35 protein-coding genes are annotated in these 43,535 nt (G+C 28.1%); 17 read left to right on the top strand and 18 right to left on the bottom strand.

Features of this window, described 5'->3' with window-relative positions; all coding sequences use genetic code 11:
• Positions 1-61: 61 nt before the first annotated feature.
• Genes L3J60_RS07235 through L3J60_RS07225 form a run of 3 tightly spaced genes read right to left on the bottom strand, consistent with a single transcriptional unit; the run spans position 62 to position 3,845 of the window.
• Positions 62-1,711 carry a hypothetical protein gene (locus L3J60_RS07235; protein ID WP_291974824.1) on the bottom strand — a complete coding sequence of 550 codons (1,650 nt, stop codon included), beginning with the start codon at positions 1,709-1,711 and terminating at the stop codon, positions 62-64.
• Positions 1,708-3,054: an NAD(P)-binding domain-containing protein gene (locus tag L3J60_RS07230; RefSeq protein ID WP_291974823.1), complete on the bottom strand. Its 1,347-nt coding sequence runs from the start codon at positions 3,052-3,054 to the stop codon at positions 1,708-1,710. The genes L3J60_RS07235 and L3J60_RS07230 overlap by 4 nt, the downstream gene beginning before the upstream one ends.
• Positions 3,054-3,845 (bottom strand): hypothetical protein, encoded by a 792-nt coding sequence (locus tag L3J60_RS07225; RefSeq protein ID WP_291974822.1) that lies wholly within the window; start codon positions 3,843-3,845, stop codon positions 3,054-3,056. Before L3J60_RS07225 ends, L3J60_RS07230 begins: the two co-directional genes overlap by 1 nt.
• A 375-nt stretch (positions 3,846-4,220) precedes the next feature.
• Here L3J60_RS07225 and L3J60_RS07220 point away from each other — a divergent pair, with 375 nt between their 5' ends.
• On the top strand, positions 4,221-5,738 hold the full coding sequence (locus L3J60_RS07220; RefSeq protein ID WP_291974821.1) for a bifunctional metallophosphatase/5'-nucleotidase: 1,518 nt from the start codon (positions 4,221-4,223) through the stop codon (positions 5,736-5,738).
• Between the two features lie 60 nt (positions 5,739-5,798).
• A complete protein-coding gene (guaB, locus tag L3J60_RS07215; protein ID WP_291974820.1) occupies positions 5,799-7,268 on the top strand; it encodes an IMP dehydrogenase in 1,470 nt (489 codons plus the stop codon).
• Positions 7,269-7,510: 242 nt separating this feature from the next.
• Here the strand turns inward: guaB and ftcD are convergent, their stop codons facing one another.
• The 3 genes from ftcD to L3J60_RS07200 form a co-directional block, all read right to left on the bottom strand.
• Entirely contained in the window at positions 7,511-9,202 is a 1,692-nt protein-coding gene (gene ftcD, locus L3J60_RS07210; protein ID WP_291974819.1) for a glutamate formimidoyltransferase, read from the bottom strand.
• Positions 9,203-9,290: 88 nt separating this feature from the next.
• Complete coding sequence (gene rmuC / locus L3J60_RS07205; protein ID WP_291974818.1) at positions 9,291-10,607, bottom strand: DNA recombination protein RmuC; 1,317 nt, start codon at positions 10,605-10,607, stop codon at positions 9,291-9,293.
• A 63-nt stretch (positions 10,608-10,670) separates the two neighbouring features.
• Positions 10,671-12,182 carry a reverse transcriptase domain-containing protein gene (locus L3J60_RS07200; RefSeq protein WP_291974817.1) on the bottom strand — a complete coding sequence of 504 codons (1,512 nt, stop codon included), beginning with the start codon at positions 12,180-12,182 and terminating at the stop codon, positions 10,671-10,673.
• A 466-nt stretch (positions 12,183-12,648) separates the two neighbouring features.
• Here L3J60_RS07200 and L3J60_RS07195 point away from each other — a divergent pair, with 466 nt between their 5' ends.
• Together L3J60_RS07195 and L3J60_RS07190 are read left to right on the top strand one after the other, a co-directional pair.
• Complete coding sequence (locus L3J60_RS07195) at positions 12,649-13,350, top strand: hypothetical protein (protein ID WP_291974816.1); 702 nt, start codon at positions 12,649-12,651, stop codon at positions 13,348-13,350.
• A 75-nt stretch (positions 13,351-13,425) separates the two neighbouring features.
• Positions 13,426-13,971, top strand: a complete 546-nt coding sequence (locus L3J60_RS07190; RefSeq protein ID WP_291974815.1) for a 1-acyl-sn-glycerol-3-phosphate acyltransferase — start codon at positions 13,426-13,428, stop codon at positions 13,969-13,971.
• 120 nt (positions 13,972-14,091) lie between these two features.
• Here the strand turns inward: L3J60_RS07190 and gcvT are convergent, their stop codons facing one another.
• The gene (gene gcvT, locus L3J60_RS07185; RefSeq protein WP_291974814.1) at positions 14,092-15,174 is read right to left on the bottom strand and encodes a glycine cleavage system aminomethyltransferase GcvT; all 1,083 of its coding nucleotides are present in this window, start codon (positions 15,172-15,174) and stop codon (positions 14,092-14,094) included.
• Between the two features lie 278 nt (positions 15,175-15,452).
• On the opposite strand from gcvT, the gene L3J60_RS07180 reads away from it, so the two are divergent.
• Entirely contained in the window at positions 15,453-16,040 is a 588-nt protein-coding gene (locus tag L3J60_RS07180; protein WP_291974813.1) for a transposase, read from the top strand.
• 139 nt (positions 16,041-16,179) lie between these two features.
• Here L3J60_RS07180 and thrC read toward each other — a convergent pair whose 3' ends face one another.
• The 7 genes from thrC to L3J60_RS07145 all read right to left on the bottom strand — a co-directional run bounded on the left by thrC (position 16,180) and on the right by L3J60_RS07145 (position 25,846).
• Positions 16,180-17,484, bottom strand: a complete 1,305-nt coding sequence (gene thrC, locus L3J60_RS07175; RefSeq protein ID WP_291974812.1) for a threonine synthase — start codon at positions 17,482-17,484, stop codon at positions 16,180-16,182.
• Between the two features lie 2 nt (positions 17,485-17,486).
• Positions 17,487-18,419 (bottom strand): homoserine kinase, encoded by a 933-nt coding sequence (locus tag L3J60_RS07170; protein ID WP_291974811.1) that lies wholly within the window; start codon positions 18,417-18,419, stop codon positions 17,487-17,489.
• A gap of 11 nt (positions 18,420-18,430) precedes the next feature.
• Positions 18,431-20,872 (bottom strand): bifunctional aspartate kinase/homoserine dehydrogenase I, encoded by a 2,442-nt coding sequence (gene thrA / locus L3J60_RS07165; RefSeq protein ID WP_291974810.1) that lies wholly within the window; start codon positions 20,870-20,872, stop codon positions 18,431-18,433.
• A 346-nt stretch (positions 20,873-21,218) separates the two neighbouring features.
• The gene (lysA, locus tag L3J60_RS07160; protein ID WP_291974809.1) at positions 21,219-22,430 is read right to left on the bottom strand and encodes a diaminopimelate decarboxylase; all 1,212 of its coding nucleotides are present in this window, start codon (positions 22,428-22,430) and stop codon (positions 21,219-21,221) included.
• A gap of 520 nt (positions 22,431-22,950) precedes the next feature.
• A complete protein-coding gene (gene pepT / locus L3J60_RS07155) occupies positions 22,951-24,186 on the bottom strand; it encodes a peptidase T (RefSeq protein ID WP_291974808.1) in 1,236 nt (411 codons plus the stop codon).
• Between the two features lie 62 nt (positions 24,187-24,248).
• Positions 24,249-24,803, bottom strand: a complete 555-nt coding sequence (locus L3J60_RS07150) for a hypothetical protein (protein ID WP_291974807.1) — start codon at positions 24,801-24,803, stop codon at positions 24,249-24,251.
• Positions 24,804-24,805: 2 nt separating this feature from the next.
• Positions 24,806-25,846: an oxidoreductase gene (locus L3J60_RS07145; RefSeq protein WP_291974806.1), complete on the bottom strand. Its 1,041-nt coding sequence runs from the start codon at positions 25,844-25,846 to the stop codon at positions 24,806-24,808.
• A gap of 47 nt (positions 25,847-25,893) precedes the next feature.
• Between L3J60_RS07145 and L3J60_RS07140 the strand changes: the two genes are divergently transcribed.
• Entirely contained in the window at positions 25,894-26,811 is a 918-nt protein-coding gene (locus L3J60_RS07140; protein WP_291974805.1) for a patatin-like phospholipase family protein, read from the top strand.
• A gap of 34 nt (positions 26,812-26,845) precedes the next feature.
• Here L3J60_RS07140 and L3J60_RS07135 read toward each other — a convergent pair whose 3' ends face one another.
• On the bottom strand, positions 26,846-28,300 hold the full coding sequence (locus L3J60_RS07135; RefSeq protein ID WP_291974804.1) for a S41 family peptidase: 1,455 nt from the start codon (positions 28,298-28,300) through the stop codon (positions 26,846-26,848).
• A gap of 144 nt (positions 28,301-28,444) precedes the next feature.
• Between L3J60_RS07135 and L3J60_RS07130 the strand changes: the two genes are divergently transcribed.
• The 5 genes from L3J60_RS07130 (at position 28,445) to L3J60_RS07110 (ending at position 33,003) form a co-directional block, all read left to right on the top strand.
• Positions 28,445-28,954, top strand: coding sequence for an RNA polymerase sigma factor (locus tag L3J60_RS07130; protein WP_291974803.1), 510 nt, complete (start codon positions 28,445-28,447; stop codon positions 28,952-28,954).
• Positions 28,941-29,363 carry a hypothetical protein gene (locus tag L3J60_RS07125; protein WP_291974802.1) on the top strand — a complete coding sequence of 141 codons (423 nt, stop codon included), beginning with the start codon at positions 28,941-28,943 and terminating at the stop codon, positions 29,361-29,363. Before L3J60_RS07130 ends, L3J60_RS07125 begins: the two co-directional genes overlap by 14 nt.
• A gap of 7 nt (positions 29,364-29,370) precedes the next feature.
• Positions 29,371-29,889 carry a DUF4252 domain-containing protein gene (locus tag L3J60_RS07120; RefSeq protein WP_291974801.1) on the top strand — a complete coding sequence of 173 codons (519 nt, stop codon included), beginning with the start codon at positions 29,371-29,373 and terminating at the stop codon, positions 29,887-29,889.
• Between the two features lies 1 nt (position 29,890).
• Positions 29,891-30,439: a DUF4252 domain-containing protein gene (locus L3J60_RS07115; RefSeq protein ID WP_291974800.1), complete on the top strand. Its 549-nt coding sequence runs from the start codon at positions 29,891-29,893 to the stop codon at positions 30,437-30,439.
• 125 nt (positions 30,440-30,564) lie between these two features.
• Positions 30,565-33,003, top strand: coding sequence for a M1 family metallopeptidase (locus tag L3J60_RS07110; protein ID WP_291974799.1), 2,439 nt, complete (start codon positions 30,565-30,567; stop codon positions 33,001-33,003).
• A gap of 193 nt (positions 33,004-33,196) precedes the next feature.
• Here the strand turns inward: L3J60_RS07110 and L3J60_RS07105 are convergent, their stop codons facing one another.
• The gene (locus tag L3J60_RS07105; protein WP_291974798.1) at positions 33,197-33,592 is read right to left on the bottom strand and encodes a helix-turn-helix transcriptional regulator; all 396 of its coding nucleotides are present in this window, start codon (positions 33,590-33,592) and stop codon (positions 33,197-33,199) included.
• Positions 33,593-33,883: 291 nt separating this feature from the next.
• Here L3J60_RS07105 and L3J60_RS07100 point away from each other — a divergent pair, with 291 nt between their 5' ends.
• From L3J60_RS07100 to L3J60_RS07075, 6 genes are all read left to right on the top strand, one after another.
• Entirely contained in the window at positions 33,884-34,987 is a 1,104-nt protein-coding gene (locus tag L3J60_RS07100; RefSeq protein WP_291974797.1) for a M14 family zinc carboxypeptidase, read from the top strand.
• A gap of 72 nt (positions 34,988-35,059) precedes the next feature.
• The gene (locus L3J60_RS07095) at positions 35,060-35,539 is read left to right on the top strand and encodes an AsnC family transcriptional regulator (RefSeq protein WP_291974796.1); all 480 of its coding nucleotides are present in this window, start codon (positions 35,060-35,062) and stop codon (positions 35,537-35,539) included.
• 126 nt (positions 35,540-35,665) lie between these two features.
• Entirely contained in the window at positions 35,666-37,642 is a 1,977-nt protein-coding gene (locus tag L3J60_RS07090; RefSeq protein WP_291974795.1) for a dehydrogenase E1 component subunit alpha/beta, read from the top strand.
• Between the two features lie 121 nt (positions 37,643-37,763).
• Complete coding sequence (locus L3J60_RS07085; protein WP_291974794.1) at positions 37,764-38,813, top strand: cyclic nucleotide-binding domain-containing protein; 1,050 nt, start codon at positions 37,764-37,766, stop codon at positions 38,811-38,813.
• Positions 38,814-38,928: 115 nt separating this feature from the next.
• The gene (locus L3J60_RS07080; protein WP_291974793.1) at positions 38,929-39,372 is read left to right on the top strand and encodes an Hsp20/alpha crystallin family protein; all 444 of its coding nucleotides are present in this window, start codon (positions 38,929-38,931) and stop codon (positions 39,370-39,372) included.
• Positions 39,373-39,442: 70 nt separating this feature from the next.
• Positions 39,443-39,919: a hypothetical protein gene (locus L3J60_RS07075; protein ID WP_291974792.1), complete on the top strand. Its 477-nt coding sequence runs from the start codon at positions 39,443-39,445 to the stop codon at positions 39,917-39,919.
• Positions 39,920-41,013: 1,094 nt separating this feature from the next.
• Here the strand turns inward: L3J60_RS07075 and L3J60_RS07070 are convergent.
• On the bottom strand, positions 41,014-41,772 hold the full coding sequence (locus tag L3J60_RS07070; protein WP_291974791.1) for a response regulator: 759 nt from the start codon (positions 41,770-41,772) through the stop codon (positions 41,014-41,016).
• Between the two features lie 11 nt (positions 41,773-41,783).
• Positions 41,784-43,409, bottom strand: a complete 1,626-nt coding sequence (locus L3J60_RS07065) for a histidine kinase dimerization/phosphoacceptor domain -containing protein (protein ID WP_291974790.1) — start codon at positions 43,407-43,409, stop codon at positions 41,784-41,786.
• Between the last annotated feature and the right edge of the window lie 126 nt (positions 43,410-43,535).

Genomic DNA, 43,535 nt, shown 5'->3' with positions numbered 1-43,535 from the left:
ATAGCCTTGAACCTCCTGAAAAATGAACAAACTAAAAAACTGTCGGTTAAAAGCAAAAGACTCAAAGCGGCTTGGGATGAAGACTATTTATTAAGGATATTGAAAATAAAAGTGTGAGTTTGCCCTGCTCTAAATTTGTGAATTTTTGATCAAATTTATTTTCATCTTCGGATTTTTTAATGTGGCACTCTCTACAATTTGTAGTTAAATGTTTTCCTTGTAATTTAAAATTTGTTTTATTATGATCGAAGTTTACAGAAGCCCAAGAATCATTATTATGGCACGTTTGACAAGCTTGATTTGGATAATATTTTTTATCGATATAATTTTCATGTATATCTTTATGACAATTCACACATTTAGCATCTTTATCTTTAAACGTCCAACGATTTTCTTTTTCGTTTAAATGACATGAAAAACATGGCGTTGCTTCATGAGCACCAACAAGTGGAAATTGTGTTGTTTTATGGTTTTCAATGGTAAATAAACTGTTTTCAAATCCATCTTGTAACGTATGACATTCTTTACAATCTGGAGTTGCGTTATTTTTTGTGAATTCACCTTTGTGGTAGTCTGTATGGCAGTTATTACAAGAATTAAAAGCAATTTTATCTGTAAGTTTACCTTTGTTATGGCATTGTTTACAATTTACATTTTGATGTTTCCCAATTAACGGATAATCAGTTAGTTGATGATCAAAACCAATTCTAGTTTTTTTAGAACGAAAACTATTTTCACTATGACACTTTTTACAGTTGGTTCCAAATTTCCCTTCATGAGAATCTGTATGACATGCAACACAATTGTTTTCTTGGACTAAAGATTTATCTTGAAAAATAGTTAAAGGATTTGTGGTTTTTTTGTGACAACTAAAACAATTAATTCTTTTATGTTTTCCCTTTAATTTAAAGTTGGTTTTGTTGTGATTAAACCGACCTTTTCCTTTAAAAATAGTAAAAGATTCTTCGGTATGACATTGATTGCAAGCTGTTGTAATTTTATTTTTATGTGGATTATTATGGCAAGTGTTACAATTATTAAACGCAACATGGTTAAAATTCTGAAAATCTTTTCCATTTTTTGTTTCAATTTTATGACATTCTTTACAATCTACTTTTGTATGTTTTCCTTTAAGCTTAAAATCGGCTAAATTATGATCAAATTTAGTCGCTGGCGAAAAAGATTTGGTGTTATGGCACGAAGTACAATCATTTGTAGATAATGTATTTTGATGTACATCCTCATGACAGGAAAGACATTTTTCATCAAGGCCTAAAAATGTTTTTGGTTTTTTCTTTAAATCAATGTTTTTTATAAAATCTGATTTATGACATTTTTTGCAATCAATTTCCTCGTGTTTTCCATCTAATTTATAACCTGTTAAATTATGATCAAAATTTTCTTTATCAAAACGAATCATTTCAAATTTCCTTCCGTGATGTTCGTTGTGGCATTGAAAACAGTCTTTACCTTTAACCTCTTTACTTACATGAAAACCTCTTTTTTTTGTGATAAGAGATTGAATATCCTTATGACATTCAAGGCATTTTTTATTGGTAACTTTAGTCCCTAAATCATGACATAAAGTACAATTGCTCAAACCTTCATATTTGGCATGAGCAGTTGTTAAATCACCTGGAGATATTTGACCATAGCTACAAGTAATAGTCAGCATAATAAATGGGAGTATGTATGCTAATTTAATTTTCAAGATACTTTTTTATGTGTTTTCATTATATAACCAAATCGTTTTGTTATTTCAACGCCTGCTTTTTGTAAAAAAGCGGTAGGTAACTCACCTCCAGCAAAAATATATACCAAATCATTCTCTACCTTTTCTATACTATTTGAATCAAATTTTACTTCTACAAAGTCTGTTTTAATAGCGGTTAAATTTGAGTTAAACAAAACAGTAATACTTTTATTTTCAATAGCTTCCTTAATTTTTTCTCTATTTTTTGGTTTTAGCCTTGAAAATTTATCTTTTCTATAAGAAAGTGTTACGGAATTTCTATTTTTTAATAATAGAACAGTTTCAATGGCAGAATCCCCACCTCCAACAACCATTATTTTTTTATTTTTTATTCTTTCTGATTCAATTAACCTGTAAGCTACCTTTGTAGAATTTTCTCCTGGTATGTTTAATTTTCTAGGACTTCCACGTCTGCCAATGGCTAGCAGAACATTATTACAGATATATTCTTTGTTAGTATTGGTTAAAATTTTAAAAGTATTATTTCCTAATAAATTTATACTTTCAACTTTAGTATGTTCGTTAATTTTAAGCTGATGTTCTTTAATTACTTTATTCCATAGCGTAAGTAGTTCATCTTTTGAAGTATTATTAAGTTTTACTTTGCCATACAGCGGTAAATTCATTGGGGAAGTCATTACAATTTTTGTTCGTGGAAAAGTATAAACGGTTCCGCCTAAAGAATCTTGTTCTAAAGTAACAGAGGTTAATCCGTGTTTTTTTGCTTCTAAAGTTGCGGAAATACCTGCAGGACCAGCACCAATAATTCCAACATCAATTACATTAGGTACAGATTTTTTCTTGTTATTAATAATACTTCGGATTGCTTGTTTTCCTTGTTCCACACTATTTTTTATCAATCCCATTCCACCTAATTCTCCTGCAATATAAATGCCCTTAGTATTGGTTTCAAAGTTTTCATTTACATGTGGTAAATCAACACCTCTTTTTTCGGTACCAATTCTTAGTGAAATTGCTTCAACAGGACAGGCATGAAAGCATGCGCCGTGCCCCACACAATTACTGGTGTTAATAACCGTTGCTTTACCATTTACAATTCCTAAAATATCCTTTTCTGGACAATCAGATATACAAGCTGCACTACCAATACATGTATTCAAATCGATATAAGGATGTAAGGAAACAGGCTCAAATAGACCTTCTTCTTTAGCAATAGCTACTTTTTTTTCAGTGGTTTTAGAAATGATTTTCTTTTTGCGTACATAAAAATAAATTACAATAATGCAAAGCAAAAATAAAGTGCCATAAATACTAATTTGTTCTATAATTACTTCTTCCATTAGAAAATCCATTTATAGCCTAAGGTTAATGTTACAATTACATGAATAATTACAATTACAAGCATAATTAATGCAAAAGGTAAGTGTATTACATGCCAATACTTTAAAAGCTTTTGCATGGTTTGCAAACGTGCTATTTTACCTGAAAGTGATTTTTCTTTTTTAACCATTTTTAATATGGTTCTTCTCTCTCTTTTTGGTACTTTATTTTTTATTAATGCTTTTCTAACAGAACTTACTGAATAGGTAGAAGAAGCGGATAATTCATCTGAAGTAATGCTTTTTATCATAGCTATTGTTGCATCTTTTAAACTAAAATTAGTTTTTAAAACCGTTGTTAAATCTATTTTTAAATCTTTGACTTCATTTAAGCTAAGCTCTCTACCTTCAATAGTTCTAGGGATTTGTATATAAATGTATCTGCCAACAATGCCACTTAAAACTACTAAAACCATACTCCAAAATGCGATAGAAACAATTCCTCCAAATTTAAACGTGGTATGAAATAAAATTAAAATAGGACCTAAAATGCATAAAAAAATATGGAATTCTAATAAATATTTTAATCGCAAGTATTTAACCATAAAATTATATCGTTTACGAGCTATATAAATGGTTACTCCAAAAAATATCATTAAAGTGCCAATAACACCTAATCCTTGACCATAAATTCCACTTGATTTAAACCAATTATAATGTGGATGGTAAAATCGTTCTTCAATAGGAGTGTGATAAAAACTATAACCTTGATATGCTAAATAAATAGTCGTACAAATAACTATAATCGTCATTATAGCTATGTATAATGTGTGAAAAATATTTTTCAAATGGGGTAATATTTAGTTAGTAAAATAAAATTTGTTGTTGTAAATCTATTTAATACATCAGATAAACACTTATATAACAGTTTTAATTCAACTTACCCTAAGTGTAATTTTAAAAAAATATGGGTATATTACTTTTATTCCTAAAGGTTAAACTGTAGTTTTGCTTTAAAATAAAACTGATTGTCCGTAATCTTACATAACGTCCGTCACCCTGAACTTGTTTCAGGGTCGTATTCAATAAAACACTGGTTATCAGACGAAAATGAGATGCTGAAACGAGTTCAGCATGACGGTGTTCTTTATTATTACTAATTACGGACATACAAAAAATAAATTTTCATGAAAAAAATAAGCTATATTTTAGTTGGTTTAGCATTAATTTTAACATCTTGTGCCAAACAAAATAACATTGTAAAATTTACTTTTTTACAATTAAATGATGTGTATGAAATAGCTCCATTAGAAGGAGGAAAAGTAGGAGGAATGGCTCGTGTTGAAACTTTACATCAACAATTATTAAAAGAAAACCCAAACACCTATTTATTTTTGGCAGGTGATTTTTTGAATCCTTCCTTGCTAGGAACTTTAAAATATAAAGGAAAAAGAATTATGGGTAAACAAATGATTGATGTTATGAATGCTATGCATTTTGATTTGGTTGCCTTTGGAAATCACGAATTTGATTTATCTGAAAGTCAGTTACAAAATCGTTTAAACGAATCTAATTTTCAATGGATTGCAACTAATTTAATGCATAAAATAGGCGATACCATTGTTCCGTTTGAAGTTACCCATAACAGCATAAAAACGAATATACCAAAAACCGTAACTTTTGACATTAAAAATAAAGAAGGTAAACTTATTAAAATCGGATTTTTTAGTGCTACCATTAATGCAAATCCAAAAGATTATATTGTTTATGAGGATTTTTATAAAACGGCTAAAGCAGCTTATAATTCTTTAAAAAACAATACTAATATCGTTTTTGGATTAACGCATGTTAATAAAGAAAATGATAAAGCTATTTTAAAAATGTTCCCTGACGTACCTTTAATTATGGGAGGTCATGAACACGTAAATATGTCTATTCCAGTAGGTAATTGGAAAGTTACAAAAGCAGATGCAAATGCAAAAACAGTTTATGTGCATAGAATTACATACAATACAAAAACTAAAAAAATAACAATTAATTCTACTTTGGTAACCATTGATGATAAAATAAAACCAAATAAAAAAGTAAAAAAAATAGTAGATAAATGGGATTTATTTTTAGATGAAAAACTAAACAAAATATTAGATAATCCAGGTGCAGTATTGTATCATACCGATGTCCCATTAGATGGTAGAGATACACCCATTAGAAGTGTTCAAACAAATTTAGGAGAACTTATTACAAAATCTATGGCTTATGCTTTTGATAATAAAGTAGATTGTGCCATTGTAAATGGAGGTTCAATACGAATTGATGATGAACTTAATGGAGATATCACAGGTTTTGATATTTTTAGAGTGTTACCTTTTGGTGGCGGAATTTTAAAGGTGAAATTAAAAGGAAGTTTGCTTAAAAAAGTATTGGAATATGGAAAGTTACATGCGGGTAAAGGAGCATATTTGCAACGTTATTTAGCATCATATAATACAAATGATAAAACATGGATAGTAAATCATAAAAAAATAATTGATAATAAAATATATACCGTTGCTTTTAGTGATTATTTATTGAAAGGATATGATATTCCATTTCTAACTCCTGAAAATAAAGGAATTACAAGTATTTATACTCCTAAAAAAACGGAAACAGCAAACGATATTAGAAAAGTAATTATCAGTTATTTAAAACACTTAAAAAATAAATAGGTTTAAAATCAATTAAAACATGTAAATTTGCCTGCAATTAATTTTAAAGTTGATTGCACTATGATTTCCAATTCTTCAAAATTTGTAGGTGAAGGTTTTACCTACGATGACGTTTTACTAATTCCAGCCTTTTCAGAAGTACTTCCAAGAGAGGTAAATATTCAATCTAAATTCAGTAAAAATATAGGTTTAAATGTTCCTATTGTTTCTGCAGCAATGGATACCGTTACAGAATCTGAAATGGCAATTGCTATGGCCCGTAGTGGAGGCATTGGCGTTTTACATAAAAATATGACCATTAAAAATCAGGCAGCTGAAGTTAAAGCTGTAAAGCGTTCTGAATCAGGGATGATTATTGAACCCGTTACTATTACTAAGGATGATACCGTAGGAGACGCCAAAAATTTAATGCACAAATATGGTATTGGTGGTATTCCGGTAGTTGATGCTCAAATTAAATTGATTGGAATTGTTACTAACAGAGATTTACGTTTTGAAAATAATAATAATCGTAAAATTGAAGAAGTTATGACTTCTAAAAATTTAGTAACCGTTTCAGTAGGCACATCTTTAAAACAAGCAGAAATTATTTTACAAGATAATAAAATTGAAAAATTACCTGTAGTTGATAATCATTATAAATTGGTAGGCTTAATTACGTATCGTGATATTATAAAAGTTCGTGAAAACCCAAATGCAAATAAAGATAAATATGGTCGTTTGCGTGTTGCAGCAGCTATTGGCGTTACAGGAGATGCTTTAAAAAGAGCTTCTAAATTGGTAAAAGCAGGTGTTGATGCTTTAATTCTTGATACTGCACACGGACACACAAAAGGAGTGGTTTCCGTTTTAAAAGAAATTAAAAATAAATTCCCTCAAATTGATGTAATTGTAGGAAATATTGCAACTGGTGAAGCTGCAAAATATTTGGTAGAAGCTGGGGCAGATGCTGTAAAAGTAGGAATTGGACCTGGTTCTATTTGTACTACTCGTATAGTTGCAGGAGTTGGTTATCCTCAATTATCAGCCATTATTGAAGTCTCAAACGCTATTAAAGGAACTGGAATTCCTATTATTGCAGATGGTGGAATTAGATATACAGGTGATATACCAAAAGCTATTGCTGCGGGTGCGGATAGTGTTATGTTAGGTTCGTTGTTAGCAGGTACAAAAGAATCACCTGGCGAAACTATTATTTTTGAAGGTAGAAAGTTTAAATCGTATCGTGGAATGGGTTCTGTAGAAGCAATGAAAGAAGGTTCAAAAGATAGATATTTTCAAGATGTAGAAGATGATATTAAAAAATTAGTTCCAGAAGGAATTGTGGGACGAGTACCTTATAAAGGTGAATTGCATGAAACCATGCATCAGTTTGTAGGAGGTTTACGTGCTGGAATGGGTTATTGTGGGGCTAAAGATATTTCAACTCAAAAAGAAGCTAAATTTGTAAAAATTACCAGTGCAGGAATGTTAGAAAGTCATCCTCACGATGTAACTATTACTAAAGAAGCACCAAATTATTCTAGGTAAAATCTATCACTTCATCCCGTCATTACGAGGAGTATTTCACGACGAAGTAATCTGTTACTTTTTCTCGTCATTGCGAAGGAGGTATGACTGTGGCAATCTCATTCTAAGAAACAGATTGCTTCATTCCACTTCGCAATGACGTCATTACGAGGAGTGATAACGACGAAGTAATCTGTTACATTGTAGTTCTAATTTATGAGATTACTTTCTTCTATCTCATTCCACTCGCAATGACGAGAACATCACATTTTACTATCAATATATTCCATAATCTCTTTTTCAATTGATATAGTTTTATGGTAAATATCTGTTGCTTTTTTTATGATATTTTCTGCAAAAATTCTATCTTTTATATCTTTTGCATTTATGCGTACATTAAAATAAGCACCTGTAACGGCAGTTTTTGCACATAAAATGCCAACGCCAGCATCAGATAATGAATTTTGTAAACCATTATAACACATTTCTTTCATCACTTCCATAGAATTATAGGAAGTTTCCATCACTTGAAATGGAATTTCAGTAGCGTATTTTGTGGCTTCTTCTATGGCATTTTTTCTTATTAATTTTTCTTCATCTGTTTTTTTAGGCATTCTAAATCCGTCAATAATTTTGTTAAAAGCATTGGTATCTTCATCTACTAAATACAATAATTTATTTTTATAAGCTTGACCTTTAACTGCCCATTCAGAAAAGTATTCCCATTTGTCATCCCAACCAGCTTTATGAGCCGATAAATTAGCAACCATAGTTCCTAATGAAACACCTAATGTACCAACATAAGCAGCAATTGAACCACCTCCTGGAGCCATAGATTCTCCAGCAGTTTCTTCCGAAAAATTAGAAACGGTTAAATCTACTAACTTCTTAGTATCATCTTTTAATAAGTATTCAATTATTTTTTCATCTGGATTAAAAGGTTTTAAATCGTCTAAACCTAAGGATTTTACAGCAATTTTAATTTTTTCAGCTTCAGAAATACCTAAAGAACGTTGTTGTTTTTTTAGAAAATAATCTCCAGCATCCAACATAGCTTGTAGCGGAATTAATCCTATCAATTCTGATCCTGTTACACGTAAACCTCTTTTATCAGCAGCTTTAACGGTTTCATCAAAAGCTAGATGCATAGAAGTAATATTGATATTGGTTAAATTGTAAGAAATTTGAGCAATTCCATATTCTTCAATAAACCAGCCGATTCCTTTTACGGCTTTTAATTTTCCAGGAATTTTTACAGGATTACCACTTTTATCTACTACTTTTTTTCCTGTTGCTGAATTTCCTTCTCGTTTTATTCTACCAGCTTCTCTAATGTCAAAAGCAATAGCATTTGCTCTTCTGGTAGAAGTGGAGTTCAAATTAACATTGTAGGCAATTAAAAAATCGCGAGCTGAAATGGCAATTGCACCAGTTTTTGCGATGTTGGCAGTAAATTTAGCCGGACCAAAATCTGGTTTCCAATCTGGATTCACTAATTTTTCTTTTAAACCTTCATATTCACCAGCTCTACAACTTGCTAAATTTTTTCGTTTTTCTTCAGTAGCTGCATTTTCATAGAAATATCCAGGAATTCCTAATTCTTTTCCAATACGCTTACCTAATTGGTGTGCATATTTAGCAGTTTCTTCCATAGTAATTCCAGCAATAGGAACTAAAGGGCAAACATCGGTAGCACCAAAACGAGGATGTTCGCCTGTGTGTTTGCTCATATCAATCAATTCCGCAGCCTTTTTAATCAATCTAAAAGCAGCTTCAATTACATTTTTAGGCTCACCTACAAAAGTAATTACGGTTCTGTTTGTTGCTTTTCCAGGATCAACATCTAATAATTTTACACCTTCAACCGTTTCAACTTCGTGAGCAATTTTATTAATTTTATCGATATTTTTTCCTTCACTTATATTAGGAACACATTCAATTAGTTGTTTGTTCATTGGTTTTAAATTTTGTGGTTCAAATTTAAGGCGATATTTTGATATTTAAATCTAAAAGTAAAACCCCACAATTAGCGGGATTTTTTTGTTAATCTTCAGAAGCTCTTTCTAATAACTTATCATTAATAATTTTACTGGTTTTAACACCCAACTTTTTAATACTTTCTACTTTCTTAATTAAATTCCCTTTACCGGTAAGTTTTTTCATAGAAGTATCATAAGTTCCTTGTACCGTTTTTAGCTGATTTCCAACCTTAATTAAATCATCCGTTAGGTTTACAAATTGATCGTATAATCTACCAGCTTGGGTGGCAATTTCAATTGCATTTTGTTGTTGTTTTTCGTTATTCCACATACTGTCAATAGTTTTAAGTGTTGCTAAAAGAGTAGTAGGAGTAACAATTACAATATTTTTTTCAAATGCTTTATTATATAACTGATTATCAGCATTTAAAGCGATAGCAAATGCCGGTTCAATAGGTATAAATAACAACACAAAATCAGGTGATTCCATGGTATAAAGGTCCTCATATTTTTTGGCACTTAATTGCTCTATATGCCTTTTAAGCGAATTTACATGTTCCTTTAAAAAGTGTTGTTTTTCAGATTCATTTTCAGCACTTACATATTGTTCATAAGCAGTTAAAGTAACCTTTGAATCAATAATCATTTTTTTATGATCGGGTAACTGAATAATTACATCAGGTAATACACGTTTTCCTTCGTCATTAGTAAAACTTTGTTGTACAAAATATTCCCGTTCTTTCTCTAAACCAGATTTTTCTAAAACACGTTCTAAAACCAGTTCTCCCCAATTTCCTTGTATTTTACTGTCGCCTTTTAATGCTTTCGTTAAATTAATGGCTTCTTTACTCATTTCTGAATTCGAAGCTTTAAGATTGTTTAATTGCTCTTCAAGAGCGGAGTGCATTCTAATACTATCCTTTTGGGTATTTTCTACTTTCTCTTCAAAAGTTTTAATTCTTTGCTGAAGCGGATCTAAAATAATTTTTAAATTTTCTTTGTTTTGTTCAGTAAACTTAGAAGATTTTTCTTCCAATATTTTTGAAGCTAAAATCTCGAAATCTTTTGCAAATTTATCTTGTAGTTTTTCAACATCTTCTTTGTAACTACCAAGTTTTTCATTTAAATTTTTATTCTCTGAAATTTGTTGATTATATTTTAAATCTAACTGATGTTTTTCTTCATTCAAAAGATTAATATTAGTATTTAAATCTTTGATAATAGTTAAGTTACTATCTTTTTCTTGAAGTAATAATTTATTTTTTAAATTTAATTCAGTTGTTAATTTTTCTAACTTGTTTTTAGTGAAGAGTTTTCCAATAATAAAACCAACAACTAATAATAAGATTGCTATTAAGAAGTATAAAAAAAAGTCATTCATAGTGTTTTATATATTCTATTATAATTGTAAAAGTAATAAATAATAATGATTATAGATTAGGAACTATTCAATCTTTTTAACATTTGAAAAATCATACCTCTTTATTGTTTTTTGAAGTATTTTCCAATGATTTCGTAATTGTCTTTTAATTTCGGGAGCCTCTAAATCATCTGAAGCTCTATAAACATATCTGAGATAATTACCTCTAAATTTTCGTTCGAAAGTTTTAGTTATAGCCTTTCCTTTAATAAACTCAGTCCTTTTAGCAGGTATTTCTCTAGATTTTGCACCTTTATAACTATAGAGCCTATATAATTTTCGCTTAAAAAGTGGAGCATTATCAAGTAAAAACTTTTCTTTGATTGATTCAACTCGTTTATGTTTACGCTTTACAGCTCCTTTCATTTCTCTATAAAATTGTGCTAAATTTTTAGATTTTATTAATGTTTGGTAGCCATAAAATTCAAAGCCTAAATAATTTAATGGGATATTTTCAATTAAGTTGACGCCATCTATTTTGTAAGATTTTAATTTATCATCATCAACTTTAAATAATATTTTCTCAGTTTTTTCTTTTGATATTTTTAAATCAATTTTTTGAATTTCATCAAAAATATAATTTTCTATTATATCAATTTTATTTTCAGGACATAGAACAACTATATCATCGGAATATCGTCTATAGAACACATCATGTTTTAAAGTTAATTCATTAATAATAGCCTCATCAAAAGCTAACATGTATATATTTGCAAGTAAGGCACTTATTGGCAAGCCTTGCGGTATACCTACAAGTTCTTTTTTTTCATTTAATTTTTGATTTTTATGAACTATAATTTTAGAACCCAAAAGCTCTTTAATGTTTTCAAAAAAAGTATGCTTTCCGTTTTTTTTGTGTTTTGCTAACTCTTTTTCGTCAAAATGACCTTTTTTAGTTTTTAAGTCATTTAATCTCACATAGGAAAACCTTGTAGATGCTTTAAAAAGATTAAAGTGATCCTTTGGTAATGTTTTGCATCCTAATATTTTTGCCCAAGCTAATTTTAATTTTTTGTGATTAAGAGTAGGGAAGAAGTTCTCAATATCTAAAACAAGTGCAACACAAGTTTCTCTACGTTCTATTTCATCAAAAACATCTTTTGCAAAATGCACATTATTTTTAAACTTTACTTCATCTTCAGTTTTAACTTTTCGATAAGCAGTTATGGAATCTGAAAGTAGTGGGTTTTGTTTTAAATAATCTTCATATTTTGGCGTAATTATTTGTTGAGTATAATAAGAATATATGTGAGCATCTATATGTGTCGCATATAAAATTTCTCTAATTTTTGAGTTAGAAACTGTTTTTCCGTTTTTGTTTTTCTTCTTGTGAGAATGTATTAATTCTCCATTAAAATCGGATAGTTTAAATCGTCTTTGTTTTATTTCTTTAAAAATTAAAGGAAAAAAAGAATGTTTAGCAATTTTTTTAGGATTAGAAACATAACGTTCAATATGTTTTCTAACAGACATTGGTGTCTTATTAGTAAAGTGTGGGTAACCTCTGTCTTTAAACCAGTCTTTTTGTTTTTTCATAAGCAATAAAAGTAAGAGAAGTTCTCGCGCGTTTTTATAACGAAATATAACTTACATCCTAAAAAGACTGAACCATTAGCCGAATTCTCGACTCACGCTGCAACCGTACGTATATTTGCATATAAATAATACACAAATGATAAATATAATTCTAAATGTAGTCCAAATGTCTCAAATAATCTTGAGCTACTGGGAAATTTCCCAGTGGTTCTTTAAACTCACAGAAGTAATACTTATACTTCTTTTAATAAACACTGATATATCGATATATATTTGTTTATTTAAAGAAAAGTTCAATTTACCTAATCGCCATATTTATTATCCCTTTTTTATTATAAGAAGGTCGGATTAAGTGATTAATTAAAATTAATACAATAGTTCAACAAACGTTATATTTCTTTAAAAAGAACTTCCTTACTTTACTGTAAATATATTATATTTTATATCTTTAAACAAAATTATAATTATGAAAAATATTTATTCAGTTGGAAATCTAGTTACCTTAAAAACCCATCCATTATTATTTGGATTCAGAATAAAAGGAGATGGTAAATTTGTACCTCCAATAATGATGATTAAAGAAGTATTTATTGAGAGTAAGAAAAAAAGAATATATGATGAAGAAACTGGGAGAAAAATTTCCGAAAGAATAAAATATACATGTGTCTATTTTGATGATAATAATAGTCAATTTGTTGAATCTACAATCTATGAGAGTTTTTTAGAGAATTTTGACAAATTAAAAATTGAACGGATATCAGAGGTCGGAGATATAAGTGATGATTCCAAAACAATTGGAGAAGAAATAAAATCATACTTTGATTCTCCTCTAAATTATGAATTTAACAAAGTAGTTAGATTTATAACAAAAAAAATAGAAATTTATAAAAAACGCTCTTTAAAAAAAATTACAGAAAAAAAGGGTAAGATTGAAAAAGACCAAATTAAATCTACAATTCAATATGTAGTTAATTATACTACACCTGATTTTCTGATTTGTGGGTTTAAGAAAAACGAAGATAAAAGCTTATTTTATGAAGATGGCTCAGTAAAAAAACAAGTTTCTGAAAATCTTTTAAAGGTAAAATGGTTTAATCCTACAAATCAAAAATTTAGTGAACAATACTTGCCAATTGAATTTTTTACAGATAAAATGGAGTTTGAATAAATATTAATAATTGATTTTTATCTTTGCAGAAATAACTTCACCCTTAAAATTAAAAAAGGAGTTATTAACATCTATATGAAATTACTTACTCGCTTTGTTCTATACACCATTTTAGGATGGAAAACTGTTGGAGAATTTAAAAAAGATTTAAAAAAATGCGTCATTCTTGGAGCTCCTCATACGCACTGGCTCGATTTTCCATTAGGAATTGCTATTAAATTTGCTGAGGAAGTACCAGCTAATTACATTGGTAAGGCTTCGTTATTTAAACCTCCTTTCGGTTTTATTTTTAAATGGCTAGGAGGAACACCTATTGATAGAAGTAAAAGCAATAACAAAGTTGATGCTATTATAAATATATTTAATAGTCATGAAAATTTTATTTTAGCAATGTCTCCTGAAGGAACTAGAAAAAAGATAACTAAATGGAAAACAGGATTTTACTATATTGCTAAAGGAGCGAAGGTGCCCATTGTTATGATTACTTTTGATTTTAAAAATAAACAAGTTAAAATCTCTGAACCTTATTATCTAACTAATAATATGGAAAAAGATTTTAACTTTATTTATAATTTTTACAGAGGTGTTAAAGGCAAAATTCCTGAAAATTTTAATTTATAATTGATTGTCAAGACCATGAGATGCTGAAACAATTCCGATAGCTATCGGAACAGCATGACGTATAAGTTTAAAACATGGCACAAAACGGATATACGCATTTATAAATATAATTTACATTCGTTACCCTTTATAAAATGGCAATTTAACTACGGTAGCAGCAATCGCTTTATTTCTCACTTGTATATTAATTTTAGAACCTAATTTAGCATAAGCTTTTGGCACGTAACCCATGCCAATCCCTTTTTTAAGAGAAGGACTCATAGTTCCTGAGGTAACTTCACCTATAATATTGCCATTTTTATCAACAATTACATATCCATGACGTGGAATACCTTTATTATCAATTTCAAAAGCGACTAGTTTTTTGGTAACACCATCTTCTTTTTGTTTTTTTAATGCTTCTGCATTCACAAAATCTTTAGTAAATTTTGTAATCCAACTTAAACCAGCTTCAATAGGAGAGGTGGTATCGTTTATATCGTTTCCATACAAACAAAATCCCATTTCTAAACGCAACGTATCACGGGCTGCCAAACCAATTGGTTTAATTCCAAATTTTTCTCCGGCTTTAAAAATTTCAGTCCACATATGGACAGCATCTTTGTTTTTAAAATAAATTTCAAATCCACCAGAACCAGTGTAACCAGTTGCTGAAACGGTAACATTTTCAATTCCTGCAAAAGTTCCAATTTTAAACGTATAATATTCCATCGATTTTAAATCGATATCGGTTAAAGACTGCAAAGTCTCCGCTGCTTTTGGTCCTTGAACTGCTAATAAAGAAGTTTCAGATGATTTATTAGTCATTTTTACACCTAAATCATTATGAATCGAAATCCAATTCCAGTCTTTATCAATATTTGAGGCATTTACCACCAACATATATTTTTCTTCGTTTACACGATACACCAATAAATCATCTACAATTCCGCCATCATTATTTGGCAGACAACTGTATTGAACTTTACCATTAAATAATTTTGAAGCATCATTAGAAGTTACTTTTTGAATTAATGCCAAGGCATTTTTTCCTTCTAAAAAAAATTCACCCATATGCGAAACGTCAAAGACACCAACGGAACTTCTAACCGTTAAATGTTCTGCATTTACACCTTCATATTGAACAGGCATATTATAATCTGCAAATGGCACCATTTTAGCACCTAAAGACTCGTGAATATGTGTTAAAGCTGTATTTTTCATTTTATATAATTTTGTGATGCAAATTTACTAAATATTAAAAGAATTGAATTTGATTTATATCATTTTTTAGGTTTCATAGTTTTATCTTTTTTGCTTGTTTAACTATTCTTAAAATACAGTTTTAGTAAACCTAACAGGTTTTCAAAACCTGTTAGGTTTACTATATGTATTGATTCAATTTCAAAAACCTGTTAGGTTTATTCGTTGCCTATTTAGACTTATATTTAATTAAAATTTGTCTAGTTCTATATTAGTTGTTATTTTTAAAATAAAAAACTATGAAACATCAACCATTTGAAGTAGGGCACTTTTATCATGTTTTTAACCGAGGAAACAACAAGGAAAATATATTTAAAACTGAAGATAATTATATTTACTTTTTAAATTTAGTAAAAAAGTACTTATTACCTATCTGTGATGTTTATAGCTACTGTTTACTTTCTAATCATTTTCATTTTATTATTAGAATTAAAGATTTTAATGAGCTTCCAGAAAATTTTAAAAATGGAAAAACAAAACTACATCAACCTTTTTCAAATTTATTTAATGCTTATACCAAAGCAATTAATAAAAAACATCAACGAACAGGAAGTTTATTTCAAGAGCATCTAAAACGAATTCAGATTAATGATGAAGATTATTTACGTAATTTAATTGTTTATGTAAACACCAATCCAACACATCATTCCATTTCAAATTTTGAAGATTATAAGTATTCATCATACCAAAGTTTAATTTCAAAAAAAGATAGCTTATTAAAAAGAGAAGAAGTACTAAATCTTTTTAATGATGTTGAAAATTTTAAGTATGTGCATAAAGTTAAAAAGTTGAATATTGAAGCTATAAATGAATATCTATTGGAATAATTTTTAAGTTATATGCCGTTCTCTAAACCTAACAGGTTTTGGAAACCTGTTTAGGTTAAACTATAATCCCTCGTTTCAGCATCTCATAGTTTTTATTAATCACCAATTACGGACAATCAATTATTTTTTTGAAAAATTTCTACATCTTCAGCAAAAACTTTTTTAATTGCTCATAATTTGAAATGCTAATGGCTATTTTTTTCTTTTTAATTACTTTTTCAATTTGTTTGGGTAATTTAATAGTTTGGTTTATTACGGGTTCAACTACATCTAAAAATTTTACAGGATGAGCCGTTTCTAAAAATATTCCTTGACTATCATTATTTGAGTTTTCAGATAAGTATTTCTTTAATCCTAAATAGCCCACTGCACCATGTGGATCAGCAACATAATTACTTTTGTCTTTGATTAGTTTTATGGCTTTACGGGTTTCATCATCTGTAAAAGAATAGGAGGAAAGGTGCTTTTTTAATTCATTATCATTATGATTATAAATCTCTAAAATTCTAACAAAATTACTTGGATCACCAACATCCATAGCATTTGAAATGGTTTGTTTTGATGGTTTCGGATTATATTTTCCTGTTTTTAAGTAATTAGGAACTACATCATTTACATTTGTTGAAGCAATAAAATGTTTAATTGGTAACCCTAATTTTTGTGCCATCATTCCTGCACAAATATTCCCGAAATTTCCACTTGGAATTGAAAAAATTAAATCTTTATGCTTATTTTTTAATTGTTTGTATGCAAAAAAGAAATAAAACATTTGAGGTAACCACCTTGCTACATTTATAGAATTTGCAGAAGTTAAGTTTTTATTTGAAATGATATCAGTGTCTAAAAATGCTGTTTTAACCATTGCCTGACAATCATCAAAAGTACCATTAACTTCTAAGGCTGTTATATTTTTGCCTAAAGTTGTTAATTGTTTTTCTTGAACATCACTCACCTTTCCACTTGGATATAAAATTACAACATCAACACCTTTTACGCCTAAAAAACCACTTGCTACTGCTCCGCCTGTATCTCCTGAAGTAGCTACTAAAACTGTAACTTTTTTTCTACTTTTGCTCTTATTAAAATAATCTAAACAGCGTGCCATAAACCTTGCTCCAACATCTTTAAAAGCCATAGTTGGCCCATGAAAAAGTTCTAACGTAGCTATATTTTCTTCAAGAAAAACTACTGGAAAGTCAAAATTTAAGGTTTCTTTTATAATTTTCTTTAATTCTTTTTCTGGAATTTCATCCGAAACAAATTGTTTTATTACTTCAAAAGCGATTTCTTTATTAGAAAAATATTCGATATGATTAAAAAAATCTTTTGCTAAAGATTTTATTTTCTCAGGAAAATACAATCCTTTATCTGGTGCTAATCCTTTTATTACCGCTTCTTTAAAAGAAACTTTAGGTGCTTTTTTATTTAAACTATAAAAGTTCATACTTATTTAATATCTAAAATTTTAATTCCTTGTTTATTCACTTTTGAGATATGAATATCATACTCAATTCCGATTTTGTCATATACAGCTTTCATTGCTTCAGCAACTTTTAAAGCTGTTTTTTCTCCTTTGCTTAATGCGAAAATTGATGGACCAGAACCTGAAATTCCACAACCTAAAGCCCCAGCATCTATACACGTTTTTTTTACGTCATTAAAGCCTGGAATTAATGTTGACCTAACAGGTTCTGCAACATAATCTTGCAAAGATCTTCCAATTAAATTATAGTTATTGGAATATAATCCGCTTATTAATCCACCTACATTTGCCCACTGTTTTGTTGCCTCTTTTAAAGAAATATTTTCTTTTAATAATTTCCGAGCATCAGCAGTTTTAATTTCAATTTGAGGATGAATTATAGTAGCCATTAACTCGTTTGGAGTTGGAATTTTAATAATATCTAACGGATTATAACTTCGTATTAATGTAAAACCACCAAAAAGGGCAGGAGCAACATTATCGGCATGAGCAACACCCGAAGCTAATTTTTCACCTTCCATAGCAAATTGTACTAATTCAGTAGTATTAAAACGACCTTCTAACAATTTATTAATTCCCCAAACCGCACCGGCGGAACTTGCTGCACTACTGCCAATACCACTGCCCGGTTTAATGTTTTTAATAATTTCAATTTCAAATCCAAAATTAGTATCTGTTTTAGCCAATAAAGCAAGTGCAGCAACACCAGCAACATTTTTATGAGTTTCTAAAGGTAAATCCTGACCAATAATTTTGGTTATTTTTATTCCTTTTTGAGAAACTTTACGAATCATCATTTCGTCACCAACAGTATCTAAAGCAAATCCTAATACATCAAATCCGCAGGAAACATTGGCAACGGTTGCCGGAACAAATATTTTTATTTCAGTATTCATTTACTTTACTTTTAAAGGTTTCCAATTCTAATAATATCTGCAAATAAACCAGAAGCGGTAACATCAGCACCAGCACCGGCTCCTTTGATAATTAGTGGTTGTTCAGAATATCTTTCAGTGTAAAAAAGAACAATATTATCCTTTCCGTCCAAATTATAAAAAGGGTGATTAAAATCTACTTCTTTTAAACCAACTGAAGCCTTTCCATTATCAAACTCAGCAACATATTTTAATCTACAATTATTATTAGCTGCTTTTTTTTGCAAGGTATTAAAATGATTAGCTTCACTTTTTAATGTTTCCATAAAATCGATAATAGAATTGGCTTCTAAACTAGTTTTAGGTAAAAAAGATTTGTTTTTGATATCTTCCAATTCTAGTTTTGTACCACTTTCTCTAGCTAAAATTAATATCTTTCGCATTACATCAACACCACTTAAATCAATGCGAGGATCAGGTTCAGTATAACCTTCTATTCCTGCTTGTTTTACGACTTCATAAAAAGATTTATCTTTATTAAAATTATTAAAGATAAAGTTTAAGCTACCTGAGAGAACTGCCTGTATTTTAGTTACTTTATCACCTGAAGCAATTAAATTTTTTAGCGTATCAATAATGGGTAAACCAGCACCAACATTTGTTTCAAATAGAAACGGAGCATTGAATTCTCTTGATAATTTTTTGAGGTTTAGATAACTCTCATAATTGGAAGAACAAGCAATTTTATTACAAGTAACCACTGCAATGCTTTCTTTTAAATAATCTGGATATAAATTTGCTATAATTTCGTTTGCTGTGTTATCAATAAAAATACTATTTCTATAATTAAGTTTTTTTACGTGTTTATGAAATGTATTTAAATTGAGTGATTCTCCATTATTTAAAGAGCTTTTCCAAGTTTCTAAATCAATTCCATCTTCATTAAAAATCATTTTTTTTGAATTGGTTAATCCGATTATTCTAACCTGAATTTTTAAGTTATTCAATAAAAAGCTTTGCTGATTTTTAATTTGTTCTAAAAGTTTTCCACCTACGTTTCCAACTCCAACTACAAATAGATTTAATTGTTTGATTTGATCCTCAAAAAATGTTGAATGTAAGGTGTTTAACGCTTTCTTTATATCTTTTTGAGCTATTACAGCAGAAATATTTTTTTCAGATGCACCTTGAGCGATGGCTCTAATGTTCACATTATTATTTCCTAATGTACTAAACATTTTCCCACTAATTCCTTGGTGATTTTTCATATTATCACCAACTAAAGCTATTATAGCTGTATTACTTTCAACAATTACATTATCAATATTTTGCTGATTTATTTCTAATTGAAATTCTTTATTAATAGCTTTTACAGCCATTTTTTCATCAGATGAATTTATTGCAATACAAATGGAATGCTCAGAGGAAGCTTGTGTTATTAAAGATATATTTATGGCTTTTTTTGCCAGTACACCAAAAAAACGTTGTGCAATACCAGGAATTCCTATTAAACCACTTCCTTCAAGGGTTAATAAACTAATATTTTCAATATGACTAATTCCTTTAATTGGATTTTTATTAACTGATTTTGAAGATATTAAGGTTCCTTTGGCTTTTGATTTAAATGTATTTTTTATTAAGATGGGTATTTCTTTTTCTAGAACTGGTTTTACAGAAGGTGGATATAATACCTTAGCTCCAAAATGCGACATTTCCATCGCTTCTTTATAAGTCATTTCTTTAATAGAAAAAGCCTGTTTTACAATGGTTGGATTGGCAGTAAACATTCCGTTTACATCAGTCCAAATTTCGAGTTTTTCAACATTTAACGCAGCAGCTGCTATTGCCGCAGTATAATCCGAGCCACCTCGCCCTAAAGTAGTAATTTCATTATTTTTATTAGAAGCTACAAACCCAGGTAATACCGTAATATTACTTTTTGAACTTTCAAAATAACCTTTAATATTATTGTTAGTTTTTTCAAAGTTTACAAGTGCATTTCCAAAAGTTGAATTTGTTTTAATAAGTTCCACTGAATTTTTCCAAGATGCTTGTAATTTATTTTCTTTTAAAATAGCTGTTAAAAGTAGGGAAGAAGCCAATTCTCCATTTGCTACAATTTTATCAGCTGTTTTTAATGTCAATTCATTTATTTTATAAACTCCTTCTAAAACTTCGGATAAATTAGAAAAGAGTTCATTTAGCTGTAACAATATTTTAGTTTGATTTTGTTTTTCAATTAAATCATTTACAATTTCAAAGTGTTTCTGTTGTATTTGATTAACTAGATTTAAATAATTTTTATTTTTTTGCTGTGCTAATTGGGCAACTTCTAAAATTAAATCTGTAATTCCGCCTAAGGCTGAAACTACTATTATTTGATTTTCTGCAACATTTTCTTTGATAATACTAACAACCTGCTTAATTGCTGCTGCATTTTTGACTGAAGATCCTCCAAATTTTAAAACTTTCATTGTAGCTTTTTTGAATGTTATTTTAGTTTTTTTGAATATTAGTTGGTGATATTCCTTGTTTCAAATCTTTTGAAAACGAATATATAAACGGATAATATGAATAGAATAATAACCCTAAAGGGTAATAATAGTTGTAGTAATTGCCATAACAAATAAACGCATATTGGAAGTGAATTCTAATGTAGTATGTATTTTTGTTATTTGCATAGGTCAAAAGTAATTGTTTTTTTAAATATTCAAAACTTTTATCTAATAAATATCGAATATTAAATTTTATTAAATCTTAATTATCAATATTATATGTATTTGAATTATTGTTATAGAATATCATAAAATAATTTAGTTATTATTTACTTAAATCTACACTAATTTGATTTCTAATTAAATCGTCAAAATTTTCTTGCTTTCTAATTAAATAATCTTTGCCATTATAAACCATAACTTCTGCTGGTCGATAGCGAGAATTATAATTGGAAGCCATTGTAAAACAATATGCTCCGGCATTATTAAAACATAAAATATCTCCTTCACGTATTTCATTAATTCTTCTGTTAGAACCAAAAGAATCTGTTTCACAAATATAACCAACTACAGAATAATATCGCTCTCTACCATTGGGATTGGAAATGTTATGAATATGGTGATACGAATCATAAAACATTGGGCGAATTAAATGGTTAAATCCTGAATCAATACCTGCAAAAACGGTAGATGTTGTTTGCTTTACTACGTTTACATTAGCTAAAAAGCAACCTGCATCGCTCACTAAAAATTTTCCTGGCTCAAACATTAACGTTAAATTTTTACCATATTCTTTACAAAAATCATTGAAACGAATTGAAAGTTTTTCTCCTAATTCTTCAATATTAGTTGAAATATCACCTTCTTTATAAGGAACTTTAAAGCCACTACCAAAATCAATAAAATCTATATTTTTGAATTCTTTTGCGGTATTAAACAAAATTTCTGTAGCGGCTAAAAATACATCAATATCTAAAATATCAGAACCTGTATGCATATGAATTCCGTTAATATGCATCCCTGTATTTTCTACAACTCGTTTAATATGAGGAACTTGATGTATAGATATTCCAAATTTAGAATCAATATGTCCAACTGAAATATTTCTATTTCCACCAGCCATAATATGTGGATTTATCCTTACACAAACAGGAACTTTAGGATAATGATATCCAAACTGTTCAAGAATAGATAAATTATCAATATTAATTTGTACGCCTAATTCAGCAACTTTTTCAATTTCATGTAATGAAACTCCGTTTGGTGTATAAATAATGTCTTCAGGTTTAAATCCGGCTGCCAAACCCAACTGAACTTCTTGAATAGAAACCGTATCAATACCGGCTTTTAATGAATTAAAATATTTTAAAATGCTAATATTTGAATTAGCTTTAACAGCATAATTTATTTTTAAGTTTTTTACCGTGCTAAATGCTGTACAAATTCTTTGAAACTGAGTTTCAATTTTATTTACATTATATACATATAGCGGACTCCCATATTTTTCAACTAATGCGGTTAATATTTCATTATTCATATAACTATATTTTCAAAGTTTCAAAAATAGAAAAGAATTTAACTTTAAAGAATATTTATAATTATAATAACACTATTTAACAAGTTGTTAAATATTTAAAAAAAAGAATGGTTTTGTATGGTGAAACTTTGAAAAAAGTTAAAGAAATCTACTGATTTATGAGAAAATGAATTACCTAATAAACCTAATAGGTTTTAAAAACATGTCAGGTTATACATATAAATTTATAACTCGTTGTACATTTTAACTTTTTAAACCTACTGTTACGTCAGTTCAAGCCTGCCTGACGGCAAGGCAGGTAATTTTTGATAAAAAATTGTATCGAGAACGGCTGTTTTTAAATAAAAAACCTATTCTCGATACTAATTTTAAGCCTAAAAAGGCTAAAATTCACTCGAATTGACGAAATTTTAACATAATGCACAACGGGTATTTATAGTGAATATTTATTAAGACTTTGAAGTCATAAAAAAAAACTCCCTTTTAAAAAGAAGAGAGTTTAATTTTTAAAGTGAAATTTTTATTTTTTTGCTCTTTCAGCAGTTAATTCAGCAATTTTAACTACAACATCTGTCGCTTTTTGAATTGCTTCAGCAGCTACAAATTCATAACGACCGTGAAAATTATGTCCACCAGCAAAAATATTTGGACAAGGTAATCCTTTGTAAGATAATTGTGAACCATCTGTTCCACCCCTAATAGCACTAATAATAGGAGTAATGTTTAATTGTTTCATTGCTTCTTCAGCAATGTCCACTACAAACATTACAGGTTCAATTTTTTTACGCATATTAAAATATTGATCTGTAATTTCTGCATTTACAAGGTCTTGCCCTAATTTTTTATTTAAATCATCTACCAACTTTTGGAATAAAACTTTTCGTTCTTCAAACAATTTAAAATCGTGATCACGAATAATGTATTGCAAAACTGTTTGTTCAACTTCACCTTTCATACTATATAAATGATAAAAACCTTCATAACCTTCTGTTTTTTCAGGAACTTCATTTTTAGGTAATGAATTAATAAAATCACTTGCAATTAACATAGAATTAATCATTTTTCCTTTAGCATAACCAGGATGAACAATTTTACCTGTTATGGTTACTTTTGCACCTGCAGCATTAAAATTTTCATATTCAAGTTCTCCAACTGCACTACCATCCATAGTATATGCCCATTCTGCACCAAATTTTTCAACATCAAACATTTGAGCACCTTTACCAACTTCTTCATCAGGAGTAAAACCAATTCTTATTTTACCATGTTTAATTTCAGGATGATTAATTAAGTATTCCATAGCAGTAACTATTTCAGTAACACCGGCTTTATCATCGGCTCCTAAAAGAGTTGTGCCATCAGTAGTAATTAAAGTTTGACCTTTATATAACAGTAAATCTTCAAAATAACTTGGAGATAAAATAATGTTTTCTTCTTTGCTTAAAACAATATCTTTTCCATCATAATTTTGATGAAATTGAGGTTTTACATTTTCAGCAGTAAAATCTGGACTAGTATCAATGTGGGCAATAAATCCAATGGTTGGAACCTCATAATCAACATTAGATGGAACAGTTGCCATAATGTAGCAATTATCATCTAAGGTAACATCGTCTAAACCAATTTCTTTCAATTCATCTACCAAAATATGAGCTAAATTCCATTGTTTTTCTGAACTTGGAAAAGCAGGATTTTCTGGATCGGACTGAGTATCCACAGTCACATATTTTACAAAGCGATCTATAATTTGTTGCATATCTTTAATTTTTCATCAAAAATAAGCATATACACAAGTTTATGCAATGTTATTATCATAAATTATTGCAAAAATTGAATGGTTTTTAAAATAGAAATAGCTTGGCAAATTCGGTTATTTACAGATTTATCTCCATAAATATCAACAGTTGTATTAATATAGGATTTGTCAGCATTTTTAATAGTAATATTAAGTTGATGAAAGGGAAATCCTTTTTTTGTTCCGCTTAGGATGTACCAATATGAAGGTTTATTAATAAATTTTTCTTTTTCAGAAGTAATTATTTTAAGCTTTTCTAGTGAAAAAAGAGAATCTGATTTAGTTACAAATTCTTTATTTAATTTTAAATTTCCTTTAAAAAAAGAGACTCCAATAATAAAAGTTTTTGTTAATTCTTTTAGTGTGTCGGCTATATAAATTTCTGAAGAAATATTATCATAGTAAAGATTTGTTTTCCAAGATGTTGGAATACTTATCATAAAGTTATTATTAAAATCTTTTATTTGGTTTAATTTATAAGAAATAGTAGAAGTACAGTTGATTTTTTGTTCTAATTTAGAAGCCTTATTACAACTTATTGTAACAATTATTAATAAAAAATACAATAGCTGTTTCATAATTAATAGTTAATTTCCATTTTAGCAATAACACCATCGCCAGCTAACCAAGCCAAGTTTTTAGAAACAAATTTAATAGCATAAAATCCATTATTGCTAAGTTTTATCCAATTTTCACCTGTATTTGCCGAATAAAAAATTCCGTTTGTTGATACAGCAACTACTTTTTTCCCATTTGAATTAGGTACATATTGAATGCAACTTACATAATTAGGAAAACTATTTTTAGCGATAGGTTTCCAGGTTTTTCCACCATCATTAGTAATTGCCTTATTTATAGATGTTTCAGATTTATTAGTATAATCGCCTCCTGCTATAATTCCGTTATTTTCATCAAAAAAATCTACAGTATAAATTCCAGTAGTATTTTTACCTTGAATAATTGGAGTAGTGGTAACCGTCCAATTTTTTCCTTTATCAAAAGAATGAAAAACACGAGCTTTTTTTCCACCTGTAACCATCCAAACGTTGTTATTTACAATTTTTAAATTAGTATTACTCGCTGCAAACGCAGCTTCACCTTGTTCAACTTTTGGCAGTTTAGAACAAGGAATTTTATACCAAGAATTTCCACCATCATTAGTTTTTATAACGGATAAACAATTATCTGTTGGATCGCCCATTGCAATTCCATTTTTATCATCAAAAAATTGCATGGCATCATAAAAAACTTTTTTGTTTTCTTCTTTATAAACCAACTTTATAGTATCATTTTTATATTGATAAAGTAAAGCTGGGTTACCAACACTTAAAATGAAAATTGCTTTTTTTGTTGTGGCAATTGCTCTAAATTCAGGATAAATAGTATCATATTTAATCTGTTTAGTATAAATAGATTTACCAGACAAATCCATAATACCAAAAAAACCATTTGAACCTGCATAAGCTAAAGTAGTATCATTTAAAACCTTTATAGCTCTTATACTTGAATTTTTTATACTAAACTTTGTTATTTTAATTGTTATGTTATCTCTTGATTTATATGTTTCTTTGCATGAAATGATGAAAAATAAGAGTACCAAGCATTGCAGAATTCTTTTCATTTTTACTATTTTTAAAGTACTAAAATATATAAAACAATCATAGCTTTATGAAAAAAGCATTAGTTATTTCAGGAGGAGGTAGTAAAGGAGCCTTTGCTGGAGGTGTTGCACAATTTTTAATGAAAGAAAAAAAGCGAAAATATGATATGTTCTTAGGTTCTTCTACAGGTAGTTTAATGGTTTCGCATTTAGCATTAGGAATGGTTGATGAACTAAAAGATTTATATACAAATGTTAATCAAAGAACCATTTTTAATAGCAATCCTTTTTTAATAAAAAAAATTCATGGAGAAAAGGTTATTAGCATAAATTACCTAAATATGTTATGGAATTTTATAAATGGCAGAAAAACTTTTGGAGAAAGTAAAAATTTACGAAAACTCATAAAAAACAATATTACAGAAGAAATGTACCAACAAATAAGATATAATAACATTGAGTCCGTAGTTACTGTTTCTAATTTATCAGCCAATAAAGTGGAATACAAATCTATTAATGATTGTACGTATAATGATTTTTGTGACTGGATTTGGGCTTCATGTAATTATGCACCATTTATGAGTATATTAGTTAAAAATGGTTGCCAATATGCAGATGGTGGATTTGGAAGTATTGTTCCCATTAAAGAAGCTATTTTACGTGGAGCTAAAGAAATTGATGCTATTATTTTAGAAACCGAAATAACTCAAATTAATAGAATTCAATCAAAAAATCCGTTTTCTGTACTATTTGATATATTTGATTTTATGCTAGAGCATGTAGAACGTCATAATATTACTATTGGAAAATTATCAGCGAATGAAAATGATGTAAAACTTAATTTATATTATACACCAACAGTTTTAACAACAAATTCTTTAGTTTTTGATAAAAAATTAATGACTAAATGGTGGGCACAAGGCTACAAGCATGCAAAACTTAAATACAATGAGTATGCGAATGAATTTAGACCTAATTTACAATAAAAAACTCTTTCTTTTTTAGATTGAAATCTAATTATTAATTTAAAAACTCATTGGTTATATACATTTCTTTATCAAATTTTGATTCAAGCGGCAACACTTTTAATGGCGTTGCACTTTTATATTTTGAAATAGTTTTAGTTGACAAGCCTCTAATATCATCTAACGCAGCTTTTAAAACTACTTCATTTTCATCACCAAAAGGTAAAATAGCATTCCAAAATTCATATTCTTTCACTTCAATATCAGGAGTAAATCCTTGAGTATAATCGCTTTTACCTAATTTATTAAATATTTGAAACACAATAGGTTGCATTGCATTTTTATGATTTGCATTTGCAGAAGATTGGCTAGTATAGTCAGAACCTGGAGAATCGTACAAGGTAATTGAACCCACATTTTTACCATAAGTAGTTGTGCCAATTAGTTTAACAGGTATATAAGGTTTTAAACCATTTATTATCATTTCACTAGCAGAAGCAGTACTATGAGAAGTTAGCACATAAAGTCTATTAATATTTGATAATCTATTTATAGCTTCTTCACCAGTTTTTGCTCCAGTTGCATCATAATCTTTTTGTGTATTTTGAAAATTGTAGGTGCTATTTTCATTGGAGTGCTTATTGTTAAACTTTAAATCAGCAAATTTATCCGTTCCAGCATTTGCATCAATCATACTCGCTAAATAAGAAGAAGTAGCTACAGAGCCACCACCATTAAGTCGTAAATCTAAAATTAATTCATTTACACCAGCAGCTTTTAAATCTGCAAAAGCAGCATTTAATTCATCATTATAAGAAGATCTAAATCCGTTATAAACTAAATAGCCAACTTTTCCACCATTAATATTATCAAAAACTTTAGTTAAATAAACGGGATTATCAGAAACTTCGACAGCTGTAATGGTTTTATCTCCAATAGCAGTTAAGGTTCCCTTATTTTCAGTTACAAAAGATAAAGTAACTGTATCATTTGATAGTTTACTAACCGTATTGTTATAATTAGTTTCATTTAAAACAACACCATCTATAGCATTTATGATATCACCACGTTTTATACCAGCATCAAAAGCAGGTGAATTATTACTTACAAACCTAACATATAAAATTATATCTCCACTGGTATTAATTGGTACGCCCTGTAATCTAAATCCAAAAGATAAAGATATTCCTTGAAATTGTTTTTGTTGTGCTACATAATCTTCAATAAACCAAGAAAATCGATCGGTATTACCAGCATCAAAAAGCAAACTATTAAATAAATCTTCGGGTGTTGAAAATCCATCTAAATAAGCTGTATAATCATTCGTATTATCATCTTTAGTATCTGCTAAAGCAGGAACGTTAGGCTGCCAGTTGTACCAAGAATTCATCGCTTTCCAAACAAAATTATTGATAGAATTATTACTAAATGTAATTTCATTTCTTTTATTACATCCAAAAGTTAATCCAATGAATAGGAATAATGTTATTAGAATATTACTTTTTTTCATTATTGAGGTTTGTAATTATATTTTTAAACTAAGTCGAAATTTATGAAAATAAATTACACTTTTCACAACTTCTGTTACAAAAATGTAACTTGTTCGTCATAATTGTAAAATCAAACTAAAAATTTGTAGTAACCAAACTTAAAAATGAAACAATCGGATTTTCTAAATACCGTAATGCCATTTAAAGATAAAATATTTCGTTTAGCCAAACGGTTATTGGTTTCTACGGAAGAAGCAGAAGATGCAACACAAGAATTATTTTTTAAATTATGGAAAAATAAAGAAAAATTAAATGAATATAAAAGTATTGAAGCATTTGCAATGACAATGACTAAAAATTATTGTTTTGACAGACTTAAATCTAAACAAGCCAGCAATTTAACTTTGGTTCATAGTAATTATACTGAAAAAGGAGCTTCCTTACAAAAAAGAGTAGAATTGAATGATAGTGTTAGTTTGGTTGAAAAGTTGATAGACAAATTACCAGAACAACAAAAATTAATCATTCAATTAAGAGATATAGAACAATATGAATTTGAAGAAATTGCTGAAATGTTACAAATAAAACAAACGGCAATTAGAGTCAGCTTATCAAGAGCAAGAAAAACAATTAGAGAACAATTAATAAAACAACATCAATATGGAATTAGCTAACATAGAAAAGTTGTTGGAAAAATATGAAAATGGTGAAACTACCTTAACAGAAGAAAAAGAGTTGAAAAACTATTTTTTAAGTGATAATGTAGCCCCTCATTTAGTTGAATACAAAGCGTTATTCAATTATTTTTCAACTAGTAAAAATGAGCGTTTTACTAAAACCATCCAATTAAAAAGTCAAAAGCAGAATTGGAAGTGGTTAACCGTTGCCGCATCATTAATTTTACTGGTAAGCGTTTATACTGGTTATCAAAAACACCAGCAAAACAAAGCCGAAAAAGTTTTTAATGAAACAAAAATGGCATTAAATATGCTTTCGGGAAATTTACATAAAGGAACTGTTGCAATTGGAGAATTACAAGAGTTTGAAACAACAAAAAACAAAATTTTTAAACAATTTAAATAAACTAAAAATGAAAAAAATAATTTTAATAGCAGTAATGCTAATAGTTTCCTATACTTCTTTTGCTCAAGAATCTATTTTTGACAAATTTGAAGATATGGATGATGTAACTTCAGTTATTGTCAATAAAGAAGCTTTTCAAATGTTAAGTTCTTTTAAAGGAAATGATCCTGAATCACAAGAATATGTTAAAATGGTTCAAAATTTAAAATCATTAAAAGTATATACTACTGAAAGCAGTGCTATTGCTAATCAAATGAAAAATACAGTTAATAGTTACTTGAAAAAAGCAAAATTAACTGAACTAATGAGAGCAAAAGATAAAGATGGACGTGTAAAAATTTATATTAGAAAAGGAAAAGACAAAAACCATGTAAGCGAATTGCTAATGTTTGTAAGCGATTTAAAAAATAAAGCAGACCAACAAGCGGTAATTTTATCACTTACTGGAGATATTGATTTGAATAAAATATCAAAACTAACAAACTCGTATATTCCTGAAAGTGGAAAACAACTTAAAAAACAATAATATGAAAGTTATTTTTAAAATAAGTAGTTTTTTAGCAATAACTATGTTAGTGCTAACATCTTGTAATACAACACCTTCATTGCAAAAATATATTGTTGAAAGCAAGGAAAATAATGAATTTATTTCTGTTGATATTCCTGTAAGTATTATTCAATTAAAGGATACCGATATTTCTGAAGATGCTAAAAACACTTTGAACACCATCAAAAAAATGAATTTTTTAGCGTTGGAATTAAACGATAAAAATCGTACTTTTTATAATTCAGAAAAAGCTAAAGTCAATAAAATTCTTAAAAATCCAAAGTACAAACAGCTCATCAGATTTAAGCGAAACAAAAGTAATATTAGCATAAGTTACTTGGGTAAAGAAAATGCTATAAATGAAGTTATTATTTTTGGTTCTGATAACGAAAAAGGATTTGCAATTGTCAGAATTTTAGGAGAAAAAATGAATCCTTCTGACATTATTAAATTATCCAAAGAAATTAAAATCGATGGTAATTCTAATCAATTAAAACAATTAGAAGGATTATTTAAAAGTATAAAGTAAACAATCTGAAATCATAATAAAATTAAAGCCATACTCATTTACAGTATGGCTTTTTAACTGCTTATTAACACCAAAATTAATTTAAAATAGTACTTTTGAAATCTCACTTAAACATAAACACCCTAATGAAAAAAATAATACTTGCTATATTTCTAATTTCTTCAACATTTATAGTAGCACAAAAAACAGACTACAGAGCAGAAAGAACCAAAGTAAACGATTTAATTCACACTAAATTAAAGGTAGATTTTAATTTTCAAAAAAGCCAAATGAATGGCGAAGCTTGGGTAACACTTTCACCACATTTTTATCCAGCAAATAAAGTAGTTTTAGATGCAAAAGCTTTTACTATAAAACAAGTTAAAGTAAATGATAAACCTGCTAATTACAACTATTCTGATGATGAAATTACTATTGAACTAGGTAAAACCTATACTAAAGATGAAACGTTTACGGTGTATGTAAATTATATTGCAAATCCTGAAAAAGTTAAACAAAGTGGAAGTGCAGCCATAACTGATGCCAAAGGATTGTATTTTATTGATCCTAAAGGAGAAGATCCTGATAAACCAACTGAAATTTGGACACAAGGTGAAACAGAATCTAATAGCTGTTGGTTTCCAACTATTGACTCCCCAAATCAAAAAAGTACCGAAGAAATTTATATGACAGTTCCTAATAAATATGTAACCTTATCCAACGGAAAATTAGAAAGTCAAACTAAAAATGCAGATGGAACACGAACTGATTATTGGAAAATGGATAAAAAACATGCTCCATATTTATTTTTTATGGGAGTAGGTGATTTCAGTATTGTAAAAGATTCTTGGAATGGAATTCCTGTAAATTATTATGTAGAAAAAGAATATGAGCCTGTGGCCAAAGAAATTTTTGGAAAAACTCCTGAAATGATAACATTTTTCTCCAATATTACTGGCGTTCCTTATCAATGGAATAAATACGACCAAATTGTGGTTAGAGATTATGTAAGTGGCGCTATGGAAAATACTACCGCAGTAGTACACGGCGAAGGTGCTCAACAAAAAAAAGGGCAACTCATAGATAAAAATATTTGGGAAAACACCATTTCACATGAATTATTTCATCATTGGTTTGGAGATTTAGTAACCACCGAAAGCTGGTCAAATTTAACGGTAAACGAATCTTTTGCAACTTATGGCGAATACTTGTGGCTTAAATACAAATATGGCAATGATGAAGCAAATGCTTTAATGGATGAAGATCAGCAAACCTTTTTAAACAACAAAAAAGATTCAGAAGATTTAGTTCGATTTTATTATAAAGATAGAGAAGATATGTTTGATGTTGTTAGCTACCAAAAAGGTGGTGCAATCTTATACATGTTAAATGATTATTTAGGTGATAAAGCTTTTTTTGCTGGACTTAAAGAATATTTAAACGAACATAAATTTGGAACTGCGGAAGCAACGGATTTACGTTTGGCACTAGAAAAAGTAAGTGGTAAAGATTTGAATTGGTTTTTTAATGAATGGTATTATGGTAACGGACATATAAAAATGACTGTTACTTATGATTATAATACCATCAATAAAACCGTAACCGTAAACATAAAACAACAAGATAAAACCTTTATATTTCCTTTAAGTATTGACATTTATGAAGACAATAATAAAATACGACATAACGTTTGGGTTTCCCATGCTGATGAATCGTTTACATTTAGCTTTAATAAACTACCAAAACTTATAAATATTGATGCTAAACACGTGCTGTTAGCAGAAATAAATGTAAATAAAACATTAACAAATTATATCTATCAATTTAACCACGCTACGCATTATTTAGATAGAAAATTAGCCTTAGAAGAAGTTGCAAAAAATCAAACTACCAGTAAAGAAGCTTATAATACTCTTCTAAAAGGTTTAAATGATCCTTTTTATGAATTACGAATTTATGCATTAGAACATATCGATTTATTTCAAAAATATAATAAAAAAGATGCCATTGCTAAAATTGTACAATTGGCTAAATTTGATAAAAAAACACTGGTAAAAGCAGCAGCAATTAATGTATTAGGAAAATTAGTAGATCCTATATATAAACCAATATTTGAAAAAGCCTTAAATAGCGAATCTTTTGCGATGACAAAAAGTGCATTAGTAGCTTTATATCAAATAGATAAACCTGCAGCATTAAATAAGCTCAAAACCTTAAATAAAGAAACAAAAGAGAATTTAGCAGATGCAATTACTACCATTTACATTAATGAAAAAGACACTACTAATTTACCGTTTATTGCTAAACATGTACTTTTAGGAATGTTTAATTCAAGAGACAAACACACGCAAGCCTTATATGGACAAGGATACAAAATGATTATTGAAAGCAATAACACTGAAGCTATTAGTAACTTAACAGACAAGTTTGTAAAAAATGGAAAACGATACAGAAAATTTAAATTTGATAAAATGGCTGTTAATATGATGAATCAAATTGTAACTATTCAAATGCAATCTAAAAATACTAATAAAGATGAAATCATTTTAATTGTACGAAAAGGAATTGCTCAGTTGCTGAAATAATTATCAAACAGAAACCTGTTAAAAAAGGTAACCTAAAATGTAAAATTTTCGTCAACCTGAATTTGTTTCAGGTTCGTTCTCATAATAACTGATAATCAGCAAGAAAAGATTCTAAAATGCTACTTCGACGTAGCTCAGTATGACATCTTCAGAACGTTTTAAAAGGCTTTATTTAATTACATAGAGCCTTTTTTTATGGAATATAGTTTTTAAATGTTCCATCTTTATAAAAGACAACAATCCGTTCTATTGTTGTGTTATCAACTTTCTCAATACTATTTGCTTTCTTAGGTTCAACCTTTTTATTCTCAATATCATCTAAATTAGAAGATAGAGGAGAAGTGGTAAGTGCTTTTTCATCAACCTTAGGAAATTTACCTTTACCATTTAATAACCAATACAATTCTACTTCTGGAAATGCTTTTAGAATTTTTAGCACAAATTCTAAACTTGGTTTATTTCTACCAGAAAGTATATGAGATATACTTGAACGCTGTACTTCAATCTTTTCTGCCAATTGAGCAGCAGAAATTTCATAGTAATTTAACATAAATTTTAATCGTTCTGCAAATTCTTCTACGTTTACCATTGTAACTTGTATATAAGATTACAAATGTATATAAACTAAACTTACATTCAAAACATTAGCTGTTTAAATTTAATATTTTGTGAAAATAACTTAATTTATTTATTTATATAATATATTATAACTAACTTATTTACAATTATTTATATAGTACTTATCAATTTTATTTATACTCACTCATTATTGATGTAAAATCTATTCTTTTAATTGATTACAATTGTATATTTTTAATGAAATTACATTATTTACATTTGTAAACTTTGTTATATTTACATTTGTAATTTACTAAATCATATGACTACATTAAATACCGATAATTTATTAGCTGATTATCCTATTTTTTTTGAAGAGGGCTTAAAAGGAAGAAGAATATTATTTGATAATATTGAGCCATTAATAAAAAATCTATCTGCACCATTTAAAAAAGAAATTCTTGGCTATTCAGAAAATAACATTCCAATTTATAAAATAACCTTAGGAAATGGCAAAACTAAAATTTTGGTTTGGTCTCAAATGCATGGAAATGAAAGTACTGGGACAAAAGCACTGTTTGACTTTTTTAATTATGTAAAAAAACAAAAGAAGAATACTTCAATTTATATTAAAACCATTATAGAAAATTGTACAATTGAATTTATTCCTTTGTTAAATCCGGATGGTGCCATTTTGTTTACACGTGAAAATGCACATAAAATTGATTTAAATAGAGATGCTGTTGAGCAAAAAGCTATTGAAAGTAGAATATTATGTAGAGAATTAGAACGTTTTAATCCTTCTTTTTGTTTCAATTTACACGACCAACGTTCTGTTTTTAATATAAAAGGAACTTCAAACCCAGCAACTATTTCATTTTTGGCTCCATCTGAAGATAAAAATAGGTCTTTAACTAAAGGCAGAAAAGAAACTATGAGTGTAATTGTAGCAATGAATAACTTCTTACAAAAAATTATTCCAAATCATATTGGTAGATATACTGATGAATTTTACCCAACGGCTACGGGAGATAATTTTCAAAAGCTAGGTTATAACACGGTTTTAATTGAATGTGGACATTATAAGAATGATTATGACAGAGATATTACTAGAAAATTTAATTTTTTGGCTTTATTACAAGGATTTTATTATATAGCAACAACAACCAATTATGCTAATTATAAGGATTATTTTAACATTCCAAATAATGATATGCTATTTTTAGATAAGATTTATAAAAACGTTAAAATGCCCAATAATAAGATACAAGATGTTGGAATTCAGTATGTTTTTAAATATCATAACCATAAATTAGAAAAAGAAGAACATGTTGAAAAAATAGGTGACTTAACAAATTATCATACTAGTTCTATAATTAAATCAAAAAATTTGTGTTTTAATCAATTAAAATTGTCAAATTCGTAAATAAATAGTAGATATTTGATTTTTTTTTGATAAATTTGCAGTAAATTATTTAATTATCAATAATAACGTAGTATGAAAAAATATGTATTAGATGAAATAGATCATCAAATATTAGATATTTTAATAGAAAATGCAAGAACACCATTTACCGACATTGCTAAAAAACTAGTAGTTTCTGCTGGTACTATTCATGTTCGTGTAAAAAAAATGGAGGATGAAGGAATTATTAAAGGTTCAACATTATCCCTTGATTATGAAAAAATGGGGTATTCTTTTATTTCACATATTGGAATATATCTAGGAAAAACTTCAAAAACAAAACAAGTAATTAAAGACTTACGGAAAATACCAAATGTAACTATTGCTTATATTACTGCTGGAAAATATAATATTTTCTGTAAGATTAGAGCTAAAAACACGACTCATGCTAAGGAAATCATTTTTGAAATAGATGATATTGATGGTGTTTCAAGAACAGAAACAATGATTTCTTTAGAAGAAAGTATAAACGATAAAACCCGCTTAATGCATTCTATTTTTAGAGAATTATAAAAAATGACCTTATTTAAAAGAAGCCTTAACAAAAATTTGTTAAGGCTTTTTTTTATCCTTATAAATCAATTACATTTGATTTTTTGAACAAAAAATGTTCCAACTACTAACTAAAATTAAATATTAATGGTTTTTAATCGCCAGGGTTATTCCGATGAGGAATTAATAGCATTATACAAACTAATTTTAAAACCTCGTTTGATTGAAGAAAAGATGCTCATTCTTTTACGTCAAGGTAAAATATCAAAATGGTTTTCAGGTATTGGTCAAGAAGCTATCCCAGCTGGAGTTACAAAATGTTTAAATTCTGATGAATTTATATTACCTATGCATCGTAATTTAGGTGTTTTTACTACCAGAAATATTCCTTTACATCGTTTATTTTCTCAATGGCAAGGTAAAAAAGGAGGCTTTACAAAAGGTAGAGATCGTTCTTTTCATTTTGGCACAAAAGAATATAATATTATTGGGATGATTTCCCATTTAGGACCTCAATTAGGCATAGCAAATGGTATTGCATTATCCTATAAATTAAAAAAAGAAGCTAAAGTTACTGCAGTTTTTTGTGGAGATGGAAGTACAAGTGAAGGTGATTTTCATGAAGCATTAAACGTAGCATCTGTATGGAATTTACCTGTATTATTTTGTATTGAAAGTAATGAATATGGTTTATCAACTCCATCAAGCCAGCAATTTAACTGTAAAAACATTGCAGATAAAGGTATTGGCTATGGTATGGAAAGTTATATTATTGATGGAAATAATATTTTGGAAGTCCACAAAAAAGTGAATGAACTTGCTAAAAGTGTTAGAAAAAATCCAAGACCAATATTGCTAGATTTTAAAACTTTCAGAATGAGAGGTCATGAAGAGGCGAGTGGCAATAAATATGTTCCACATGATTTACTTGAAAAATGGGTTTTAAAAGATCCTATTGAAAATTATCAAGCTTTTTTAAGAGCCGAAAATATTTTAACAGAAGAACAAGAAGTAATTTATAAACATGAAATTGTTGAAGAAATTAGTAAAAACTTAAAAATTGCTTTTGCCGAGAAGGAAACTACTTCAACCATTGAAGAAGAATTAAAAGATGTTTATGCACCATCAAATCATGTAAATAAAGATAAACCAAGCAATTCAGTAGATAATATTCGATTTGTAGATGCTATTTCTAAAGGATTGAAACAAAGCATGGAGCGTTTTCCTAATTTAGTTATTATGGGACAAGATATTGCTGAATATGGTGGAGTTTTTAAAATAACAAAAGGTTTTTTAGAACAATTTGGTGCTGAACGTGTTAGAAATACACCAATTTGTGAATCTTCAATTATTGAATCTGCTTACGGATTATCTATTAACGGATTTAAATCGGTAGTAGAATTGCAATTCTCTGATTTTGTAACTTCTGGATTTAATCCAATCATTAATTTATTGGCAAAATCATTTTATCGATGGGCTCAAAATGCAGATGTAGTTTTACGAATGCCTTGCGGAGCAGGAGTTGGATCCGGACCTTTTCATAGCCAAACTAACGAAGCCTGGTTTACCAAAACACCAGGTTTAAAAGTAGTGTATCCTGCATTTCCATTTGATGCAAAAGGATTATTAGCAACTGCCATTGAAGATCCAAATCCTGTACTATTTTTTGAACACAAAGCATTGTATCGGTCTATTTATCAGGATGTTCCAACAAATTATTACACCATTCCATTTGGTAAAGCTATCGTTTTAAATGAAGGAAATGAGGTAAGTATTATAACCTTTGGAGCTGGCGTGCATTGGGCTTTAGATGAAATAAAAAATAATAAAATTAATGCCGATCTCATTGACTTAAGAACGTTACAACCACTTGATACAGAAACCATTTATAATTCCGTTAAAAAAACTGGAAAAGCTTTAATTTTACAAGAAGACACTTTGTTTGGTGGAATTGCTTCAGATATTTCAGCTTTAATAAATGAGCATTGCTTTAAATATTTAGATGCTCCAGTAAAACGAGTGGCAAGTATAGAAACTCCTATTCCTTTTGCTAAAAAATTGGAAGAACAATTTTTACCTAAAAACAAACTTCATAAAGAACTAAATGATTTATTAAATTATTAATCTCAATTTTATAGCTATCTGATATTTATCATTAGATATCATTTCTATCTTTTGTAACTTTAATAATTACATCAAAATTGGTGGTTTCAGTAAAAAATCACAAGTTTTAAAACAGTTAGTTATGAAACCTAAAATAGTATTAATAGATAGCAACGAAAAACAAAAAAATAGTATAAAAGAATTACTTTCTCTAGCAAATTATGAGGTTGAAACTGCCAACGACCAAATTTCTGGTTTAGCCATTATAAACTCCTTTTTTCCAAATTTAATACTTTCTAACATTTATTTACCGGAAATTGAAGATGGTTTAGCACTATTTAAAAATTATAAAAGTCAATCTAAACTTAGAACTATTCCTTTTGTTTTTATAGCAAACACAGCAACAAAAACTCTTATTAGAACCCTTATGGATTTTGGGGCTGATGATGTAATTAGTACTACTCAAAAAAAATATAAAATTCTTAAAATAATAAAATTAAGATTAAATAGAGTAGAAGTATTTTCATTACAAAATAAAAAATCACATTTATATCAAAAACCAGATAAATTATTGATACATAAGGAATTAAATAAGATACTATCTGTAAAAAAGCTATATCATTTTAATCCTAATGAAACCATTTATTGTGCTGGAAATAAAAGCAATCATATTTTTTTAATAAAAAATGGAACCGTAAAAACGTATGAAACTGATAATAATGGTAAAGAATTTATAATAAGTTTTTTTACCTCAGAACAATATTTTGGCTATACTTCATTTATAAAAAACAAACCTCATTGTGAAAATGCGAAAGCTGTAACTTCTACATTTATTTATAAAATTAGTAGAGAAGAAATTCTAACTGCAATTCAAAAAAATAATAAAATTTTATATAATTTTATGGATGTTATTGTGAATGATTTAATAAAATTAAAAAAACAAATTATTCTTCTTGCATATGCTTCCGTTCGGAAAAAAACTGCTGAAACTTTAGGGTACTTTAATCATAATTTTCCTATAAAAAACGGAACAACAATTACAATAAATAGAACTGATTTAGCTGACTCTATTGGTATTGCTAAAGAAACCCTTATAAGAACACTCCACGATTTTAAAAATGAAAAACTAATAAGTTTAACAAAAAAAAGTGTAACAATTCTTGATGAAAAAAAACTAAAAGAAGTACAGTAGTTTAGGCTTTAGTTGATAACAATCAATAAATTTATTGATTTCAATCATTGCATTTTTTAATAATAACAATTAACTTTAGAAGTATTAAATAATGTTCAACTTAAATAATTTAATTATGTCAATTATAAAATTTAACAGACGTTTTCCAATGTTTAATCAATTTTTTCCTGACATGTTGCATCTAGATCCAATTTTTACAGATGAGTTGACTTCAAAAAATAATTGGATACCATCTATAAATGTAATAGAAAACGAAAAGAATTTTGAAATAGAAGTAGCTGCACCAGGATTTGGTAAAAAAGATTTTAATGTGTCAATTGATGAAAATGTATTAATAATTTCAGCGGAAAGCAAAAATGAATTGAAAGAAAATGAGGAAAAATTCACAAGGCATGAATTTTATTATAACTCATTTGAAAGATCATTTACTTTACCAAATAGTATTGACTTAAATAAGGAAATTAGTGCTAAGTATAATAGTGGTGTTCTAAGGATTCATTTGGAAAAACTAGTAGTTTTAAAAAATGAAGAACACAGAAAGATAATTGAAATAGCCTAATTTTTAAATGAAATCCGAGGAGTAATCTAATTTATTTCTCGGTTTTCTAATTTTTACTAAAATAAATAAAATGTTACATACAATTCTTAAACAAAACCATATTATGTTACATACAATTCCTAAGCAAAAAGAACCAATTATTTACAATAGTTTTGAATATTTACATAAAAAAACACAGAAATGGTTGTTAGAAATTGATTTTATAAAAACAGAATTATTTTTTTTAAAAGAGCTAATAGACGAGCATGTTATTGAAATTTGCAATTCAAAAAACTTTAATGATGCAAAAATGTATTTAAATGGAGTAGCACATGAAATTAGTTTAAATGAAAAACTAACAAAATCTATTAAAGCTCATTCCATTAATTTATCCCTTTTAACAGAAGGAATATACTTGACCAAGCAGAAAGAAATTAGAAAAAATCATACACTGTTAAAAATAGAAGTAGAGAACTATAAGGATAATTTAAAATACATGAAACAACAGATTTTTGAACTTATTTTAAAAGTTATGAAAATGAATAAATCAAAAAAATTGCTGAGATAAAAGGCTTATAAGTTCTTTAAAATAGTGCCGTTTTCATATAAAATAACTTAATTTTTATGATATAAATAATATTTGATAGCAATTGAATTAATTATAAAAAGATAATTATTTGGTATCAAGTAAAAATTTATGAAATACGATTAAGATTTAAACGATTTTGGGGTAAATTTAATTTTAATTTTATTAGTAAGATTTACTTAAACTTAAGGTTAAGTTTTTTTATATAAAAACGGTTTTTAATTTCAAAAACGTATTGTAGTGTAGCTATTGGTTTCACCAAGCATAATTAATCTATTTAACATAATATAAATTATAATACAAATGTATTGTTTTGTATTTATAGTGGTTTATCCATTTGATAGTTATAATTGAATATTATGTTAAATATCCCAGAAGCATTCTATTTCATTACGATATTTAGTACTTGGGTTTAGAAAATTTCAAATATGCGATTCTAAAGAGAGTTCTCGTTTATTAATTTGTAGCTATAATTAGCCGTTATGTAAAATAGCCGCTGCCAAACGCTCGATTGTTTGCTTAAAACAAAATTGCTAATGCAATTGTTTTTAAACCACAATTTGCAGCCGCTTGCCAACGCCAAAAAAAGCAATCCTTTTAGTCTCATAATTTTGTTTTGAATATTACTGAATATTCTCGTTTAAAAAGTTTTCAGGATATTCTCGTTATGCTGGCACAACAGTTTAAAATTTTCGAAAATAAAAATTTCTAAACACTTGCTTAAATTTCGTTTCCAAATAAGCTTTTTTTCATTATTCTTATCTTTTTTTCTTGATAAAAAGAAACAAAAATCAAGGCTGCATATAATTTTGGAAACAATTACGGCTCATTCACTATATTTTAGGATGAATTCTATGTGGCGATATTGTAAATCGATTGAAATGATAAATTAAGTTCCTTATAATACTTGCTACAAGGTCCCTAAAATATTACGCTCTTTTCACCTTATTGTTTTACCAAAATGATATGATGCCATTTAAAGATTCTGACTTCAGTTATTATGTTAAATAAAAATTATGTTGTAAAATTTCTTTCTTATTCTATATTGAACGCTGGGTAATTAAACCAAAAAACCATTAAAACATCGTGATACGCTTTTTTAATTCCTCTTTATATTTAGTACTTAGAGGAATATCTATGTTCCCGATTTTCAAAAATCCAGCACCAATTAAATCAACAGCTTCAATATTTACAACATAAGAACGGTGTGCTTGCAGAAATTTTTCTTTAGTTAAATTATGTATAAAATCAGACATTTTACCTCTTACTAAATGCATTTTGTTAGCCAAATGTATTTCTAAATAATTTTTATCTGACTTGATAAATAAGATGTCTTTTATAAATAGTTTCACAAACATATAATCATCACGAATAAAAATACTATCTCTAACAGCAAAGGAAATTCCAGTTTCTGAAGGTTTTGATTCGTTTTTATCAATTGCTGTATTTTGCTTTTCAAAATTATTTAGTGCAACCTCTACTGAAGTGAATACATCTACTTTGGTAAATGGTTTTACTAAATAACCATAAGGACCTGTTTCAATGGCTCTTTGAACAGTGGTTTTGTCTCCAAAGGCTGTTAGAAAAATAAACGGGATATTGTATTTTTCTTGTATTTGTTGTGCAATCCAAATACCATCTTTATCTCCCTTAATATTGATGTCAAGAATGGCTAAATCAGTTTCTCCTTTATCTAAAATAGCTATGGCCTCTTTTGCACTCATCGCATCTCCAGAGACAACACAATTCATTTCTTTAAGAACCAACGTTAATGTTTCAATAGTAATATATTCATCTTCAACAATTAAGACTCTTACTTTATCTTTATTTGCCATAATGTCTTATTTTAATTATTGTCATTTCTAAATTTAATTATAACTGTTGTACCTGTTCCATTTTTAAACTCGCAGCTTCCACCAATTTGACGACTTAACCCTTTTACCAATCGTAAACCTAATGAATTGGTATTATTTATATTAAAATTTGCAGGTAATCCATTTCCATTATCATATATTGTTAGTTGATAATATTCATCTTCTAAAGCTTTAAGCGTAATGGTAATCGTTCCTTCTTTTTTGTTTGAAAACCCGTGTTTGAAAGCATTAACGACTAATTCATTAATAATTAACCCCATAGGAACTGCGGTATTTATATCTAACGAAAAATCTATACTATCTAAAACAATACCAATATTTTTATTAGTATCGTTTACCGTTATTATGATATCGTTGGTTAATTGGATGACATATTTTTTAAAATCAATTTCACCTAAATCTTCACTTTCATAAAGTTGTTGATGGATTAATGCCATAGATTTTATTCTATTTTGCCCTTGTTCCATTATCTCACGTACGTCATCATCATTAATTTTTGAAGATTGTAATTCTAACATTCCAGAAATTAGTTGCAAATTATTTTTAACACGATGATGAATTTCTTTTAATAAGGTTTCTTTTTCAACTAATGTTTTTTCTATAATGTCGTTTTGTTCCTCAATCCGATCGCTTTTTTCTTTAAGTATTCTTGTTTTTTTCCTTTTTTGAATGCCATTCCATAGTAAACCAATAACAATAACGAGCATCAATAGCATACCTATTATTAAAAGTTTTTGTCTGTCTTTTTGAAATTTCCTGCTAGATTCAGCTTCTATTACACGAATTTGTTGATTAGCAATTTGTTTGTTTTTTTGTTCAACTTCATAAACTACCTCTAAAATGGCTGTTCTTTTCGTATTTTCTATTGTATCCTTTGAGTTGTTATATGCAACTAACTTTTTATAATACGAATAGGCTTTTTTTGTATTTCCTAAATACTCATATACTTTTACTTTATTTTGATATGTGTTTTTAATACCAAAAACAGACTTATTTTTTTTCATCAAATAATTAGCACTATCCAATAATGCTAATGCTTTTTTTGGTTGATGCAAACCCAAATAAGATTGACTTAACGAGTTTAAACCAATAACTATACCGTCACCCTCGTTAATTTTAATATTCATATCAATATAATTTCTAATCAATGGTATTGCTTTTTGATATTCTCCTTTATCATTATATGCTTGCCCAATATTACTTTTTACTATATCCAAAAACATACGATCTCTTACAGATGGAAAATTTATTACCTTAAGGTATTTGTTCCAAAAATAAATAGATTGATTAAAATTAGTGATTGCACTATCTGGTTTATGCATTCTTAAATAAACCAATCCAAGATTATTATTAGTACCTGCTTCATAAAATAAATTATTATCCTTTTTGGCTATTTCAATTAGTTGTTGATATTGCTCAATTGCTTCATTATATTTATTTGTTTCTAAATAAATTCTTGCCAAGTCATTAATCCTTATCTTTTTAAATGAATCAAAAAATGAATTTTGAATTTGTGTATTAGAGAGCACATTATCTCGTGTTCTTATTGCTTCCCAAGCCTTTGAATATGAGCCAATTTCTATATAAATACCAAACATAACTAAACCACTATGGATTGAAAATCCATAGGTTCAAAAAAAATGTAAAGAATGAAATTCTTATTCCAAAATAATATTATCATTATCCAAGTTAGATGGATTACGATGATGTTCGAGATATTCTTG

This window comes from Lutibacter sp., assembly GCF_021647475.1.
GTDB lineage: Bacteria > Bacteroidota > Bacteroidia > Flavobacteriales > Flavobacteriaceae > Lutibacter.
This window is presented reverse-complemented; position numbering and strand designations above follow the sequence as displayed.

Coding starts and splice junctions, on each gene's coding strand:
- L3J60_RS07145 (WP_291974806.1), bottom strand. CDS start 25,846: ATGAAAAGAATTCTGCAATGCTTGGTACTCTTATTTTTCATCATTTCA.
- L3J60_RS07070 (WP_291974791.1), bottom strand. CDS start 41,772: ATGGCAAATAAAGATAAAGTAAGAGTCTTAATTGTTGAAGATGAATAT.
- L3J60_RS07110 (WP_291974799.1), top strand. CDS start 30,565: ATGAAAAAAATAATACTTGCTATATTTCTAATTTCTTCAACATTTATA.
- L3J60_RS07085 (WP_291974794.1), top strand. CDS start 37,764: ATGAAACCTAAAATAGTATTAATAGATAGCAACGAAAAACAAAAAAAT.
- guaB (WP_291974820.1), top strand. CDS start 5,799: ATGATTTCCAATTCTTCAAAATTTGTAGGTGAAGGTTTTACCTACGAT.
- L3J60_RS07075 (WP_291974792.1), top strand. CDS start 39,443: ATGTTACATACAATTCTTAAACAAAACCATATTATGTTACATACAATT.
- L3J60_RS07120 (WP_291974801.1), top strand. CDS start 29,371: ATGAAAAAAATAATTTTAATAGCAGTAATGCTAATAGTTTCCTATACT.
- rmuC (WP_291974818.1), bottom strand. CDS start 10,607: ATGAATGACTTTTTTTTATACTTCTTAATAGCAATCTTATTATTAGTT.
- L3J60_RS07100 (WP_291974797.1), top strand. CDS start 33,884: ATGACTACATTAAATACCGATAATTTATTAGCTGATTATCCTATTTTT.
- L3J60_RS07080 (WP_291974793.1), top strand. CDS start 38,929: ATGTCAATTATAAAATTTAACAGACGTTTTCCAATGTTTAATCAATTT.
- L3J60_RS07130 (WP_291974803.1), top strand. CDS start 28,445: ATGAAACAATCGGATTTTCTAAATACCGTAATGCCATTTAAAGATAAA.
- L3J60_RS07200 (WP_291974817.1), bottom strand. CDS start 12,182: ATGAAAAAACAAAAAGACTGGTTTAAAGACAGAGGTTACCCACACTTT.
- L3J60_RS07065 (WP_291974790.1), bottom strand. CDS start 43,409: ATGTTTGGTATTTATATAGAAATTGGCTCATATTCAAAGGCTTGGGAA.
- lysA (WP_291974809.1), bottom strand. CDS start 22,430: ATGAATAATGAAATATTAACCGCATTAGTTGAAAAATATGGGAGTCCG.
- thrC (WP_291974812.1), bottom strand. CDS start 17,484: ATGAACTTTTATAGTTTAAATAAAAAAGCACCTAAAGTTTCTTTTAAA.
- L3J60_RS07125 (WP_291974802.1), top strand. CDS start 28,941: ATGGAATTAGCTAACATAGAAAAGTTGTTGGAAAAATATGAAAATGGT.
- L3J60_RS07115 (WP_291974800.1), top strand. CDS start 29,891: ATGAAAGTTATTTTTAAAATAAGTAGTTTTTTAGCAATAACTATGTTA.
- L3J60_RS07150 (WP_291974807.1), bottom strand. CDS start 24,803: ATGAAACAGCTATTGTATTTTTTATTAATAATTGTTACAATAAGTTGT.
- L3J60_RS07105 (WP_291974798.1), bottom strand. CDS start 33,592: ATGGTAAACGTAGAAGAATTTGCAGAACGATTAAAATTTATGTTAAAT.
- L3J60_RS07225 (WP_291974822.1), bottom strand. CDS start 3,845: ATGACGATTATAGTTATTTGTACGACTATTTATTTAGCATATCAAGGT.
- ftcD (WP_291974819.1), bottom strand. CDS start 9,202: ATGAACAAACAACTAATTGAATGTGTTCCTAATATAAGTGAAGGAAAA.
- thrA (WP_291974810.1), bottom strand. CDS start 20,872: ATGAAAGTTTTAAAATTTGGAGGATCTTCAGTCAAAAATGCAGCAGCA.
- L3J60_RS07230 (WP_291974823.1), bottom strand. CDS start 3,054: ATGGAAGAAGTAATTATAGAACAAATTAGTATTTATGGCACTTTATTT.
- L3J60_RS07180 (WP_291974813.1), top strand. CDS start 15,453: ATGAAACATCAACCATTTGAAGTAGGGCACTTTTATCATGTTTTTAAC.
- gcvT (WP_291974814.1), bottom strand. CDS start 15,174: ATGAAAAATACAGCTTTAACACATATTCACGAGTCTTTAGGTGCTAAA.
- L3J60_RS07195 (WP_291974816.1), top strand. CDS start 12,649: ATGAAAAATATTTATTCAGTTGGAAATCTAGTTACCTTAAAAACCCAT.
- L3J60_RS07095 (WP_291974796.1), top strand. CDS start 35,060: ATGAAAAAATATGTATTAGATGAAATAGATCATCAAATATTAGATATT.
- L3J60_RS07090 (WP_291974795.1), top strand. CDS start 35,666: ATGGTTTTTAATCGCCAGGGTTATTCCGATGAGGAATTAATAGCATTA.
- L3J60_RS07135 (WP_291974804.1), bottom strand. CDS start 28,300: ATGAAAAAAAGTAATATTCTAATAACATTATTCCTATTCATTGGATTA.
- L3J60_RS07220 (WP_291974821.1), top strand. CDS start 4,221: ATGAAAAAAATAAGCTATATTTTAGTTGGTTTAGCATTAATTTTAACA.
- L3J60_RS07190 (WP_291974815.1), top strand. CDS start 13,426: ATGAAATTACTTACTCGCTTTGTTCTATACACCATTTTAGGATGGAAA.
- pepT (WP_291974808.1), bottom strand. CDS start 24,186: ATGCAACAAATTATAGATCGCTTTGTAAAATATGTGACTGTGGATACT.
- L3J60_RS07140 (WP_291974805.1), top strand. CDS start 25,894: ATGAAAAAAGCATTAGTTATTTCAGGAGGAGGTAGTAAAGGAGCCTTT.
- L3J60_RS07170 (WP_291974811.1), bottom strand. CDS start 18,419: ATGAATACTGAAATAAAAATATTTGTTCCGGCAACCGTTGCCAATGTT.